Origin of the sequence: Collinsella sp. AM20-15AC (assembly GCF_003471405.1) — a bacterium.
GTDB lineage: Bacteria > Actinomycetota > Coriobacteriia > Coriobacteriales > Coriobacteriaceae > Collinsella.
Genome location: NZ_QRJA01000001.1, coordinates 60,720 through 118,390 on the forward strand (window position 1 = coordinate 60,720; position 57,671 = coordinate 118,390).

Sequence of the window (57,671 nt, forward strand, 5' to 3'; positions counted from 1 at the left end):
CCCCGCCCCTTTCCGATCGATCCAATCTATGGAGTAACCCATGTCCGAGACCATTCAGGACCTCTATACCAGCTTCTCCGAGCAGATGGAGCCCATCCAGGAGGACAGCCGCTACTTCCGCTATCTGTTTGAGATGGCGCAGGCCTCGGGCACCACGATCGAACAGCAGCGCGAGGAGCTCGTCAAGGTGGTGGACGAGGAATGGATCAGCATGATCGAGGACTCGCTCGACGCCATCAACACCATCATCGAAAAGCCGCGCCGCTTTATCACCACCGAGGAAGAGGTGGTGCCGGTCTCGCTCGCTAAAAAGATCAGCGCCGACAGCGTCCGTCATCTGAGCCAGAACACGCAGTTTTTGGCGCCGAGTGAGGACGGCGGCGTTCACCCTACGCGCATCCTCAACGTCAATACCGTCGAGACGTACGACCTGTACGAGAACCGCTTTATCTACCATCTGATTCAGCGCTTGCTGACGTTTGTGGATAAGCGTACCGACGTGATCTTTTGGTCGACGGGCAACGAGATCCGCAACCGCTTTAAGATGCACAGTAAGATCGACGACGCGTACGAAGAGATCGAGTACAGCGTGGAGATGACGGTCAAAAACCGTCAGAGCTTCGCCGAGAACGACGCTGACAACATGGACGTCTTTATGCGCATCGACCGCGTGCGCCGCCTGGTCATGGCGCTGCGCGGCGCGTCGTTCTGCCAGATCATGAACGGCTGCAGTGCGGTTCGCAGCCCCATTCAGCGCACCAACCTCATCATGAAAGACCCCAACTACCGCAAGTGCTACCAGCTGTGGCAGTTTATGGAGCGCTACGACAAGGTGGGTTACAACATCGACGTGCAGCAGCAGGCGCTGGCGTTCGACGACGAGTACATGGTGCAGATGTACACCAACCTCATCAACAACTACACCGTCTTTAAGAGCCTGACCGACGACGAGCGCAACCTGCAGGAGCTTGAGAGCGTGCAACACGCGCCGGTGGCGCCCAAGTTTATTAAAGAGATCAAGGAGGTGCAGGTCGATAGTCCCGACCTGCCCGATGTTGAGGTTCGTCGTGTGTTTGTAGAGGAGGTCACGCAGGCCCAGCTCGATGCCGAGCAGGCGCTGGCCGAGGCCCGCGAGCAGATTGAGGAGCTCCAGGGGCAGCTGAAGTCCTGGAAAGTGCAGGCGCACGCGCTGACCGATGAGCGCGACGATCTGGTAGATGAACTGGACGAGGCCAAGACACGCGAGCTGGCGTTGACGCAGCGCGCACAGATTGCCGAGGCCGATGTCGAGGAACTGCGCGCCTCGCTGGAGGATGTCGAGGCCGGTAAAAAGGCTGCCGAGGATGCCGCTGCAGAAGCACGTGAGACCGCGGCGGCTCAGCTTGAGCGGATGCGCGCCGAGGCCGATGCCGAGGTCTCAGTCGCCCGCGCCGACGCAGATGCTAGGGTCGCGGCTGCCGAGCAGACTGCTGCCGAGCAAGTCGCGCGGGTCAAGAGTGAGTCTGCCGCAGCCTTGGCTGCCAAGACGGCTGCCGACGCTGCCGAGCTGCAGGCCGCCAAGGACGCCGCCGCAGCCGAGCTTGCCGGCGTGCGCGAGGCGTCTGCCAAGGAGCTCGCCGAGGTGCATGCCAAGCTGGATGCCGCCAAGTTGCAGATTGAGGAAGTGCGGCTGGCGGCCGAGCGCGATGCCCGTGCCGCGCAGGAGACTGCCGACGTCGCCGCGGCCGAGGCGGAGCAGAAGCTCGCCGACACCGTTGCCGCGGCCGAGGAGAAGGTTGCTGCCGCCCAGCAGGCCGCCGATGCTGCGATCGACGCCGCCCGTGCTGCCGCCGATTCTGCCGTTGAGCAGGCTACGGTGGATGCCAGCGAGAAGGTCGCCGCTGCCGCTGCCGAGCGCGATGCCGCCGCGCGTGCCGCCGAGGAGGCTCGTGCCGACGCCGACGCGCGTATCGCTGCAGCTGAGCTCGAGGCAGGGGAGCGTATTGAGCAGGAACTCGCCGCCGCCAAGGCCGCGCACGAGCGCGAGCTCGAGGCCGCCCGCGCGGAGATGCAGCAGCGCTTGGCCTCGTTGGCGCACGAGCTGGAACAGGCCGAGCGCGATCGCGCCCGCGCCGAGCGCCGTGCCGAGGGCAACAGCCTGTCGCGCTATCTGCTGGCTCGCTTGCGCGGAGAGGCCGCCGAGGGCGATGTCGCCACGACCGTTGAGGGAGATGAGACCGACGTTTCGGCATCTGACGCCACTGACGTCGAGCCTTCCGCAAAGGACGCCGACAAGTGATGAAGCACGTGCTCCGCGTGATCAACGTGCTGGCGACCGTGGTGATCCTGGTCGCCTTTGTGGTGCTGCTGCGCACGGTGTTCACGCCCGCCGGCGAGATCCCCACCATCATGGGCTATGGCTTTATGCGCACGCTGACCGGCTCTATGGAGCCGGCGATTCCCGTGCACTCGTTTATCGTCGTCGATACCGACAACAGTCAGGCCTACCAGGTGGGTGACATCATCACCTTCCATTCGTCCGATGACGCGCTGGAGGGTTCACTCAACACGCACCGCATCGTTGCCGTGGAGGCCGCGGCCGACGGCACGCCGGTCTACCGCACCAAGGGCGATGCCAATCCGGTCGAGGACGCCGCGCCCGTGCCCGCCGCCGACGTGGTGGGCCGCGTGGTCTTTGTCTCGGCGGGGCTGGGCGTGGTGGTCTCGTTGCTCACCAATCCGCTGCTGTTCTTTCCGCTTATCGTGGTGCCGCTGATCGTGCTGCTGGTGCTCGAGATTCGCCATATGGTCAAGACAACGCAAGAGGTGGCACGCGCCGAGGACGAGGCCGCCCTGCGCGCAGCCGTGGAGCAGATTCGCGAAAAGCGCCGTCGCGAGCAGGAGGAGCAGGGCGACGCCGGTGACGAGGGCGATGCCGACGGTGGCCATACCGATGAAAGTGCGGAAGCCGATCCCGGCGCCCCAGGCGATTCCAACCGCTCGGCATAGCTCTTCGGTGCCTTTCGTCCCTGCAATTTGGATGCTCGTAGATGTTCCGAATCGCCCGCATTTCCGTATCAATATTCGTGCTACAGTTTGAGCGCTTTGTTGCCAATTGATTTCTGGGGAGTGGGATGGAACAGAAGCGCTCGGCGCAGTGTGCACGTGAAAGGGCTTCGGTACCGATGACGGCGGCGTCTGATTTTATCGTGCCCGAGGGGACTGACGAGCTGAGCCGCAGCACCCGCCGCGCATGGCGCGACCGCCTCAACGACGCCCAGGCGCGCAAGATGGCCCTGGGTACGCTCGCCGCGTTTGCCGGCGGTACGTTTTGGGGTTTTTCTGGCACCAGCGCCAGCTACCTCTTTGACGTGTGCCATATCGAGACGTTTTGGCTGATGAGCGTGCGCCAAGTTATCGCTGGCCTGCTCTTTATGTTCGTTGTGCTCAGAAAAGACCGCGACCGCTTGATCGAGCTGTGGACTACCCCCGCCGATCGCAAGCAGCTTATTCTGTTTACGATCTTTGGCCTGCTGTTCAACCAGCTTTGCTATCTGTCAGCCGTGCGCCTGACCAACGCGGGCACCGCGACTGTCTTCCAGTGCCTGCAGCTGGTGGTCGTCATGGGGTATGCCTGCGTCACCGCGCATCGACTGCCGCGCACGCGCGAGGCTCTTGGCATTTTGCTCGCATTGGGCGGAACGTTTTTGATCGCCACGGGCGGCGACCCCAGTACGCTCAACATCTCGCCGATGGGCCTGCTCTCGGGCCTTTTGTGCGCAGTGGGCGGTGCCTGCATAGCAATCATCCCTGCCGGAATCCTCAACAAATACGGTAGCCCGGTCGTCACGGGCTCGGCCATGCTTTCGGCGGGAATCGTGATGAGTATCTTTACCCAGCCGTGGGCGCATATACCGGCGCTCGGCCCCTCGGGTGTCGGCGCGCTCGCGATATTTATTGTGGTGGGGTCGTTCTTCGCCTATATGTTCTACATGCAGGGCGTTAAGGAGATTGGCTCGGTGCGCGCGAGCCTCCTTGGAACCATGGAGCCGGTTTCGGCCACCATCACCAGCGCCCTTATGCTGGGAACGGTGTTTTTGCCCACCGACCTGGCGGGCTTTGCCATGATTATCGCGATGGTGTTTTTGACGGTGTAGCTGGCGCCAAGACGGAAAAGGCGTTGTGCCACATTTTCGCCAATTGATGTCCGTGTCTGGAGTTTAGCTGTCGATGCTCAAAATGCCATAAACTAGTAACGTTATGGACTTTTTCATTGCGACTCAATTGCGAGGATTTCTTTATGGCTGGTAATCACTTTAAGGGCAGCGATAGCGGCCGTCCTGCAGTTCCGCCGCGTCCGAACGGGGCTGGTAAGGCCGGCACGCCGGGCGGCGCTGGGCAGGGCGGTTCCGGTAAGCGCGTGTCCCCGGGCGAGACGGCGATGTTTACCGCTCTGTACGAGCAGTCTCAAAAGGCAAAAAGGACCGGCCGTGCAAGAGGGAATGTCTTTGCGGGCGGTGCAACCTCCACGTCGCAGCCGAGCGGGGCCCCTTCGATACCTGCGAACAACGCAGGTGCTGCCAACGCCGCGAATACCGCCGGCAACGTTAATGCCGGCAAGGCCGCCAACAATACTCCCTCTGCCGGTGGCGCGGGGCTTACGGGTAACCTTGGCACGATTTACACCGGCGCCTCCGAGACTGGCACGTTCGCCCGCCTGGATGATAGCGGTGCCGAGTTTGCGGGCTCGGGTTCCAAGGAAGATTATTACGATTTTGGCTTGAACTACGGTAGCGACGCTTCGTCGAGTTCGACCTCTGACGGTCTGGTCCGTCATCGCCATCGCAAGGGCGAGTGCAAAAAGCGTCACACTGGCGCCATTATTGCCGCTGTAGTCGCGGTGCTTCTCGTTGCGCTTGGCGCAAGTGGCTTTATGCTGCTTAACTCGGCAAAGACCGTAAAGAGCGAAGCGAAGGAGGCTGTCGAGATCGTCGGTGGCCTTAAGGACAAGGTCACGTCGGGCGATTTTTCGACGCTGCCTGACGACGCGAAGAAGATTGATGAGCTTTGCGACAGCATGAAGGCGGAGACCTCGAGCCCGCTGTGGACGGCGGCTTCGTTTATCCCGGTGTATGGCAGCGACATCAATGCGGCCCGCACCATGATCGACGCCCTGTCCGATGTCTCGAGCAATGCGCTGGTTCCCATGGCCGATAACCTTTCGCAGGCCACGCCCGGCAAGCTGTTTCAGGACGGCATGATTAACGTGTCCGCGCTGCAGGCGGTCGCCGATTCGCTTTCCAGCAGCTCGAAGGTGTTCAAGAGCGCCAACGAGAAGATCCAGGGCATTGGCGATACTCATATTTCCCAGGTGACCGAGCTGGTCGATAAGGCCAAGGACGGCTTTGCCACCCTCAACGGCGCGGTTGACGCGGCGGAGAAAGTCGCCCCCGTCCTTCCCCAGATGCTCGGCGCCAACGGCCAGACGCGCAACTACCTTATGTACGCCATGAACAACGTCGAGATTCGTGCCTGCGGCGGCTTTGGCGGTTCGCAGGGCCTGATTTCGGTCACCGACGGCCAGATGTCGATTGGCGAGTTTGTTCCATGTATTGCGCTTGGCAAAGACGAGGCGGTTGAGAGCGTCGACGAAGAGGACGAGGCACTGTTTGGCGACCACAGTAACCTGTACAACTCTGGTAACGCGTATTCGCCCGATTGGCCCCGCAACTCGCAGCGTGTCGCCGCGCTGTGGAAGTCCCAGTATGGGCAGGACGTTGACGGCGTCGTGGGTATCGACCCGGTGTTCCTGCAGTATCTGCTGGGCCTCGTCGGTAATGTCTCGCTGCCCGACGGAACGGTTGTCGACGGCACCAACGCCGCAAAGGTCCTCATGCACGATGTGTACTGGAACTATCCGGTCGAGGAGTCTGACGGCATCTTTGCATCCGTCGCCAGCGCTGCCTTCGACAAGATCCTTGGCGGTATCGGCGATGTCGATGTTACGAAGCTTGTCAGCGCCGTTGAGCGCGGTGCCGAAGAGGGCCGCCTGATCGCGTGGATGAAAAACGATGACGAGCAGAACGCTATCAAGCAGATGAACATCGACGCCTCGCTGCCCGATCCGGATGACCCGAGTGAAGATCCCGTTGCTGGTGTCTACTTTAACAACCTGAGCTTCTCCAAGCTCGACTGGTACCTGAATGCCGATACGCAGATTGGCCAGGGCGTCAAGAACGGTGACGGCACGTGCTCGTATCGCATCACCGTTACCCTGACGAACATCATGACGCAGGAGGAGGCAGGCAAGCTGCCCGACTACGTCGCGGCGAGCGCACCCGATGCAGCGCGCGACGACGAGCGTCTGAATGTCTCGTTGTTTGCACCGACGGGCGGCAACATTACTGATCTGACCGTCGAGGGCACCCAGTTTGGTCTTGGCGCCGCTACGTGGCATGGAATCCCCTTCTATTCGGGCACCGTTGACCTGCATGCTGGCGAGACGACGACGATCACATATACGCTGACCACGTCGGCCGAGGCGGGGGACAAGCCGCTTACGCTGCGTCAGACTCCTACATGCCAGGCGGCTCGCGACAGCGCGTCGGCGTAGGATTTTTCTGGTAGCGCAGATAATCGAGTACCATTTTGGGGCGGACAGGCAATCTGTTCGCCCCTATTTTGTAAGGAGAGCGCATGAAGTACTTTGGCACCGACGGCTTTCGCGGTGAGGCCAACGTTGGGCTGACGGTAGAGCACGCTTATAAGATTGGCCGTTTTGTGGGCTGGTATTACGGCGCCAACCGCGAGCGCAAGGCGCGCGTCATCGTGGGCAAGGACACACGTCGCTCGAGTTATATGTTCGAGGCGGCGCTAGTGAGCGGCCTGGTCGCGAGCGGTGCGGACGCCTATATGCTGCACGTGATCCCCACGCCGGGCGTAGCACATCAGACCGTGGAAGGCTGCTTCGATTGCGGCATCATGATCAGCGCGAGCCACAACCCGTTTTGCGATAACGGCATTAAGCTCGTCAACAGCGACGGCTTTAAGATGGACGAGGACGTGCTGGAGCTCATCGAGGACTATATCGATGGCAAGAGCGAGGTGCCGCTGGCAACGGGCAATCACATCGGCGCCACGGTGGACTACATGCAGGGCCGCAACCGCTACATTGCTTCGCTCATCGCCAGCGCGAACTTTTCGCTGCAGGGCGTCAAGATCGGTATTGACTGCGCCAACGGCTCGGCTTCCTCGGTGGCCAAGCCGGTGTTCGACGCACTGGGTGCCGACGTGCGCGTGATCAACGCCGCGCCCGATGGCTTTAACATCAACGTCGACTGCGGCTCCACGCATATGGAGCGCCTGCAGCGCCACGTGGTGGAGCGGGGGCTGGACGTGGGTTTTGCCTACGATGGTGATGCCGATCGCTGCTTGGCCGTGGACGAGCGCGGTCGCGTGGTAGACGGCGACCAGATCCTGTACGTGTGCGGCGTGTATCTGAACAAGCACGGTCGCCTTTCGGGCGGTACCGTGGTGCCGACGATCGCCAGCAACTTTGGCCTGGTCAAGTCGCTGGAGCTTGCCGGTCTGAGCGCCGTGACCAGCGGCGTGGGCGACCGTCACGTGTATGCCAAGATGCGCGAGGGCGGCTACAGCCTGGGTGGCGAGCAGACGGGCCATACGATCTTTGGCGATATCGAGCGCACGGGCGACGGCATTATGACCTCGCTGCGCGTGATGGAAGTGATTCGTGCCGAGCGCGAGACGCTCTCGCAGCTCACGGCTCCGTGCAAGCTGCTGCCGCAAGCGCAGGTTGCCGTGCGCGTAGCGGATATGGACGCCGCGCTGGGCAACATGGGCGTGCAGAACGCCATCGCCGAGGCCGAGGCCGCGCTGGCAGGCGAGGGCCGCGTACTGGTGCGCAAGAGCGGAACCGAGTCGGTGATCCGCGTTTTGGCCGAAGCCCCCGACCAAGCCGCCGCCGACGCCGCCATGAAGCGCATCGCCAACGCGCTCGAGGCTCTGTAGTTACGCGGTTTTACCAAACCGCGTAACTGCTCGACGCTGCAAACGGCCCCAAGCGGCAATCTGACGTTCAATTTCAAGGGCGCGACCAGAAGGCCAGCGCCCTTTCATTTCACGTCACCTTGCTCGCTTAGGGTCGTTTTCGCTGACGTTGCCAAGACATTAGCGTCAACGAACTAGTCATTGGGCACCTAGTTATTGGATGAAAAAAGGGGACGCTGCGGATTGATCCCGCGGCGCCCCCTTTGCGTCGGTGTGTCGGTTATGCCTTACAACTCGTACAGCGTGGTGAACTTGTCCTGCAGGTAGCTGCAGTAGTAGCGGGCGTCAAAGGCCATGCCGCAGGCGCCCTTGATGAGTTCCGGCGCGTCTTTGGCGCGGCCCCACTGCCAAATGTGCTCGCCCAGCCAGGCGCGGACGGGCGCCAGATCGCCGCTCGCGCAGGCGCCATTGAGGTCGACACCGTCGCGGCACATGGCCGGCACAAACATGGCGTCGTAGGCGCTGCCCAACGCATACGTGGGGAAGTAGCCAAACGATCCGCCGCTCCAGTGCGTATCCTGCAGACAGCCGCGCGTGTCGTCGGGAACGGGAATGCCCAGGTACTCGTCCATTAAGCGGTTCCAAAGCGCAGGGATGTCCTTGGCCGTGGCCTCGCCGGCAAACAGCATGCGCTCGATCTGGTAGCGCACCATAATATGCAGCGGGTAGGTGAGCTCGTCCGCCTCGGTGCGGATCAGCGACGGCTGCGCGATGTTCACGGCGCGGTAGAGCGTATCCTCGTCCACGCTACCGTAGACCTCGGGCACGTGGCGGCGCAGCACTTCGAGCAGCGGTCCCATAAAGGCGCGGCTGCGGCCCACGGTGTTCTCAAAGAAGCGGCTCTGGCTCTCGTGGATGCCCATGGAGGTGCCGCCCTCCAGGCAGGTGCGCGCGTAGGCGGGGTTCACGCCCAGCTCGTACATGGTGTGACCGGCCTCGTGGATGATGCTGTAGACGTTGGAGATGCAGTCGTCCTCGTAGATGTGCGTCGCGATGCGCGCGTCACCCACGGAAAAGCCCTCGCTAAACGGGTGCTCGGTAAAGGCAAGCGTGGAGTCGTCCAGGTCCAGGCCGACAAGCTTCATAAGGTCGAAGCTCATGGCACGCTGGGCGGCCTCTGGCACGTGGGCGTGCAAAAAGTCGGCAGCCGGCTGCTGGCCGCGCTCGCCGATGGCGTGCACGAGCGGCACGACCGTCGCCTTGACCTCATCGCAAAACGCGTCGAAGCTCTTGGCGGAAAGGCCGCGCTCGTACTGGTCGAGCCAAACATCGTATGGGTCGCGCTTGGGGTCCATGAGCTCGGCCTGATGCTTAAGTTGGGCGACGATTCTATCCACATAGGGCTCAAAGCTCGCCCAGTCATTGGCCGTCTTGGCCTTGTGCCACACGGCGTCGGCCTCGCAGGTGAGCCTGGTCCAGGCCTCGGCTTCCTCGGTGGGGATGACGCTTGCCTCGCGCTGGTCGCGGCCGAGTACGCGAATCTCGTCGAGCAGCTGCGGGTCGTCGATCTTGCCGCCCGCGACGGTCTCTCGTGCCAGCGAGCGCACAAGTTCGACAGACTTTTTGCTGGTCAGCAGCTTGTGATGCTCGCCAGCAAGGGTGCCCATAGCATCGGCGCGGGCCGCGGCGCCGTTGGCGGGAGCAATGGTCGCGCCGTCAAACTCGGCAATCTTGAGCAGGTACTCGCGAGTCCACAGCTTGCCCTCGAGCTTACGGAATTTTTTGACAGCCTTATCGACCTTCATGCCTTTGGGCGTCTTATCCGCTGCGGGCTTGGCCATCTTATCCTTGTTCTTTCCCATACCTATATCCTTGATCTCGCAGACCGGACGCCACGGGTGGGCGTACGGCCAGTTTGCACAGCTACCTACCTTGTACCCAGTGCGAACAAAACGGAACGCGGCGATATGCTCGCAGAATGTGTTATCCTATAGCCCAATGCGTTGACGGAGAGGGTTTTGCCCGCCGCGTCGCCGGCAAGAGAGGGAAGGTCATGGGCTGCAAGCCTTCCTGCGGTGGCAAGGGCCAAGCGTTCACTCCCGAGCAGCGACCTCAACGGGCGCGCGGCTAGCGGCGGCGAAGCCCCAGTAGGGAAGCCGTGAGCCTCGCGATAAGGGGTGCAGAGTGGGCACGGCGGGCCAGACATCCGCTGGGTCAAACAAGGTGGTACCGCGGAATTCAACCGTCCTTGGGCAATGCACATGCCCGAGGACGGTTTTTTGTTACCGAACCGGGCCGCGCATCCGCAGCATCGGGCGGCGTCAGCCGTCCCGGAGCGCGGATGCGCGAGAGACGAAAGGGAAGACATGAGTCTGATTGATGATCTGGTCAAACTCGAGGAAGAGGCCAAGGAGCTCGTCGCAGGCGCCGACGACGCAGCCAAGCTCGAGGCTGCGCGCGTTGAGCTGCTCGGCCGCAAGGGCCGCATCACCGGCCTGATGCGCATGATGGGCAAGCTCGCCCCCGAGGATCGTCCCGTGATGGGCAAGCGAGCCAACGAGATGCGCCAGCTGATTGAGGGCATGCTCGACGAGCGCAACACCGAGATGAAGGCCGCCGCCCTCAAGCGCGCACTGGAGCACGACGCCGTCGACATCACGCTGCCGGGCATCCGTCCGCAGATCGGCCACCAGCACCTGATCAAGCAGATCATCGAGGAGGCCGAGGACATCTTCTGCGGCATCGGCTACACCGTCGAGTCCGGCCCCATGGTCGACACCTCCTACTACAACTTCACTGCGCTCAACGCCCCCATGGATCACCCGAGCCGCTCGGCCCGCGATACCTTCTACGTGGTCGACAACAACCCCGGCAGCGTCGCGCACCCCGAGGCTCACGCCCACGGCGAGTCCGACGTGCTGCTGCGCACCCAGACCTCGGGCGTGCAGATCCACACCATGGAGTCGCAAAAGCCGCCCATCTACATGATCTGCCCGGGCACCGTCTACCGTCCCGACACGGCCGACGCCTGCCACCTGCCGCAGTTCAACCAGATCGAGGGCCTGGTCGTCGACGAGGGCATTACCTTTGGCGATCTGAAGGGCACGCTCGACTACTTTGTTAAGTGCATGTTTGGCGAGGACCGCAAGACGCGCTACCGTCCGCACTTCTTCCCCTTCACTGAGCCCAGCTGCGAGGTGGACGTGAGCTGCCACGTGTGTGGCGGCAAGGGCTGCAACTTCTGCAAGCACAGCGGCTGGATCGAAATCCTGGGCTGTGGCATGGTCGACCCCAACGTGCTCATCAACTGCGGCATCGACCCCGAGAAGTACACCGGCTTCGCCTTTGGCATTGGCGCCGAGCGCGTCGCGGCCCTGCGCTACGACCTGCCGGACCTCAGAACGCTTATGACGGGCGATATGCGCTTCTTAAATCAGTTCTAGGCCCGGCGGCTTTCCCAAGCACCGCACCTTGCCTTTCAATCGTCGGTTGCGTACCTAAGTACGCGGCCCTCCTCTTTCAAGGCAATCTGCGGCACTTGGAAAACCCGTCTCCGTTGCAGTTTTTGGCTCAAAGCCGCATTTATGAAAGGAGACCAGTTAGATGCGCGTTTCTTACGACTGGCTCAAGACCATGATCGATATTCCGGAGGATCCTAAGACCCTCTCGGACGAATATATCCGTACCGGCACCGAGGTCGAGGCGATCGACACCGTGGGCGAGTCCTTCGACCACGTGGTGACTGCCAAGGTGCTCACCAAGACCCCGCACCCCGATAGCGACCACATGTATGTGTGCTCGGTCGATGTGGGCGACAAGAACCTCGATGCCGACGGCAATCCCGCTCCGCTGCAGATCGTCTGCGGCGCGCAGAACTTCGAGGCCGGCGACCACATCGTCACGGCCATGATCGGCGCTGTCCTGCCCGGCGACGTCAAGATCAAGAAGAGCAAGCTTCGCGGCGTCGTGTCCATGGGCATGAACTGCTCCGCACGCGAGCTCGGCCTGGGCGGCGACCACTCTGGCATTATGATCCTGCCCGAGGATACGCCCTGCGGCATGCCGTTTGCCGAGTATGTGGGCTCGAGTGATACTGTGCTCGACTGCGAGATCACGCCCAACCGCCCCGACTGCCTGTCCATGATCGGCATGGCCCGCGAGACCGGCGCCATTTTCGATCGCGATTTCCACGTTGATCTGCCCGCCATCAAGGCGGAGACTGGCCGCGCGACCGACGACGAGCTTTCCGTCGAGATTGCCGACGAGGGCCTGTGCGACCGCTATGTCGCCCGCATCGTGCGCAACGTGAAGGTCGGCCCGTCGCCCGACTGGATGGTCAAGCGCCTTAACGCCCTGGGCGTGCGTCCGCACAACAACATCGTCGACATCACCAACTACGTGATGATGCTCACCGGTCAGCCGCTGCACGCCTTTGACCTGGACACCTTTGCCGAGCGCGAGGGCAGGCGTCGCGTGGTGGTTCGCGCCGCCCAGCAGGATGAGAAATTCACGACGCTCGATGGCGAAGAGCGCGTGCTCGACGCCGGCATGGGCCTTATCACCGACGGCGAGCGCCCCGTGGCGTTGGCCGGCGTTATGGGCGGCATGGATTCCGAGATCGAGGACGACACCGTCGACGTGATGGTCGAGAGCGCTTGCTTCAACGCCGGTCGCACCTCGCACACCAGCCGCGATCTGTCGCTGATCTCCGACGCCTCCATTCGCTTTGAGCGCCAGGTTGACGAGACTGGCTGCGTGGATGTCGCCAACGTTACCTGCGCGCTCATCGAGGAGATCGCCGGCGGCGAGGTTGCTCCCGGCTATGTCGATGTTTTCCCCGCGCCCAAGACCATCGACAGCATTAAGCTGCGCCTGGCCCGCGTGCATGCCATCTGCGGTGCCGACATCGAGCCCGACTTTATCGAGCGTTCGCTTACCCGTCTGGGCTGCACCGTCGAGCGCGACGGCGAGGACTTTATGGTTACCCCGCCGAGCTTCCGTCCCGACCTGCCGCGCGAGATTGACCTGATCGAGGAGGTCCTGCGCCTATGGGGCATGGGCCGTGTGACGGCGACCATCCCGGCTGCCAAGAACCACATCGGCGGCCTGACCCGCGAGCAGAAGCTCACCCGCAAGGTCGGCGAGATCCTGCGCGCCTGCGGCCTCAACGAGACCACGACCTTTGGCTTTGCCGCCCCGGGCGACCTGGAGAAGATCGGCATGTCCACCGAAGGCCGCGGCTGCCCCGTGGTGCTCATGAACCCGCTGGTGGCCGAGCAGACCGAGATGCGTCGTTCGCTGCTGCCGGGCCTGCTGCAGTCCGTGGCCTACAACGAGGCGCACGGTACGCCCAACGTGCACCTGTACGAGGTCGGCAGCCTGTTCCACGGTCGTGAGAACGTCAGCCTGCCCAAGGAGACCAAGTCCGTGGCGGGTGTGCTCTCGGGCCAGTGGAGCGAGCAGTCCTGGAACATGAAGTACCGCAAGCTACGCTTCTTCTTTGGCAAGGGTATTGTCGAGGAGCTGCTCGCCCAGCTGCGTATTGAGAAGGTCCGCTTCCGTCCCGTCGAGGGCGAGGGCTACGCCTTTTTGCAGCCGGGCCGCGCCGCCGAGGTCCTCTCGGGCGGTACCGTGCTGGGTTGGGTCGGCGAGATCCACCCCGAGGCGCGCGAGGCCTGCGGCATAGATGAGGTCGTCGTTGCCTTTGAGCTCGACCTGGACAAGCTGATCAAGGGTGCCCGCAACCAGGAGAACTACCGCGAGTTCTCGCAGTACCCGGCTGTTGAGCATGACCTTGCTATCGTGGTCGACAACGCTGTGACCTGCGAGGATCTTGAGCGCCGTATTACCAGCGCCGGCGGCAAGCTGCTCGAGGGCGTACGCCTGTTCGACGTCTACCGCGATCCCATCCGCATCGGAGCGGGCAAGAAGTCCATGGCCTTTGCGCTTACGTATCGCTCCGACGACCACACGCTCACCAGCGAAGAGGTCGAGAAGGCGCACCAGAAGATTGTCACCAAGGTGTGCAAGGGCGTAAACGGCGAGGTCCGCGGCTAGGGCTTGCGATGGGAGCGTAGGGCCTGATGGCGGTTGCTGCGGAGCCCTGCGCGACCGCGGTGTTCGGAATAAGGCACCGTTGACCCTGCATATATGACACGCGCATTACATAACGGCGTGCTGCTTTTGTGGCGGCGCGCCGTTTTGCTATTATAGCCTGCGGCGTGTTACGAATATGACATTACGTAACACTGGCAAGGTGATTCAAGCGGCGTTGCAATTCCGTGCGCCGATACCGGGAGGCGTATATGCACATTCCAGACAACTACCTGTCCCCGCAGACCGATGCCGTTATGGCGGTGGCGATGGTGCCCGTATGGGTTCACTGCATCAAGAAAGTGCGCGCCACGCTCGATCGCGAGCATATGGCCTTTCTGGGTATTTGCGCTGCGTTCTCCTTTTTGCTCATGATGTTTAACGTTCCGCTGCCCGGCGGCACCACAGGCCACGCCGTCGGCGGCGCACTCATCGCGCTGCTGCTGGGCCCCGAGGCCGCGGCTATCGCTGTCTCGGTCGCGCTGGCGCTGCAGGCGCTGCTGTTTGGCGACGGCGGCGTTCTGTCGTTTGGCGCCAACTGCTTTAACATGGCCTTTGTGCTGCCGTTTGTCGCTGCTATCGTGTTCCGTGCACTCAACAGCCGTCTGCACGACAAGAGCTGGGGCACCTCGGTTTCTGCCATCGTGAGCGGTTGGGTCGGCCTGTGCTTGGCGGCCCTGTGCGCGGCAATCGAGTTTGGTATTCAGCCGATGCTCTTTACCAACGCTTCGGGCGCGCCGCTGTACTGCCCCTTCCCGCTGTCCGTGGCTATTCCGGCCATGTTGATCCCGCATATGCTGGTTGCCGGTGTGGTCGAGGGCGTGGCGACGGCCGCAATCTACGGCTTTATCAAGAAGACGGCCCCCAGCATCATCGTTGGACCCGAGGCGACTGACGGCCTGCTTTCTGCCAAGTCCGTGACTGCCAAGAAGACTTCGCTGATCCCGACGATTATCCTCGTCGTGGCCCTGGTGGTTGCCACGCCGCTCGGCCTGCTTGCAACCGGTGACGCCTGGGGCGAGTGGGATGCCGAGGGTGCAGCGACTGCGGTTCAGGAGGCTGGCGACACGAGCCTCAAGGCTTCGGTCGGTCTCGACGCGCCCACGTTTGCCGATACGCTGCCCACGGGCGATTACCTGCAGGCGTATTCCGAGGAGAACAACCTTGACTTTGCCGGCCAGGCTGCGATGTATATCCTCTCGGGCGTGATTGGCGTTGCCGTGCTCACCATCGTCTTCCGTTTGGTTTCGCTGACGGCAAAGGAAAGCCTGCCCCATGGCAACGGTCGAGCTGCCTAGCTGGCTGGCGACATCCGAGAACTATGAGCCCGCGGGGGCTCGGCATCGCGTGATGCAAAAGAACGTCCTACACCTGGCGAGCCTGCTTGAGCGGGTTCGCCTGGGTGGTGGCGCACACAAGGGCGGGTCGATGATTGACCGCGCCCTTTCTTGCGTTTCGGCACCGGTGCGCCTGGTGGGGATGTTCGTCTGCGTTCTGTGCGTGTGCCTGACGCAGAGCCCGCTGTACCTGATGCTGATGGCGGCGATTGCGTTGGTGCTGGTCGCCGTGCGCCCCGCACGTGGGCTGCGCGCGACTTTTGTGCCGGCGCTTGGCGCCGCGGGGTTTGCCGTGGTTTTGGCATTGCCTGCCCTGCTGCTGGGCGCATCGGCTGTGGGCGCCATGCTCAAGATCGCGCTCAAGACGTTCATCAACGTGTCGCTGGTGCTGGGTGTTTCGTGGACGCTCACCTGGAGCCGCATGTCGGCGGCGCTCAAAATGCTGCATCTACCCGACGAGGTCATCTTTACTTTCGATATGGCGCTCAAGCATATCGAGGTACTGGGACGCACGGCGCACGATCTGTGCGAATCGGTCATGCTGCGCAGCGTGGGTCGTGCGCCTGCGGGTTTTTCGCGCACCGACTCGCTGGCGGGTATCATGGGCATGACGTTTATCAAGGCGATGGAGTGCAGCCGCGCGATGGACGAGGCTATGCTTTGCCGCGGCTTTGCCGGCGTGTACCCGGCGACTGCGCGGAGTGGTTTTGGCTGGTGCGATGCGGTTTACGCGGCCGTCGTGGCTCTGCTTGCCGTGTTGTGCGCGGTGCTGTAACGCGGGCGGCCTAGCCGTCGATGTGAAGAGGGAAGGGCGACGTTTTGGCAAACGATACGAATGGTGTGATGGGCGCGAGCGACGCTGTCGGCACCGAGACCACGCCGCTCATCGAGTTTCGCGATGTGGTGTTTTCCTATGCGGGCCATACGGTGATCGACGGTGTTTCGCTGCAGGTGAACCGTGGAGAGCTCGTTGCCCTGCTTGGCCCCAATGGTTGCGGCAAGACGACGATCATGCGCCTTATCAACGGCCTTGAGCTTGCGGACGCAGGCGCGTACCTGTTTGACGGGCGCACGGTCGATGCGGCGTTTCTCAAGGATTCCGCGACGGCCCAGCGGTTCCATCAGCGCGTGGGCTTTGTGTTCCAGAATGCCGACGCGCAGCTCTTTTGCGCTACGGTGGGCGAGGAAGTTGCTTTTGGTCCCGCGCAGATGGGGTTGCCGGCAGACGAGCTCGAGCGCCGCGTGCGCGATGCCATGGGACTGTTCCAGGTTGCCGACCTTGCCGACGCCTCGCCTTATCAGCTTTCGGGCGGGCAAAAGAAGCGTGTGGCGCTGGCGGCCGTCGTGTCGATGAACCCGGATATCTTGGTCCTCGACGAGCCTACCAATGGGCTCGACGAGGATTCATGCGACATCGTGGTCAACTTTTTGCTGGCCTACGTTGCGGCGGGTAAGACGGTCTTGATGAGCACGCATCACCAGGATTTGGTGCGACGCCTGGGTGCCCGCGCCATCTATATCGATCGATATCACCATGTGGTCGAGGCGCCCTCGCCGTCGTATGGAACCGAAAGCGGTGCTACGGACTAGTTGCTGCGTAGAGCGTGCGTAGCCGCCCGCGCGGCTTTGCCGTGATGGTATAGTTATCCAGGTTTTTATGGGGGTGGCTATGCCAAGCTGGAACATTCATATTGCTCAGACGGAGCGTTTGCTGGAGCGCACCGGTGCGCTTGCCAGTAGCGTGCGCGACCGCAATGCCTTTTTGTTTGGCTGCGTGGTCCCGGATATCTTCGTGGGCTATATGGTCCCTGGCATCGCCGATCCCATCCCGTACCGCATTACGCACTTTGCCAAACCTGAGCCCATCCCTAAGCCTCGTGAGCATGAGTTCTGGGATACCTATGTGGCACCGTTGCTTAAAAGTTTGCCCACCGGTGCGCCGGCCGCGGCAACCTCGATTATCGAGGAACGCGAGCGACTGAACCGCGTACACTATCCCCAGCGCTACAAGGATGCCGAGCCGGTTGCCGGTCCCGGCGCCTGTGAGTTCTCGCTTGCGTCCGAAGATGTGGCGCAGTCGCTGCTCGATTTAACGCTGGGCGTCTGGTCGCATCTGGTAGCCGACACGGTATGGAACACGCGTGTGAACCAGTATCTGGAAGCACACGGCGGCAAGCCGTGCGAGGAGTTCCGCATTAAAAAGCAGGGCGATTTTGACTGGTTTGGCAAGACGCTGGGCATTGTTTCCATCCCGCGTGCGACCGATCGCCTGTATACTGCGGCGACGCGTTTTGGGCAGTATCCCATCCATAAGGAGTATGTGCTCAAGACCATCGGCGTCATGCACGAGATTGTACGCGAAAACCCCGGCGAGCCCGATCATCCGCCGTATCGCCTGCTAACCGAGGAGTTCTTCGACGCAACGTTTACCGAGGTCATCGAGCTGACCGAGGCGGGATTTGCGGCTCGCGTTGCTGCTTCTGACGTTCCCGCAGTCCCCCTGATCGCTAGCTGTTAGCCGGCCGGCTTAACGGCGAACAGCTCATCCCAATCGACCAATAACTCCCGCCGCAGGGTGTAAACACGGCAAACGAGCTGCACATTTCGTAGCATGCCATAAGTAGCTGGTTGCGTGTCATGCCGTGTAAGAGGTATTTGCGCACAGAAAAAGGGCCCGGAAGGCAAAGCCTTCAGGGCCCTTTGCAATGCAAATATGCTTGCAAGTACGACTTAGCGCACCTGAGCGACGTAAGCGACATTGGTCGAGGAGACCTTGTCCTCGAGCTGGACGCTCATGCGGGGATCGCCGGCGGTGGCGACGGTCAGATCGCCAGCCTCGACGTAGCCGAGCTCCTTAGCGGTCTCGATCGCCTTGACGATCGTGCCGTTGACGGTGCCCTGGGTAATCTCGGCCTGGTGCGGGATAACGCCCCAGTACATGATCATCTGCTGGACGGCCCACTCGTGGCGGGAGAACGCGCAGATCGGCATGTTGGGACGAAAGTGCGAGATCAGGCGAGCGGTACGACCGGTGGTCGTCGGCACGGTGATGCACTTGGCGCCAACGGTGGTAGCCATGTTCACAGCGGACATACCCACAACGTTGTTGACAACGCGGGTGCCGTGAGCATCGGCCGGAACCTCGAGCGGAGCGTGGGCCGGGAGGTACTTCTCGGTCTCGAGAGCAATGCTGGCCTGCATCTTAACGGCCTCGACCGGGTACTTACCGGCAGCGGACTCGCCAGAGAGCATAACGGCGTCGGTACCGTCGTAGATGGCGTTCGCAACGTCGGCAACCTCGGCGCGCGTCGGGCGCGGGTTCTGCTGCATGGAGTCGAGCATCTGCGTAGCGGTGATGACGGGCTTGTAGGCCGCGTTGCACTTGGCGATGATCTCCTTCTGGATGTGCGGAACGAGCTCGGGCTTGATCTCGATGCCCAGGTCGCCACGGGCGACCATGATGCCGTCGGAAGCCTCGAGGATCTCGTCGAAGTTCTCGACGCCCAGGGCGCACTCGATCTTCGGGAAGATCGTCACGTGCTCGCCGCCGTTCTCGCGGCAAAGCTCGCGGATGCCGCGGACGGACTCGCCGTCACGGATGAAGGAAGCGGCGATGTAGTCGATGTTCTCGGTCAGGCCAAAGAGGATGTCCTGACGATCGCGCTCGGTGATGGCAGGCAGCGAGATGTTGACGTTGGGCATGTTGACGCCCTTGCGCTCGCCAATCAGGCCGTCATTCTTAACGACGCAGGTCATGTCCTGGCCGCTGACGGACTCGACCTCGAGGGCAACCAGGCCGTCATCGATCAGGATGAGGGAGCCCTTCTCGACCTCGGAGGGCAGAGCCAGGTAGTCGAGGGAGATGTGCTCAGCGGTGCCGTGGAAATCCTCGGACGTGGGCTGAGCGGTGACGACAATCTTGTCGCCGGTCTTGACGGCAACCTTCTTGCCATCGACCAGAAGGCCGGTGCGGACCTCGGGGCCCTTGGTGTCGAGCAGGATGCCGACGGGCAGACCGAGCTCCTTGGAAATACGACGGACGCGCTCGATGCGACCGTGGTGCTCGTCGTAGGATCCGTGCGAGAAGTTAAAACGGGCGACGTTCATGCCCGCCTTGATCATCTCGCGGATGGTCTCGTCGCTATCGCAGGCGGGACCCATGGTGCATACAATCTTAGTGCGCTTGTACATTCAGACCTCCATCTGACATCGTCTTGCGCTGATAGATAAACCATAAGAAATAAAACCGAGATGATTATAACGAAATGCCGACCGAATACCCCAAAAAATCGACCGTATGCCGAAATGGAAGTTCATTTTTTGCGGGAAAAACGGTATATGAAAAATCTTTACCAACCACTCCAACCGCTGCTATCTGGGAGATATGTCAGTTTGGCGATGTGCCGAAGAAAAAACGTTTTACCAATGTTGAGCATCACACGGTCTGCACCGTTGCGTGCGGACCATATTTCCAAACCGATTGTTTTGGCTAGACGCGTCGCTTTGGGGTACCATAGCTCCACTATCAACTGCCGCTCAGCACGGCAGCCTTGATGAGCCCTTGCCCTTCTCCTGGGAATTATGATCGGGCATCAATCTGCTGAGTGGCCCGAATCCCAGGAGGGGACTCTATATGCAAAAGGAATACCTGTCCGCCGCGGCGGAGGTGCTCAGCGACCAAGGTGTCGATGAGAACCTCGGCCTGAGCAACGACGAGGCGTCTTCGCGCCTCGCCAAGACAGGCCCTAACAAGCTCGAGGAAGCCGAGAAGACGCCGCTGTGGAAGCGTTTCTTTGAGCAGATGGCCGACCCCATGGTCATCATGCTGATCGTTGCCGCCGTCATCAGTGCGCTCACGGGCATGGTCAAGGGCGAGCCCGACTTTGCCGATGTTGCCATCATCATGTTCGTCGTTATCGTCAACTCGGTGCTGGGCGTGGTCCAGGAAGCCAAGAGCGAGGAGGCCCTCGAGGCCCTGCAGGAGATGAGTGCGGCGCAGTCCAAGGTGCTGCGCGACGGCAAGCTCGTGCACCTGCCGAGCGCCGAGCTCGTGCCCGGCGACGTGATCATGCTCGAGGCGGGCGACTCCGTCCCGGCCGACTGCCGCGTGCTCGAGAGCGCCACGATGAAGATCGAAGAGGCCGCGCTCACCGGCGAGTCCGTGCCCGTAGAGAAGCACGCCAACGTGATCGAGCTCGCCGCGGGCACCGATGACGTGCCGCTCGGCGACCGCAAGAACATGTGCTACATGGGTTCCACCGTGGTATACGGTCGCGGCCGCGCCGTCGTGGTCGGAACCGGCATGAATACCGAGATGGGTAAGATCGCCGGCGCCCTGGCCGAGGCCAAGGAAGAGCTCACGCCGCTGCAGGTGAAGCTTGCCGAGCTCAGCCGCATCCTCACCATCATGGTTATCGTCATCTGCGTCGTCATCTTTGGCGTCGACATCATCCGCCACGGCGTGGGCAACGTTCTTACCGACCCGACTGCCTTGCTCGACACCTTTATGGTCGCCGTCTCGCTCGCCGTCGCTGCCATCCCCGAGGGCCTGGTCGCCGTCGTGACCATCGTGCTGTCGCTTGGCGTGACCAAGATGGCCAAGCGCCAGGCGATCATCCGCAAGCTTTCTGCCGTCGAGACGCTCGGCTGCACGCAGACCATCTGCTCCGACAAGACCGGTACCCTTACTCAAAACAAGATGACCGTCGTCAAGCACGAGCTTGCTGCGCCTAAGGAGAAGTTCCTGGCCGGTATGGCGCTGTGCTCCGATGCCCAGTGGGACGAGGAGCTGGGCGAGGCCGTGGGCGAGCCGACTGAGTGCGCGCTCGTCAACGATGCCGGCAAGGCGGGCCTCACCGGCCTGAATGCCGAGCACCCGCGCGTGGGCGAGGCCCCGTTTGACTCGGGCCGTAAGATGATGTCCGTGGTCGTCGAGACCCTGGACGGCGAGTACGAGCAGTACACCAAGGGCGCGCCCGACGTGGTGATCGGCCTGTGCACCCACATCTACGAGGGCGATAAGGTCGTCCCGCTGACCGAGGAGCGTCGTGCCGAGCTCGTGGCCGCCAACAAGGCCATGGCCGACGAGGCCCTGCGCGTGCTGGCGCTGGCAAGCCGCACCTACACCGAGGTCCCGAGCGACTGCAGCCCTGCTGCACTCGAGCACGACCTGGTCTTCTGCGGCCTGTCCGGCATGATCGATCCCGTTCGCCCCGAGGTCGCCGACGCCATCCGCGAAGCGCACGACGCCGGTATTCGCACCGTCATGATCACGGGCGACCACATCGACACCGCCGTGGCCATCGCCAAGCAGCTGGGAATCGTCACCGATCGCAGCCATGCCATCACCGGTGCCGACCTCGATCGCATGAGCGATGAGGAGCTCGACGCGCACATCGAGGACTACGGCGTGTACGCCCGCGTCCAGCCCGAGCACAAGACCCGCATCGTCGAGGCTTGGAAGTCGCGCGACCAGATCGTCGCCATGACGGGCGACGGCGTCAACGATGCCCCGTCCATCAAGCGCGCCGATATCGGCGTGGGTATGGGCATCACCGGCACCGACGTTACCAAGAACGTCGCCGACATGGTGCTTGCAGATGACAACTTCGCCACCATCATCGGTGCCTGCGAAGAGGGCCGTCGCATCTACGACAACATCCGCAAGGTCATCCAGTTCTTGCTTTCGGCTAACCTTGCCGAGGTGTTCTCGGTGTTTATCGCCACGCTTATTGGCTTTACCATCTTCCAGCCGGTGCAGCTGCTGTGGGTGAACCTGGTCACCGACTGCTTCCCCGCGCTCGCGCTGGGCATGGAGGACGCCGAGGGCGACATCATGAAGCGAAAGCCGCGCAACGCCAAGGACGGCGTCTTTGCCGGACATATGGGCCTGGACTGCGTGGTCCAGGGCCTGATCATTACCGTGCTGGTGCTCGCGAGCTTCTTTGTGGGCGTGTACTTTGACATGGGCTACATCCACATCGCCGATATGATCGCCGGCAACGCTGACGAGGAAGGCGTGATGATGGCCTTCATCACGCTCAACATGGTCGAGATCTTCCACTGCTTTAACATGCGCAGCCGTCGCACGTCGCTGTTTAAGATGAAGAAGCAGAACAAGTGGCTGTGGGCCTCTGCTGCGCTGGCGCTGGTGCTGACGGTGATCGTGACCGTGCAGCCGACGCTTGCCGAGATGTTCTTTGGCCCCGTGACGCTCGAGCTTAAGGGCGTTATCGCCGCGCTGGGCCTTGCCTTCCTGATCATTCCGCTGATGGAGATCTACAAGGCGATCATGCGCGCTGTGGAGAAAGAGTAACGTACCTGTCCGGGCCCGACCGCCTGCGGGGTTTCCACGGGCACGTCCTCGCCGCTTTGCGGCTGCGGGATGTGCCCTTAGGAAACCCCTCCCGGCGGGCGGGCCCTGCGGTATCCTTGCTGGCTTTTCTCCTGTGCGGATGAAAAGGGCTGAGGGAAAGTATGTGAGCTGGTCGGGCTTTGCCCGGCCAGCTCTTTTTTAGAGCATTTGCTCGACCGACTCTTTTTGTGAACTGGATTGTATGGGGTTGAATCGGCGACGCGTTAGGAGAAGCCGGGAACGTCGCTGAAGGGGATTTGAGGCATAAAGAGAACGATGACGGCCATAATTCCCCAGTAGATTTGCAGAGGTAGCGGAGCCGATATCAGGGCATTAAAGAAGGACAAACCCTTTTTGCTTCCATATAGCTGGACCGAGCTGAGAAGAGCAATTCCAAAAGAGATGGCGCTCGGCCAGCATGCTTTGACAATGAGGCTAAGGAAATAGCATATTAATGTTATCGCTATGCACCCAATGCCCCAGAGCCACTTCTTGTTGAGGAAATACTGGATGCCCCATACACCAATTACGGGGGCAATGATGACTGGCAACATAGCCGTATCCTAACTATTTATACAACGAATGTATTCTCCGGAGTTGGGGGGATAGACGCTGCAAGGTAGACGGTACGCGTTGCCTGCGGGTACGGGGTGTCCAAGGAGTTGCTTTGCTGCATACTCAGGCCAAGTACCTCCGGTTTTGCTTATGATCTTCTTAATCAGTCCGTCGATTACAAGCCCCGTTACATAGCCGATGAGTTCTTTTCCAATAAAAATGGCAATTTTGACGATCCATTCTTTAGCGCCGCGTGTGGCAGTTGCTAAATCATCCAAAGACAGGGTCTGGAATCGATCGATAATTTGGACATCTCCGTTTTCATCTAGTGCGTATGTCGTCCATCCTGTGCCGGACTCATTGACAGCTTCAATGTACTCTTCGGCAGAAGGGAACTCTACTTCAAGAGGTTGCGCCTTAGATTGCTTTGGTGAAATGGCAATTGAGCAAAGCGCAACTGCGCTTGCGATGAATGACTTACGGCTTACGGGAACGTTGCGTAGCATGTGTATCCTCCTGACATTTAGCTTGACATTGCTGTGTTGTTCAGATTCAGCCTCCAATCCGTGAAACGCATTTCAAACGAATCAAGCGTGGAAAGGTCGAACTCGGACGCTATCTTTCCTTCAGAGATGGCAAAAATTGAAGGATAAAACTCGAATGACGGCAGAAGCGCCTTAAGTGTCTCCCTATCAACTTCCTTTTGGCTCTTAGGGACAACGAGGATCTCGATGTCGTTCTTGAGACTCGGCGAAAGCGAGCGCTCTGCCGCACGGAGTTCTTCACAGGCCGGGCAGCCCTCCAGCTCAATTTGCACGATAAAAGATTCGCCTTTGCTTAATTTCGATCGAAATTCGGGCAATGAGATATTGATTGGATCGGAATTGGTTCGTACTGACGAGAAGAGGGCGAAAAGGGACAGCGATAAGATAAGGATAAGGACGGTTTGCTTTCTCATGGGTCCTCCAAACTCTATAAAGTCAAATTAATTTATATAAAACATTAAATAAAGATTCTTTAAAATGAACGGTATCGATTTGCCGGTAAATGGTTTTGAGCGAGAGCGGTTGGATTGAAAAGTACAATGAACGCAGGGAAATAAGGAAAAAAAGGAGGAGAAATGAAAGATCGCGATATACATCTGCGGTTGACGACGAGTTTTCTGACAGTCTTCTGTATCGCCCTGGCGGTTCAAGCGCTATGTTGCGTGGTGTTGTTCGTTCATCTTGCGAACCTGTTGCTCATCGAGGGTATCTCTGCGGTGAGCGGCGGATTTCTGCTCTTGTTTATGGCTAGCACGCTTTGCGACGCTGCAACGTTTCTTCTGTTTACGATTCTGACGGCGAAAGTCAGGCATGAGGGTCGTCCTTTTGGTAAGTGGCAGACCAGGATTTTGGTCGCGGCTGGCCTCCTGATGTCGGTAAAAGCCGTCATCAGCATCATATGGCCGACGATTCAATTGCCATACAGCAATGTTCTTGGAACGGCTGAGCCCGTGTTTCCCGAGTTTGATTTTCAATCGCTTTCTTACGGACTCGTTTTCTTTGCGTTGGCGGGGGTCTTTGAATACGGTAGGGTATTGCAGGAAGATGCAGACGAGATTCTCTAGGGGGTGGCACGGTGCCGATTGTTATGCGTCTTGACCGCGTGATGGCGGACCGTAAAATCTCGTCGCAGGAACTTGCCGAAATCATTGGAATATCGCCTGTTAATCTGTCTCGAATTAAAACGGGAAGACTCAAGGGGATCCGCTTTTCTACACTTCAAGCAATGTGCGAGGCGCTTCATTGCAAGCCCGGCGACATCATCGATTGGATGGATGATGACGAGTACGCCGCAGCATTTGGTAAGTCGGACGGAACAATGCGTTAAAATACCTGCTCAGTTGTGATTTTTGGTGCTGGGAGGCGTTTGTGGCTAAGGCTAAGGCTAAGGCGAAGAAAAAGACGACGGGGGCGCGGGCTAAGCGCGATCGTCGTCGGAAGCTCGCGACCGAAGCTCCCGCATCTGCTGAGGAGTTGCTGGCGAGTGTGCCGGGGCTTGACGCGTTGCAGGATGTTCCGGCGTTCGATGACCTGCCGGTCGATGCGGCTCAGCAGGCTGCATTTGACGACTTTTGCGCACAGGCCGAGGAGTCCGAGCAGATGCAGCTCGGTGCCGTGGTGCGCCTGGACCGCGGGTTTCCGCTGGTGGCGACTGCCGATGACACGTTTCGTGCCGAGCATGCCGTAGGGTTTGCCAAGTCGCGTGGCGAGGACGAGGTCTTGCTGCCCGCCGTGGGCGACCGCGTGGCGGTTCGCCGTGCTCCCGGGCACGACATGGGCGTGATCGAGTGCGTACTGCCGCGCCGTACGAGCTTTGAGCGTTGGCGTGGCCGTGCCCGCGGTGAGCGCCAGGTGCTCTGCTCCAACGTCGACAGCGTGCTGATCGTGCAGGCGCTCGGCGCCGGCGAGGTGCTGCTCGATCGCGTGGCGCGCTCACTGGTGTTGGCGCTCGATTGCGATGCCGAGCCGGTGGTGGTGCTCACCAAGGCCGACCGCTGCGAAGCCAAGGAGCTCGAGCGCGACCTGGATCGCGTGCATCGCTTGGTTGGCTCGGACGCGCGCGTGATCGTGACGTCTTCTGCCGAGGGCCGCGGCTTAGACGAAGTGCGCGCCTGCGTGCCCGCCGGGAGCTGTGCCATGATTTTGGGCGAGTCGGGTGCCGGCAAGTCGACGCTGCTCAATGCGCTGCTGGGCCACGATGCGCTGGCCACTGGCGGCGTGCGCGAGCGTGATGACCAAGGTCGCCACACCACGGTTGCGCGCGTGATGGTGGCGCTGCCGGGCGACGCCGGCGTGATCACCGATGCCCCGGGCCTGCGCAGCCTGCCGCTTGTGGGGCATGAGCGGGGCCTGGCGCGTGCCTTCCCCGAGATCGTCGAGGCGTCGCGTGCGTGCCGGTTTGGCGATTGCACGCACACTCACGAGCCGGGTTGCGCCGTTCGCGAGGCCGAAGATGCCGGACAGATCGACAGTCTGCGTCTGGAAACGTTCCAAAACCTGGCGTCATCCATGCGCGTGAGTGCCCAAATGCTCGACCCCGATGTCCATCTGTAATTGAATTTTCCTATGACAGCCGTCTTCCAACTGTTTGGGAGGCGGCTTTTTTGCTGCCAAATCGCCTCTAAATATACGTTTTGCCGACGTTCTGACCAAAACCTTGCCACGAGCTTGACGGGCTGGTCAGCTTTTGGTCAGCAATTGGTTTGACACGTAAAACCAAGATTGCGATTGCGCCGCTTTGCGCCCTGGTCGCCCAGACAATGGTGGTACGGGCATTTGCCCGGTGCTACCTTGAGAGGAGCGGCCGTGAACAAGAGCAAGCGCATCGCCATCAGTTTGGTCGCGGGCGTGCTTGCCGCGGCGCTCTGCATGGTCTACGGCTCGTCGATCCGCTCGCAAGCCGAGCAGGCCCAGGCCGAGACTTTGGCAAAATATGGCGGCGACCGCGTTGAGGTGTGCGTCGCGGCGCGCGATATCGATGCGGGCGAGACCCTCGACGAGACTAATGTCATAACTCAGGAATGGCTGGCGAGTCTGCTGCCGCGTGATGCGGCGACCGAGCTGCGTCAGGTGCGCGGCGACGTGACGACCTCGCGCATTCCCAAAAACGCCGTGATTTGCAATGTCTACACCAAGGCCGAGAGCCACAAGCTCGAGGTGCCTAAAGGCAAAGTGGCCGTTTCGGTGGCGGTCGATGCCGAGCACTCGGTCGGCGGCGCCACGGGCGTGGGCAGCTATGTGGACGTGTACGTGCAAAAAGATGGCGTGACCGATCGTTTGTGCGGCGCGTACGTGATCGATACCAGCGAAGATGCCGGCACCACGCGTGAAGGCAAGATCGAGTGGGTGACGCTGGCGGCAGACCCCGAAGATGTCAAGGAATTGCTGGGAGCCTCGGGAAAGGGAACGGTCAGCTTGACGATTCCCGCCACGGCACGCGGCAAAAAGAGCGGAGGCGACGAGTGATGAAGGCGATCTGGCTTGCGTGCTGCGCGTGCGGCGATTACGGGCTGCTACAGCAGGAAGTCGAGGGTCGCGATGTGGGCGCGCAGGTGCTTCGCGTGGGCGACCTGGACGGGCTGGTATCCATGGCGCGGGCGTTTCCGTCGCGTCGCGGTGCCGCCATCATCGCGGCGTCTCTGTTCGATACCGAAGACGTGCGGAAGACCGTTGCGCGCCTGACGGCCGAGGGCCGCGTGAGTCGTGTCGTCGTGTTGATCGAGACACTCGACCCGTCGGATATCGAAGGGCTGTTTCGCGCGGGGGCGACCGAGGTCATCGCTGCGCACAGTTTGTGCGGCAACGGGCGCGCGGGTGAGGGAACGGTTGATTCCGATCGGCGCATGACGATTGAGCCCGATGCTTTTGTTGATAGGGAACCCGGGGCGCCTCGCGCTACAAGAGGCCCGCGTGTTGATGAATATGGAAAAGCGGAAGCCGAGCATGGTCGGCGCCCCCGGGACCCCCTTGCATACGATGACGCTGGAGGGCCGGTGCCGTATGGCGATGACGTTCTGGCTGAAGATATGGGATACGTGCACGGCGTAAATCTGGCCGATGAGCTCGACGAGGTCGAGGGTTTTGCCGGGGCTGGCGAGCCGTGTGCCGCTGCGTCTTTAGCTTCGGAACCGCAGACCGGGCAGCCTGCCATGCCGGCTTGGGCTCAGCACGTGACCGCGGCGGGGGAGACGGGGATGTTATCGCCCGCGTCCGTGTCGCCGGTTCCTGCGCCGTCAGCCCCCGCGCTGTCGGCCGACGCTTCGATTCCGTCGCGTCGGGCACCGGTCGTCTGTGCTGTTTCGGGTTCGGGCGGTTGCGGCAAGTCGACGATCGTTGCCACCATGGCGCATGCGGCGTCGTTGCTGGGTTTGCGTGCCGCTGTGCTCGACTTGGACCTCATGTTTGGAAACCTATACGATCTGCTGGGTGTCGATGCCCCGCACGATATGGCGACGCTTATCGAGCCGTCGGCGGCTGGCGCACTTGCCGAGCCGGATATCGTGGCCGCATCGATGCGCGTCGCCCCGGGCGTCACACTCTGGGGACCTGTCGCGGCCCCCGAGAAGGCCGAGCTCATGGCACGTCCGGTGGAGCTATTGCTCGATGTTTTGCGTCGCGAATCCGACGTGGTCTTTGTCGACACCTCGGTCTTTTGGGGTGATGCCGTGGCCGCCGCGGTGGCGGCGAGCGACCGTTGCCTGGTCGTAGGCGATGCGGCAGTATCGTCGGCGACATCCGCTTCGCGTGTCATTGAGCTGGCGAGCCGTGTGGGCGTGCCGCGCACACGCATGAGCGCCGTGTTCAACCGGTTTGGTGCGCGCGGTGCCGACGAGGACGTCGCCATACGCTTCGAGATTGCCTGCGCACTGAGCTCCAAGATCCGCATTGCCGATGGCGGTCAGGATTTGGCCGCGCTCATGGCATTCGGTCGCGCCGACGAGGCGGTGGGTCAGACGAGCGCTTTTGCGACCAGCGTGCGCGAGGCTACGCGCGAGATGCTCGTGGAGCTGGGCTGCGCCGTCGGTCCCTGGAGCGATATGGTCGCCGACCGCGCGACCCGCACCGAGCGCCCCCGCATCCGTCTTCCCTGGTCGCGTGAGGGTGATTCGCGATGAGTCTGCAGACGAGGATTAAAGCTGCTGGCTCGGCCGCCGCGGCTGCCCCTGTTGATGCGGGACGCCGCCGTGCCGTTAAACGCCGCACCAAGCGTGCGGTGATGGACCGCGTGGGCTACGACGAGGTGGCGCGCATCAGTGCTTACGTCGATCCGGTCCTTGCCCGCTCTGAGTTACGTCCGGCGGTGGAGGCGGCGCTCAACGTGGAAGAGCCGACCGACTTGGCGACGCCTGAGCGTGAGACCATCATCGACGAGATCCTGGATGACGTGGTGGGCCTGGGACCGCTGCAGCCGCTCATCGAGGACGACACCGTTACCGAAATCATGATCAACGGCTGTCGCTCTGCCTTTTTTGAGCGCAGTGGCGTTTTGTATCCCATCGAGCACGCGTTTGAGGACGATGAGCAGATCCGTGTGCTCATCGACCGTATCATCTCGCCGCTCGGCCGTCGTATCGACGAGCGTAGTCCCATCGTCAACGCCCGCCTCAAGACGGGTTATCGCGTCAACGCGGTGATTCCGCCCGTGGCGATCGACGGGCCAATCCTCACCGTCCGTAAGTTCTCGGACCGTATCTGTTCGTTGGACGAGCTTGTGGGGTTGGGGTCACTGCCGCTTTGGTATGCGCAGTTGCTGTCGTGCGCGGTGTCGTTGCGGCAGGACTTGGCGGTTGCGGGAGGCACGGGATCTGGTAAGACCACCCTGCTCAACGCGTTGTCATGTGAGATTTCCACCGGCGAGCGCATCGTGACGATCGAGGACTCTGCCGAGCTCAAGTTTGCGCATCATCCGCACGTGGTGCGCCTAGAGGCGCGCGAGGCTTCAATTGAGGGCGAGGGCGCGGTGACGATCCGCGACCTGGTAACTAATGCCCTACGCATGCGCCCCGACCGCATCGTGGTGGGCGAGGTGCGCGGTGCCGAGTGCTGCGACATGTTGCAGGCCATGAACACGGGCCACGACGGGTCGCTCACCACACTTCATGCGGGTTCAGAACAGGAGACCGTGGTGCGTCTGACGTTGCTTGCACGTTATGGCATCGATCTGCCGAGCGAGCTCATCGAGGAGCAGATTGCCATGGCGCTCGACGGCATCGTGATGTCCGAGCGCCACGCCGATGGCAGGCGCTTCGTCTCCTCGTATTCGGGGGTGCGACGCGCCGCATCGGGCGGCGTAGAGCTCGAGCGCTATGTGACGTTCGATGCCGCCGAGCGCACCTGGACGCTTGACCGCGAGCCGCCGTTTATCGCAGAAGGCCTGCGGTCGGGGACGCTCACACAAGAGGAGGTGGACGAATGGAGATCACTGTGCCCCTCGTCGTAGGGGGCTTGGCAGGGCTTTCTGTCGCGACGGCGTGCGGGGCGGAACCTCGTGTGCCGCAGGTACCGCCGGCGGAGCTGGCACGTCAGGCGCTCGAGACGGTGGCAGAGAAGCTGCCGCGTGAGCTGGTGGAAAACGATCTGCTGAAAAAGATCGCCCGTTCGTGGGCATCGCTGGCTCCGGCGCATCGCCTTGGCCTCGTGATCGAAGATGCTTCGGGACGTTTGGCGTTTCTGCTGCTATCGAGCGGTGTCTGCTGCGTTTTACTAACGATGGTGTCGTTATCGCCCCTCGGATTTGCCTTGGGACTTGTTGCTCCGTTTGCCGTTGGTGCCGCTTGGGATGGCTTTGAGAGCCGGCGCGAGCAACACGATGCAGAAGAGACAATGCCCGAGGCGTTTACCGCACTTTCCATGTCGCTTGCCTCGGGACATTCGCTGGCCCAGGGCATGCGCTTTGTGGGCGCTCATGCGCAAGAGCCAGTGCATACCGAGTTTTTGCGGGTGGCGGCGGCAATCGACTGCGGCGTCTCGGCGACCGACGCGCTCGATGACTTGCTCGTGCGTATCGACGCCCCCGGTCTTTCACTTGTGACCTTGGCGCTTAAGGTGTCTCAGCGCACCGGCGCTCCGCTTGCCGACTTACTGTCCGAGGCGTCGAGCATGGTGGGGGAGCGCATTGAGCTCAAGCGCCGTCTGGATGTTAAGACGTCGCAGGCTCGCATGTCTGCGCATATGGTCGCGGCGATGCCGGCGGGCATGTGCGCGGTGTTGGCGCTGCTTTCGGCAGATTTTCGTCGCGGTCTTGCGACGCCTGCCGGCGCGGGCGCTGTGGTGCTGGGTCTTGCCCTCAACGCCGTTGCCCTGGTGGTTATCCGGCGCATTATGCGGGTGGAGCTATGAGCGCCCCGGTTGCAGTTGCGGCTTGCCTGTGCGCCCTGAGTGTATTTGTCGCGACGGGTTTGGATCGGGCGGATGCACGCAAGATCGCAGGGGCCTGCAAGCGCGAGGCGGTGCTGGTCGCTGCCGCGGGTCGCTCGGTGGTCGATGCTCTGACCGCGCGAGTGAAGGGCGCGGTTGGAGCGGGCGGCCCGGCGCGAGTGTCGCTCGGCGAAGTGTCCGAGATGATCGATGTTGTGCGCTTGGGTCTTTCGGCCGGTCTTTCGTTTGATGCGGCGCTTGAGATTTTCTGCGCCAACCGCCGGTCAGTGCTGGCTCTTCGCCTTGAGCGCGCCTGCATGGCGTGGCAGGTGGGCGTGGGCACGCGTGAGGACGAGTTGTTGGCCGCCGCGCGCGACCTGGACGTGCGAGCGCTCGAGACCTTTGCCATCACGGTGGGGCAGGCGCTCGCCCTGGGTGCCCCACTTGCCGAGACGCTGGCCGCTCAAAGTCGCGAGATCCGTGCGGCTCATCGCGCCGCGGTCGAGCGCGAGATCGAGCGTGCGCCCGTCAAGCTGCTGATTCCCACCGGCACGCTCATCTTGCCGGCGTTGCTTCTGTCCATATTGGGCCCGCTGCTGGGAGCAGGCGGGATGATGTAGGGAGGAATACATGAACACGATGACTGACGCTGCTGGCAAGGTCCAGGGCTGGGCGTTTTGCCGGGCGGCACATGTTCGTCAGCGCGCCAAGGAACTATTGCAGGAGGAAAGTGCACAGGGTACCACCGAGTATGCCATCTTGGTCGGCGTGCTCGTGGTGATCGCGATTATCGCCATCGTCGCATTTAAGGGCAAGGTCCAAGATCTATGGAACGCTATCAGCGAGGGCATCAACAGCCTGTAGAGGGCGAGCGCCCCATCGGGGTGCTGCTGGTGTTTGCTTGCCTGACCGTGGCGATAGCGGCGGTGCTTTGGGGGCTTAACGCCGCGCGGCAGCAGCGTCCTGGGACCGCCTCCGATTTGGGCTCAGATTCGGCGGTGGCGTCTCAAAAAGATGAGATGCGAGATGCGGACGATTCGGATGTCGCTGTCACGGCGCAAACCTTTCTGCGGACGCTCGACAAGCGGTCTGGCACTGCGACGGATTCGCCTGAGGGCAACGCGATTGCGGTCCGGCTTGCATGGTCCGAGGACCGACCGATGACCGAAGCGGCGGCGGATATGCTGCGTGCCTATCGCGAGGTACCCACGGCGCAACTTGCTCTGAGCGGCTATCTCGACATCAAGGGAAACGTGTGGGGCGCCATCGTGCGCGACGAACGCGGCTGGGTCGATATGGTGACAATTGCCGCGGATGCTGGCGATGCTTCGTGTCGTCTGCGCGCCGTGCGCCTGAGCCCGCAGGCAACGGACTCAAAGGAGGGATCGTGAAATGCATGATGTCCTGCGTGAGGAATCTGCCCAGGCGACGGTCGAATACGCCATCGTCACGGTGGCGCTGTTATCGATCGTGCTGGCGATCGCGGGACTTTGGCGTGCCGGCACCGATGGGCGCTTGGCGGCGCTGGTTGAGCGGGCGGCATCCCATGGCGTTGCCTCGACGTCGGTTATCGACGCCGCTGCGGCCGCTAAGGACATCGCGTTGTATTGATGCCGCGCGCGAGGACCGGGCGCAGTCTACGGTCGAGGCCGCTTTTTTGCTGCCGACGTTTCTGACACTCATCCTTCTCGCGCTGCAACCGGTGTGCCTGCTCTATACGCGCGCGGTCATGGAGTCTGCCGCCGCCGAGACCGCGCGGCTCATGACCACGACGACGGCGGAGGACGACGATCTTAAGGAGTTCGCCCGCCGCCGACTTGCCGCAGTGCCCAACGTTTCGATCTTTCATGCCGGCGGGCCGTTGTCGTGGGATATCGAGCTTGGCCGGGCCGGTGCGGGTGGCGTCTCGTCCGTGTCCGTTTCCGGCGAGGTCAAGCCGTTGCCTGTGATCGGTGCGTTTGCGCAGGCTATGGGTGGTACCGCCGAGGGCGGCTACGTTGAGCTCAAGGTCGATGTCTCGTATCAATCGCGTCCCGAATGGCTGGAGGGAGATTATGATTCGTGGATTGCTGCATGGGATTAGGCGCTGCCTGTTGCGGGTGACGCAAGGGTTTGCGGCCCGCCGTCGACCAGGCGCTCTCCGCAAACGAGGCGGCTTTATGGGTCGAGCCGGTGTCGATCTGTTTATCGAAGACGGCGCCTATACCACGCTTTCTTCTGCCGTGGTCATCCTAGTGGTGCTCACATTGTTGTTTTCGTCGACCGCGGCGATATGGAGCATGTCGCGTGCCGGGGATACTCAGGTGGCGGCTGATAGTGGCGCGCTGGCGGGTGCCAACGTAGTGTCGTCCTATCACACGGCTGCCACGGTGGTTGATGCGAGCATCTTGAGTCTGGGGCTGGCGGGGTTTGCCACGATCGGGACGGGCCTGGTCGCCATCCTCATCCCGGGTGCCGAGCCGGTTGCCGGCAATATGGTCGACACCGGGATTGAGATCATTAAAACGCGCAACAAGTTTGCCAAAAGCGCATCGGAAGGCTTACAGAAAATCGAGACGGCTCTGCCGTATCTGATCGCCGCGCGTGCCACGCAGGCGGTGTCGGCGCAGGATACCGATAGTGTGACCTATACCGGTACGGCGCTTGCCGTGCCCAGGACATCCGAGTCTGACTTCGCTGCGCTCGAGGGGTCCGAGATCTCGACCGATGCCATTAAAGACACATCAGATGATTTAGAGTGTGCGGCCGAGGAGCTGCGGAAGGCTTCTGAGGACACGGCGAAGGCTAAAGAGCGTGCTTGGCTGGCGGATTGTGGTGGGTCTGACAAGGGCTCGGTCGGCAGCTGTTCTTGCATGTGGGAGCGTGCGAAAAGCCTAACGGATCTCTCCGGTGTTCAAAATCCGCATTACTCATCGAGCGTTACGTGGGAGCCCCAAGTTGCCCTTGATCGCGCGAAGGACTACTACCATTGGCGTCTGACAAATGAGAAGCCCCACGGCTCGAGTGTCGAGATGAAGGCAGAGTCTGCGGCGCGTAAGGCGTTTTATACCTATGCGAACGCGGAGGTCGATCGGGCATATATAACCGAGAACGGAGACAGGGTTTCCTCCTATATTCCGCTGCTGCCGCGCAACTCTGATGAGGTTCGGGCGACGGAACTCTATACCGATGCGGTGTGGCCGACGAGCGTGAACGATGACAAGGCGTATCTGCATTACGGGACGACCTGCCCTAACTATAAGAAAGGGACGCCGAGCGGATTTGCTTCGGTTGCCGATTACGATGGACAGGATAAATGCAGCAAATGCCATTTTGGCGTTTTGTCGCTTGGTGCTGTTGCGGCGCCTTCAACCTCTATCGAAAACGGCTTCGAGTATCACTTTGACAAGTTTAAAGACGCCCTGGAGGACTACGTCGACTGTCGCAACAAGGAGCTCGAGCTCGAGCGTCAGACCGAGGACGAAGCCGACCGTGCGGGCAATGCGTTCGATACCGCCATCAAAGAACTTTCCGGTGAGCGCCCGCGTATCGCTCCGCCCGGTCGCAACGGCGTGGTTGCCTTTGCGGTTTCGGGTGCCATCTCGAGCTCCGATGAACTCAACTCTTCGTTTAACACGGCAGTCAGACTTGGCGATCGCGGTGCCATCTCTGCCGCGGTGCTGGCGCCCGATGGGGCGACGGCGCAAAACAACGTGCTTTCGCGATTTTTCTCGACATTGAAGGAACGCTCGGGCGGCGTTGCCGGCGTGCTCGACGGCGTCATGGATGTCTGGGGACGGCTGCTTGTGGGATACGGAGACATCCAAGGTTCGGCCGACGAACTTATGGACGAGATGATTAAAGGCCTAGGAGGGGGCAGCGGCGCGTTGGGCTCCATTGCATCGTGGCTCGGCGATACCGTTTCGGCGTCCGTGGCGGCGCTGGGTCTGGAACCGTGCGACTTGCGCCTGCGAAAGCCGGTGCTGACTGATTCCGCCAACGTCATTAAGAGCCCGGGGTCTGACATTGCTGGCCTCTCTCAAGCGCAAGACAAACTGCGAAGTATTCCGTTGGGCGTGACCGATCCCAAGGCGCTTTGCGAGGCGTTGGAATATCAAGTCGAACGCACCATCAGCGGTACGGTGTTCACGCTTGCGGAGATTCCTCTGTCCGGCGGCGGCTCCATCCCGCTCACCGTCGATGTCGCCACGCTGGTTGGCGCTCTGGGCGGTGGGTCGTAATGAGTATCCGCATGCGTCTGCGCGAGGAGCGCGCCCAAGCGACGGTGGAGATGGCAGTGGTTACGCCCGTTTTGCTGGTGCTGGCACTCATCGTGTACAACGTCATGATCTTTGCCAGCGCTGTCGCGCGCTTCGACCGCGTGGTGCCCGACATCGTGTTGGCGCACGCCGTGGCGTCGGAGGGGGAGGGCGACGAAAGCTCTGTCGATGCCTCGGCGACGGTCCAGACTCAAATTCTGAATGCCATGGAAGGCTATGACTTGCAGATCGAAGTGTCGAGCGAGCAAGGCGCGGAGGCATCGGATGGTGGTCTGCTCTCCCTATCCGGTACGTTTAGGACCTACACCTGCACCATGCACTATGAGCCGTGGCCGACTTCTCTCAGCATCGCTGGCGTTCCGCTGGGGGCGCCGACAACGTTGTCGCACGAGCGCGCGGTGACGGTCGATCCATGGCGTCCGGGGGTGGTCATGTGACCGCGGTCTCGTCCTACATCGCCTACGCGCGGGCACTCAACAGGCTGGGTTGGACGCCGGCCGAGTTTGCGGTGGCGGAGTCGTTTGTCGTGCGCCTGCGCGGCATGCTGGGACGGTGCCCGGTTGCCGCCAACGGCCTGCCGCTTGTCATGGCGTTTCCACGCTGCTCTTCGGTCCATACGTGTTTTATGGCCTATCCCATCGACATCGCCTTCATCGATCGCGACGGCAATATCCTCGCGCGCTACGAAAACGTATGTCCCTGGCGTATGTGCTCCTGCCCCGGCGCCTGGGCCGCACTAGAGCGCTCTTCAATCATTGTTTCGACCCCTGCTCTCCAACGCGTGCCGGCTTAAGAATTGGCGACAGCGGACTTTCGTCATACGAAATTGGGTAAGTTTGGCAGGAGATTGAACAGGCTCGGCAAAGGGGTCGATGATGGGCAAGACGTATACGGCCGCTAATGGTCAGGTTGTAACGGATGAAATGATTGACGCGTGGTGCGAGTCGTACGAGCGCGGAGAGTTTCCGGATGGCGAACACACCGTTGGTGGGATCGTGCATGGACGGCCCCCACTCTCAGGTGAGGGGACGGCAACGCTGTCGGTCAAGATTCCTCTGGGAATGAAGGAGGCCATTCGTCGACGGGCGGCTGCCGAGGGGATGACGCCAAGTGAGTTTGCCCGTGCGGCTCTGAGCGAAAAACTTCTTGCTGCCGGCTGATGTCTCTGACGTGCCGATTTATAGAACCGAGGCTGTGCTCAAAAACTTTTTTAAAATTCTCGGTTGACCGGAACGCGTCCTTGGTTATACTAATCAAGCCTTGAAACAAGGCACACCTCAAATGGCTGGGTAGCTCAGTTGGTAGAGCAGAGGACTGAAAATCCTCGTGTCAGGGGTTCGATTCCCTTCCCCGCCACCTTGAATTGACTAGGACCTCTGCAAAGGGGTCCTTTTCTTTTATGCAGCCCCCACATGGAATCGAACCCCGTGAGGGCGCGGAGCTGAGTAAACGCGTAAGCGTTTGCCAGCGCAGCTCGCAAGGCGCGTAAGCGCCGCAGCGGTCCGTCCGCGCAGCGCGCGGACGCGATTCCCTTCCCCGCCACCTTGAATTGACTAGGACCTCTGCAAAGGGGTCCTTTTCTTTTATGTAGGGTTCTGCGGAAAATGCGCCCCATTATTGAGCGATAGAACGGGACACACTTTCCGGTGCCTGCCTCCGGCGCGCGTACACACCTCGTCGCACCATTCCGAGCCCGCCCGCCCCAGACATTCCTCCCACTTTCGCTTCACTTTACAGACCGTTCGGTCGCCTGTCCGCACACGCGGGTATACTCAAAACGATACTTATCCTATGCAATACGATGCGGGTTCGACCTGCATGATCCGAAGGGGGCAGTGATGGAGAGGATACTCGGCGTTAATCTCTCTGGCTGGTTTATTCCCGAGCCTTGGGTGACCCCGTCGCTGTACGCGGCGACCGGTGCATCCAACGCGGCCGAGCTGCAGGAGGCCATGGGCACCGCCGCCTATAACGAGCGCATGCGTCGTCATTACGAGACGTTTATGAGCGAGGATGATTTTCGCCGTATGGCGCAGATCGGCCTCAACGCCGTGCGCCTGCCGGTGCCTTGGTATGCCTTTGGCTCACAGGAGTCCGATGCCTCCTACATCTCGGTTGTCGACTACATCGACCGTGCAATTGAGTGGGCTGGCAAGTACAACATCCGCGTGCTGCTCGATCTGGCAACTGTGCCCGGTGGCCAGGGCGATTCCAACGATTCGCCAACCACACCGGAGGTTGTTGCCGAATGGCATTCGTCCACCAACGGCCGTCATGTCGCGCTTGATGTGCTCGAGCGCCTGGCCGATCGCTACGGTGAGGCCGAGAGCCTGCTGGGCATTGAGCTGCTGGACACGCCGCAGATGAGCGTCCGCAAGAGCCTCTTTGCCATGACGGATGGCATTCCGGCTCACTACCTGCGCAACTTCTATCGCGATGCCTATGAGCTCGTCCGTTCGTATATGCCCGAGGATAAAATCGTCGTCTTCTCGTCTTCGGGGTATCCCAGCGAGTGGAAGCACTTTATGCGCGGCGCCAAGTACAAGAACGTCTACATGGACCTTCACCTGTACCATTACCGCGACGAGTATGCGCTCGACATCACGAGCCCCCGCGGGCTGACGACGGCGATTTCGCGTAACAAGCGTGAGCTCAAAGAGGCGATTTCGACGGGGTTTCCCGTGCTGGTGGGCGAATGGTCTGGTGCGGCCATCTTTGCCAACTCGTCGGTTACGCCCGAGGGCCGCAACGCCTACGAGCGTGTGTTTATCGCTAACCAGCTGGCTTCGTTTGCGCCGGCTGCCGGTTGGTTCTTCCAAACGTGGAAGACCGAGAAGCGCATTGCAGCATGGGACGCCCGCGCGGCGCTCGGTACGCTCGAGCGCGGCATGATTGAATAGGTTGATATGACGCAAAACAGCGCCCATACGGGCAAACTCTATGTGGTCGGCACGCCCATCGGCAACTTGGGCGACCTGTCCCCGCGCGTTGGCGAGGCGTTTGCCGCCGCCGATGCCATCTGCTGCGAAGACACGCGTGTGACGTCAAAGCTGCTGATGCACCTGGGCATTTCCAAGCCGCTTGTCCGTTGCGACGAGAATGTGATCGCCAGCCGCGCCGCCGGCCTGGTCGACCGCCTGCTGGCGGGGGAGACCCTCGCTTTTGCCTCGGACGCCGGCATGCCGAGTGTGTCCGATCCCGGCCAGGCGCTGGTCGAGGCGGCGCGTGAGGCCGATGTGCCCGTTGAGGTTATTCCTGGGCCTTCTGCTTGCGTCACGGCACTCGTATCGTCCGGTATCCCCTGCGAGCATTTCTTCTTCGAAGGCTTTTTGGGTCGCAAGCACGGCGACCGCGTGCGCCGACTGCAGCGCCTTGCCGTCGTCCCCGGCGCGCTCATCTTCTACGAGTCTCCACATCGCATCGTGGCGACGCTCGAGGCCGTGGCTGAGGTCTTTTCCCAGCGCGATGTCGCCGTCTGCCGCGAGCTCACCAAACTGCACGAGGAGGTCCTGCGCGGATCTGCCGCCCAGCTTGCCGAGGAGCTGCGTGCCCGTGGCGAGGTAAAGGGCGAGATCGCGCTGGTCATCGCGCCGCCGAGTGAGGACGAGGACGCCGGTATCGCGCCGGTTGGTGCCGCGGCAGCGGATCCCGACGAGGCCCTGCGCGAGGATATCCGCGCCGCGCTCGAGGAGGGGGAGCCCGCGTCTGCGGTGGCCAAGCGCCTGTCTCAGAAGTATTCGCGCCGCAAGCGCGATGTCTATGCCATGGTGCTCGATATGCAATAGATGGAGGATATCCAGCCCTTGCGCTAGAATCATCCCCTGTATGCAACGTTTTTCTGGAGGACAAACCCCATGGATCAAAGCAAGCCTTCGTTCTTTATCACGACGCCCATCTACTACGTCAACGCCGATCCGCATCTGGGCACGGCTTATTCCACCATCATCGCCGACGTTCAGGCTCGCTATCGCCGCTCTGCCGGCTATAACGTCAAGTTCCTGACTGGCATGGACGAGCACGGCGAGAAGGTCGCCGAGGCCGCTGCCAAGCACAACATGACGCCGCAGGAGTGGACCGACAGCCAGGCTCCGCACTTCAAGGAGCTTTGGAGCAAGCTCGAGATCTCCAACGACGACTTCATTCGCACCACCGAGCCGCGCCAGCATCACGCCGTGCAGTATCTGTGGGAGCGCATGAAGGAGTCCGGCTACCTGTACAAGGGCAGCTATGACGGCTGGTACTGCGTGCCCGACGAGACCTACTTTACCGATACGCAGGTCCAGAAGGGTGACGAAGAGTATGGCAGCGTCGGCCAGCACCTGTGCCCCGATTGCCACCGTCCGCTCGAGCGCGTGCAGGAGGAGTCCTACTTCTTTAAGCTCTCTGCGTTCCAGGACAAGCTGCTCAAGCTCTATGACGAGCACCCCGACTTTGTCGAGCCTGCGTTCCGCATGAACGAGGTTCGCAGCTTTGTCGAAGGCGGCCTCAACGACCTTTCCGTAAGCCGTACGAGCTTTGACTGGGGCATTCAGGTCCCGTTCGACGAGGGCCACGTGACCTACGTGTGGTTCGACGCGCTGCTCAACTATATGACCGCCGTCGGCTACGGTGTCGACACCGACGAGGCTCGTGCCGAGCTTGCCTATCGCTGGCCCGCGCAGTTCCACATCGTTGGCAAGGACATCATCCGCTTCCACTGCGTCATTTGGCCCGCCATGCTCATGGCCATCGGCGAGGCCCTGCCCGAGCACGTCTTTGCCCACGGCTTCCTGACCGTGCGCAATGCCGAGACCGGCAAGGCCGAGAAGATGTCCAAGAGCCGCGGCAACGCCATCGCTCCGCAGGATGTTATCGACATGCTGGGTGTCGAGGGCTATCGCTACTACTTCATGACCGATGTCGTTCCCGGCACCGACGGCGCCATCAGTTTCGATCGCATGGAGCAGGTCTACAACGCCGATCTGGCCAACAGCTGGGGCAACCTCATTTCGCGCTCGCTCAACATGAGCGCAAAGTACTTTGACGGCTGCGCCCCGGCTAAACCGGCGTCTGCCGACGCGTTCGATAACCCGCTGGCAAAGATTGCCGACGGTTTGGTCGACCGCTACATGGCCAAGATGGACGTGCTCGATTACGGCGGAGCCAAGGATGAGGTCATGGAGCTCATCCACGCCGCCAACCACTACATCGAGGACTCCGAGCCCTGGGCGCTTGCCAAGGACGAGGCCAAGGCTGACGAGCTGGCATTTGTGATCTACAACCTGCTCGAGGCCATCCGCATCGCCGCCCACCTGCTGATGCCGCTCATGCCCCAGACTTCTGCCGAGGCTCTGCGCCGCCTGTCCTGTGAGGGCGAGGCCGCGAGCGACGACCTCAAGGGCATTTGCGCTTGGGGCCTGCTTGCTGGTGGTCAGCCCGTCGAGAAGGGCGATCCGCTGTTCCCGCGTCTGGCGTAGAGACTTCGCGAGCGCCATATCGGCAATTTGCTGTTTAGATGTAAGGGCATGGCCGCAACGGTCCATGCCCTTTCGTTTCAAGACGCCGCCATCATGCTAAGGAGGCAACCATGACAACTTCGCCTTTGGCAAACCCCACGGCCACCAGGGAGCTGCTGGAGGAGTTTGGCCTTGCGACCAAGCATCGCCTGGGCCAGAACTTTCTAATCGACAATCATGTGATCGAACGTATCTGCGAGCTTGCCGAGCTTGCAGGTGACGAGCGCGTACTCGAGGTGGGTCCAGGTTGCGGTACGTTGACACTTGCGTTGCTGCAGGAAGCGGCGTGCGTTACGTCCATTGAGGCCGATTCCGAGCTTGAGCCGGTGCTCGATGCCCACGCCGCCGACTATGCCAACTTCCGCTTTATCATGGGCGACGCGCTCAGGGTGACGCCGGGGCAGATTGAGCAGGCTGCGGGCGGTGAGCCGACGGTATTTGTCGCGAACTTGCCCTATAACGTGGCGGCGACGATCATTTTGCAATTTTTCCAGACGATGCCGGCGCTCAAGCGCGCCGTCGTCATGGTGCAAAAGGAGGTTGCCGATCGCATTGCCGCAGTGCCGGGCAACAAGACCTATGGCGGCTATACGGCAAAGCTTGGCCTGTATGCGCAGGTAACGGGTCGCTTTGAGGTGCCGCCGCGTTGCTTTATGCCGGCGCCACACGTGGACTCGGCCGTCGTGCGTATCGACCGTGTTGACGGCGTGGTGCCCGAAGGGCTCGATCGCGACTTTGTGGCTCGCGTGATTGATGCTGCATTTGCTCAGCGTCGCAAGACCATCCGCAATTCCATGAGCGCCAACGGCTTTGCCAAGGACGTGCTCGATGCCGCCTTTGAGGCTTGCGGTATCGCACCCACCACGCGCGCCGAGACGCTCGGCGTCGCCGACTTTGTGTGCCTGGCTCGGGAGCTTTCCCATGACGCTTAATGCCGAACGCGTGACGTTTACAAAGAAAAAGAAGACGGTTGCTTGTCCCGTGCCCTTGGCACCGCTTGCCGACACACATGCGCATCTGCTTTCGTTCTGGGGCAAGGATGTGCCCGAGACACTCGTGCGTGCCAAGGCGGCAGGCATCGACCTGTTGGTGACGGTCTTCGACCCCATCGCCGACAAGCGCAGCGTGACGGACTATAGCGACTGGCTGACGCGCGAAATTCTGCCGATGCAGGATATCCCGCAGATCAAGTATCTTGCCGGCGTGCATCCGTATGGCGCGCCGGACTATACCGACGACATTCACGCGCAGGTTGTTGCTGCGCTTGATGACCCTTTGTGCGCCGGTATTGGCGAAATCGGTCTGGACTACCACATGGATTACGACGACGACGTCACGCCGGCGCCCCACAGCGTGCAGATTGATTGCATGGCACGTCAGCTCGAAGTCGCCGTGCGCTGCAATGTGCCGGTGGAGTTGCACCTGCGGCACGAGGACTCGGATGGGGAGCGCACCTCGCATATGGATGCGTACAACGTGCTTCGTGAGGTGGGCGTGCCCCAGGCCGGTTGTGTGCTGCACTGTTTTGGCGAGGACCGCGCCACGATGGAGCGCTTTGTGGAGCTGGGCTGCTATATCGCCTATGGTGGTGCGGCTACCTTTAAGCGCAACGACGACGTGCGCGAGGCATTTGCGGCAACCCCACTCGATCGAATTTTGTTCGAGACGGATTGCCCGTATATGGCTCCGGAGCCCATCCGCGGTCTTGAATGCGAGCCCGCAATGATCTCCATTACGGCAAACGCGCTGGTTAACGACCGTGTCGATCGCACTGGTGAGGACGCCGAAACAATCGCGCATGCCGCTTGGGAAAATGCCTGCAAACTTTTTCAAAAATAGTTCTTGCGTTCGCGGTGGCGCTCCGTTATTCTAATTCCTGCACGCGGGCGTGGCGGAATTGGCAGACGCGTACGGTTCAGGTCCGTATGGGGGCAACCCCATGAAGGTTCAAGTCCTTTCGCCCGCACCATTAAATGAAAGAGCTCCCAGCAATGGGAGCTTTTTTGTTATGTGCTCATCGCAGGGACTTGAACCTGTGAAGGAGCGAGCGTCAAGAAAACGCGGAGCGTTTTTAGCGAGCTGGCGAGTCCGCCGGCAGGCGGGCGAAGCCGGTGCGGATCCGCGAAGCGGATACGCGGACGTCCTTTCGCCCGCACCATTGATTGAAAGAGCTCCCAGCAATGGGAGCTCTTTTTGTTATGCACGATCTCCTTGGACGGGTATCCTAGTACCAACGTGTGCCTATTAGAGGAGAGACCATGCTGTTTTCCGGTATCATCGCCGCCCTTACCAGCCTTTTGATTCCCATCATCATCCTGTTGCTGCTGCTCCCCAACGCCTGTTATGTCGTTGAACAGCAGCACGCCGTAATCATCGAGCGCTTGGGTAAGTTCAACCGTATCGTCAACGCGGGCTTCCACGTGAAGGTGCCCGTGATCGACCGCAAGGCCGCCACGGTGAGCCTGCGCACCATGAAAAACGGTTTTGGCATCGACGTTAAGACCCAGGACAACGTGACCATCGGTCTTGAGGTCTCCGCTCAGTACCACGTGAGCTACGACATGGGCGCCGGCCCGGCAGATTCGGGCATCTACAAGAGCTACTACATGCTGCAGGAGCCCGTCGACCAGATGCGCGACTTCATCACCGACGCCCTGCGCTCCTCCATCCCCGTCTACACACTCGATGAGGTCTTTGCCAAGAAGGATGACATCGCCAAGGATGTCAACGCTACCGTTTCCGAGCAGATGGCCGCCTACGGCTTCACCCTCGTGTCGACGCTCATCACCAAAATCGCACTGCCGACCGAGGTTGAGAACTCCATGAACGACATCAACGCTGCCCAGCGCAAGCGCGCTGCCGCGCAGGAGCTCGCCGAGGCCGACCGCATCAAGCGCGTCACCGAGGCGACCGCCGAGGCCGAGGCTATGGAAAAGGCGGGTGAGGGCATCGCCAACCAGCGCAAGGCCATCGCGCTGGGTATCAAAGATTCGCTCGAGATCATCCAGGAGACGGGTGTCGGCAATGACGAGGCCAACCAACTGTTCATGTTTACGCAGTGGTCCGAGATGATGACGGAGTTCGCTCGCACGGGTAAAACCTCGACGGTCGTGCTGCCGAGCGACTTTTCGCAGTCGGCCTCGATGTTCGAGCAGATGCTGGCCGCCGGCAAAGTTCAAAACGATTCGAAGGAGTAGACGCGCGTGAAATACACCGTCGTTTGCGTCGGTAAGCTCAAGGAGCGCTTTTGGAAGGACGCGTGCGCTGAGTACACCAAGCGCCTAGGTGCCTATGCCAAGGTGGATATCCGCGAGGTGGCCGATATCGACCCGGCTAAGGCGGGCGGCGTGGATGCCGCGCGCGACAAGGAGGGGGCGGCGATTCTTGCCGCCTTGCCATCTCGAGCGCATGTGATCCTGCTGGCTATCGAGGGCAAGGAGCGCTCGAGCGAGGAGTTTTCGGCGAGGCTCGACGATCTTATGCTGCGAGGCAGCAGCGACATTGCCTTTGTAATCGGCGGTTCGGACGGCGTGAGTGATGACGTGCGCGCACGAGCCGACGAGATGCTCAGCTTTGGACGCATTACCTTGCCGCATAACCTGGCGCGTGTGGTGCTGCTGGAGCAGATTTACCGTGCCTGCAAGATCAGTCGTGGCGAGCCGTATCACAAATAGGTCGGCAATACGAAACAATGGCGTGGGACAATACCTTTCGTTTTGAGGAATGTGTCTGAAAGGACTATGCGATATGAAGATTGGATTTGTCGGTTTTGGCAATATGGCGAGCGCTATGGCCGATGGCTGGATCGCTGCCGGTGTAGCTGCGAGCGACATGTGCGCCTGCGCGGGTCGCTACGACGCACTGGTTGAGCGCTGCGAGGCGCGCGGCATGGTCGCCTGCCACGATGCCGCCGAGGTTGTCGCCGCATCCGATATCGTGGTCGCTGCGGTCAAACCGTACATGATCGAGAAGGTATTCGCCCCGCTCAAGGATGCTCTTGCCAAAAAGGTCGTTCTGTCGGTTGCCTGGACCTGGGACAGTGCCAAGTGGGAGCAGGTCCTGCCGGGCGTCGCGCATATCTCGACGGTGCCCAACACGCCGGTTTCGGTGGGCGAGGGCGTCATCGCCTGCGAGAAGGCTTCGACGCTTAACGACGAGCAGCGTGCTGTGGTGCTCGACCTGCTCGGTAAGCTTGGCGCTGTCGTCGAGCTCGACACAAGCCTGCTGTTTGTGGGCGGCACGGTGGGTGGTTGCGCTCCGGCGTTTGTCGCCATGGCAATCGAGGCCCTGGGCGATGCGGCGGTCAAGCACGGTATCCCGCGTGCGGATGCTTATCGCATTGTGAGCCAGATGGTGCTGGGTACGGCAAAGCTGCAGCTTGCAACTGGCCAGCATCCTGCGGCGATGAAGGATGCCGTATGCTCGCCCGGTGGTGCCACCATCAAGGGCGTCGTTGCGCTCGAGGACGCCGGCATGCGCAGCGCCCTGGTCAAGGCAATCGACGCAACCCTCCAGTAAAACCGACCAAAAAAGGGACAGGTTTATGTTGGCAGGTTTTTCCTGCGGTTTTGTCCTTTTAGCGAAAAGTGCCCCGCAACTGGCTCAATTCCAGTTGCGGGGCACTTGCGTTTGCCCAGATAAAACCGACCAAAATAAACCTGTCCCTTTTTGGCAGGTTAGTCCCAGAAGCTGTCTTCTTCGTCCTCGGACTTGGGGCCGCGGTCGACATACATCTTATGGGTGCGCTTCTCCATTACAAAGGCAATAATCGCAAACAGCAGGATGCCGCCGGCGAAAAGGATGGCAAAACCGGTGCGGGTGCCAAACAAAAAGGAAAAAACTGCGTCCATTGGGTGCCTTCTTGCGTAGTTGAGTTGGGTCGTAAACGCTCATAAGTATATACTTGCCCATACATGTACAAGGTTGCAACCTAAATGGAATGTATATCGCCGGAGGATCTAATGCTTGATATCAAGTTTGTTCGTGAGAACCCCGATGCCATCGATGTCGCCATGGCTAACCGCCAGACGTCTTGGGATCGCGAGAAGTTCTTTGAGCTCGACGACGAGCGTCGTGCCGTCATCACCGAGGTCGAGGAACTTCAAGCCACGCGCAATGCCGAGTCCAAGAAGATCGGCGCCCTGATGAAGGAGGGCAAGAAGGACGAGGCCGAGGCCGCCAAAGAGGCCGTGCGCGCCGTCAACGAGAAGATTGACGGTCTGGCCGAGCGCCGCACCGCCCTCGAGCAGGAGCAGTACGACTTCATGGCTCACCTGCCCAACATTCCTTGCGAGGCCACGCCGTACGGCAAGGACGAGGACGAGAACATCGAGCGCCGTCGTTGGGGCACCCCGCGCGAGTTCGACTTCGACTTTAAGCCGCACTGGGATCTGGGCACCGACCTCGACATCCTTGACTTCGAGCGCGGCAACAAGCTCTCCGGCAGCCGCTTCACCGTTCTCGGTGGCGCCGGCGCCCGTCTTGAGCGCGCCCTCATCAACTTCTTCCTCGATACGCACACCAGCCGTGGTTTTAAGGAGTGGTGGCCGCCCATCGTCGTCAAGCGTCAGACCATGTTCGGCACGGGCCAGCTGCCCAAGTTCGAGGACGACGCCTATCACGTCTCGGGCGACAACTTCCTGATCCCCACCGCCGAGGTCGTGCTCACCAACCTGCACGCCGGTGAGGTCCTCGACGCCGATACCCTGCCGCGCCGCTACACCGCCTTCACCCCCTGCTTCCGCGAGGAGGCCGGCTCCGCTGGTCGCGATACCCGCGGCATCATTCGCCAGCACGAGTTCGACAAGGTCGAGATGGTCAAGTTTGCCAAGCCGGAGGAGTCCGACGAGGAGCTCGAGAGCATGACCGCCGAGGCCGAGTTCCTGCTGCAGCAGCTGGGTCTTCCGTATCGCGTGATTAGCCTGTGCACCGGCGACCTGGGCTTCTCTGCCCGTCAGACCTACGACGTCGAGGTCTGGCTGCCGAGCTACAACGCCTACAAGGAGATCAGCTCCTGTTCCAACTGCGGTGACTTCCAGGCCCGTCGCGCCAACATCAAGTATCGCGACCCCGAGAACTTCAAGGGTTCGCGCTATCTGCACACCCTCAACGGTTCCGGTCTGCCGGCTGGCCGTACCATGGCAGCCATTCTGGAGAACTACCAGAACGCTGACGGCACCATCACGATCCCCGAGGTTCTGCGTCCCTACATGGGCGGCCTCGAGAAGATCGAGCCGGTCGCGTAGATTGGCTGCATAAGCGATTTGCTAGGGCACTCCTTTTTGGGGTGCCCTTTTTGTGTGCGGCCATACCATGCTGTGCGGACAGCTCAATAGAAAACACACGAACAACTGTTCTGTATACAGCCATCTACCTGCTATGCTTTTACTAGATAAGAGCGAGAGAAAGGGGACGCGATGGAGCTGTTTGATGATCGGGTGGTTTTGTTTGAGAGCGACGAGGGCGGGGAGTACCTGCTTGTAACGTGTGAGCCGTCTGGCATGGGTGGCCTGGTGGTTCGACAGACGAGCGGGGGGGCCGTTGACGCAATGGTGCTACGAGGAGTCGCCTCATGTGGTTGAGACGTTTGTGGCGCACGAGGGGCTTGTGGCCCTAGAGCATTTCTATGGGGTCCAGACATCTAATCAGGTTGCTCGCATGTTGAGCATCTCGTTTGCCGATTATGATTGTGCCCAGCGGGTGAGATCGCTCCTGAGGGAACTTGATGCTAAGTTTGACGTGATCGAAAAGCCAATCGATCGTACGGGGAACGACGGTATATGCGGAGCAGCATGACAAGACTGCGTTCCACAAAAAAGTTTGAAATTGTGCTTGACTCCAATAAGCTAAAGTGGTTTTATATGTCATGCGCTGCGGCGTTACCTCAGCTGGATAGAGGGTCTGACTACGAATCAGAACGTCATAGGTTCGAATCCTATACGCCGCACCAATTGAAATTTAAAGCCTCCGGCAACGGGGGCTTTTCTTTTATGGCAACACCGCATGGATTCGAACCTCGGTCGAGGCGCGAGCGTGAAGCGGACGCGGAGCGTCCGTAGCGAGCGGGCGAGCACGCCGGCAGGCGGGCGAAGCCGGCGCGGATCCGCGGAGCGGATGCGCGGAATCCTATACGCCGCACCAATTGAAATTGAAAGCCTCCGGCAACGGGGGCTTTTCTTTTATGGCAACACCGCATGGATTCGAACCTCGGTCGAGGCACGAACAACTTAATTATCACTCCGTAAAATTTTTTTCTAATTGTCGCTTGACCCATCGGGGGCTCGCGTGCATAATAATTCGTGCGTTGCGGCGTTACCTCAGCTGGATAGAGGGTCTGACTACGAATCAGAACGTCATAGGTTCGAATCCTATACGCCGCACCAACTGAACTTTAAAGCCTCCGGTAACGGAGGCTTTTCTTATATGTCGACATACTTGAGGAGTTGCTTTCGCCGTGTTTGAAAGTATCGAGTCGATCGACTGCATCAAATGATTAAAAATCAAATTCGATAACTTTTTTTGAAAAAATGCTTGACCATTATTCAGTCCCTGTGCATAATAATCAACAAGTCGCGGCGTTACCTCAGCTGGATAGAGGGTCTGACTACGAATCAGAACGTCATAGGTTCGAATCCTATACGCCGCACCATTTGAGATTAAAGCTCCCGGCAACGGGGGCTTTTCTTTTACGTAAACACCGCATTGATTCGAACCTCGGTCGAGGCGCGGGCGTAAAGAAAACGCGAAGCGTTTTTAGCCCGCGGGCGAGCACGCCGGCAGGCGGGCGAAGCCGGTGCGGATCCGCGCAGCGGATGCGCGGAATCCTATACGCCGCACCATTTGAGATTAAAGCTCCCGGCAACGGGGGCTTTTCTTTTGCGCCAGCTTGAGTGCTTTCGTCCAAAGGGACGATTTCCTGTCGACTCGTGTAAGATTCCGAGTAGATGTCGCGACTTATTCGCGACCACTCCTTCTTCAAGCGACCGATCAGGGTGATATTTCGTGGCAGAGCGTCCGACATACAAGCTCAGGTTTCTCGATCCCAAAAAGCGCTTTCCGACGATGCCCGAGCAGCCTGCGGGACGCTCATATGGCGTGGTCTGGAAACTCTTTGGCGAGGATCGGCATGAATCTTGTTATGTCGTCGAATTTGTTGGCAAAAGTTATGTGTCGCTTTTGGGCTACGTAAGCGTTTCGGGTGAGGTGTACAAGGTGGACCGCCCCGTCAGCGAGGCTCCGCTGCCCAACGATCCCGACATGGAACTGGTCCTTGACGAGTCGGACTCCGGTATTGGTGAGATTGTGGTTCGGGGAGCCAACGGCACAATGCGCGCGTGCGCGCGAACCGTCGGCTCTCCCGAAGGCCCCATGCGCGAGCAGTCCGACCACGAGACATGGAATTCGACCCGCTCCCTTCCTTACGGCGAGTTCATGGCATCGATGTTCCTGCGCTACGTGATATTCGCTGACTCCGAAAATGCCATTGCGAGCACGGCGGACGCCGGCGGACTCGACGAGGGTATGCAAAATGTTATCGACAAGATCAAGCTCGTAAAGTTGCCCGAGCCGGTCGAGGTGTTTTTGGGCTTTAACACGGCACCGCTCCCTGATGCTATCGAGACGCTGCTTTACCGCGTTGACCATGCCGAGAATCCGAGCGGTATCGAGCGCTATGCCGCTGCCCTTATGAGTGAAATTGACTTGCCCCGCCTGCGCACCATCGCTGCCAAGTCCGAGATGAGCCTGGCTCGCATTGATCGTTCAAAGCTTTTCTATCTCAATTTTGATCGTAGCCTGCTGGACCAGGACGAGATTGACATGCTGCTTGCCATCGAGTGCCGTCTCAACCGCCTCTCCGGCATCCTTGAGCGCATCGGGGCTGGATTGGTCCCCGCGGCCTCGTCGCCGAGCCTTGAGGGCTGCGCGCTCTTTGATGCGTGGCATATCGCTAAGACGACCAACGATGTTCCTCGACTGCTCGATACGGCCTCGAGCGATAACCCGTGGGGCGAACCGGGTACGGTGGCTTGCCAGCCGGGCGGTGAGTGGGATGTGCGTACCCGCTTCGCGCGTATTGTCGAGGCGCTTAACGTGGTCACGCGGCTCGACTATACCTATCGGGCAAACGTTGCCGAGGGGATTATGCTCGTTCGGTTTGGGCAGTCTGTCGTTGATGCCATGCCGCAACGTGAATACGACGCTCAAGATGACGCCTGGCACGAGCTGGACGAGGACACGCGCACGATCTGGGCCGCGGAGCACGATGCGCGCGTGGCGCTCACGCTTGCGGCAGCGTGTTTTGCCGCGGGCACCTGCATCACGCGCTGCTATGTGCAGATTGCTGCTCCCGACAGTGAGCAGGGCGAGTGCGTTGTTGCAACGTATTTCTTTGGGCGTGCGGCCTATCTGGCCGATTGCGTGCCTGTCGCCAAGGATCTTGAGAGCATGGACATGGACGATATGCCGTGCAAGCGTGTGCTTGAGGCGTATGAGTCAACCGCTCCGGAGACGATTGAGCCGGCGGAGGTTCATGCTCGTCCGCGTGATGACCATCGCATGCTGCCGCCGGCGCTGCGCGATCTGCTGCTTGCCGATACGGCTGACGAGCTGGAGGTCATGGAAGAGGACGACGACCCATACGTGGCCCGTGTTGTTGAATTGCGCGAGCAGGCAAAAGTCGACCGTACAGGTGCTTTTGAAGGCTTTTCCCGTCTTGTCGAGGAGTTGGAGGCCAAGTGCGCCGTCGCCGAGCTTTTGGCGACAGGTCCGGTTCAAACGCAGTTTTGCGATAACCAGCTGGTGCGCATGGTGCTACCGGTGTTGGAAGAAGACCGCTCTGTGCGAATCCTTCGTGCGCCCGATGCGCTGTACTTTGCCCAGCACGAGATCTGCAGCTTTTACGCCGAGCAAGAGGACTTTGAACGAGCACTGCCCGAGGTGCGCCATCTTTACGATCTGGCGCGCTCGTCCATGCAGTCGCACTTTGCGCTCATCAACGTGCTTGCGCGTCTGGAGCGCTTTGACGAGATTATCGAGGTGGCGCGCCACGGCCTACGTATTGCCAGCGATCGTTCTGCAATCGGCTACCTGTTCTATCGCTTGGCGTTTGCCTATTGGAATTGCGATCAGCTCGACCTGGCGCTGGCTTGTTACCGTCTGGTGCCGCGCGGCGAGGAGTCGGGCAGCAGCGCGCTGGAAGAAATGCAGGGCCTTATGAACGAGATGGGCGTCAGCGAGCCTCCGACGTTCGAGGAAGCGGTCGAGACCATCCACAAGGCTGGACTAGAGCTGCCGCCAGTGTCCGCCGTGACGAATCAGCTGGCAGATGCCGCTGTGCAACTGGTCGACAACGGTTTCTTTTTCCTGGCGCGCGGTTGTATCTTCCAAATGTGGCGCACCATGGGCAACGACGAGCTCGGCTCCCTCAACCGCTCGCTGGGGTAGGGGCGAAAACTGCAAGGAGGAAAGGCCGCCGGGCAATTAGAAAATTCCCTCTTGCCCAACTTCGACTGTTTGGTTACTATAGAACGGCTGTTACGGAGAGCTGACCGAGAGGCCGAAGGTGCTCGCCTGCTAAGCGAGTATGCCCCAAAAGGGCATCTGGGGTTCGAATCCCCAGCTCTCCGCCAGTACGAATTTGAAGAAGGGTCCCATTTGGGGCCCTTTTTATTATCAAGAATGGCGGCTGGGGATTCGAACCCGAGAGGGCACGGGCGTTAAGCAAACGCGAAAGCGTTTGTAGCCCGTGGGCGAAAAGCCGCCAGGCTTTGAAGCCGGAGGGCATGCGCAGCATGCCCGGACATCCCCAGCTCTCCGCCAGTACGAATTTGAAGAAGGGTCCCATTTGGGGCCCTTTTTATTATCAAGAATGGCGGCTGGGGATTCGAACCTCAAAAAAGGAGGCATCCTTTCGGACGCCTCCTTTCAGTGGACTTATTATTCTTGCGCACTACACCTCGGGCGCCTTGGCGACGGTCTCGCTTTCTGCCGTGAGCGGGCGGTTGTCGATGCGGCGGCCCAAGCGATCGAGCTTCACGAGTAGCCACTCAATGGGATTCGGCCCTGCGCCTTCCTCGTCGGCAACCAGGTCCATGACGGCGATCTTGGTGCCATCCTGCTTGAGCGTAACGCTGCCCACCTTGTCGCCCACATGCACCGTGCCCGAAAGATCGTCGTAGCTAACCTTTTCGGTCACCTCGCCGGCAAGGGAAAACACGGTCGCTTGCGCCGTAGGATCGGCGAGCGTGGCGTCGATCGTCTTATCCGTCCAGTCGGTTTGGCCAATGCGCACCATAAGTGGGTTGCCGTTGGCGGTCTTTTCCTGCGTGTTGGCGATTGCGACCGTCACCTTGTGACCGTAGTACCAATTGGCAAGGGTTGCGGTATCGGTAAAGCGCTGGTCGGTGGTGGTGGAGTTCAAAACGACGGTGTAGATCTCGTCGCCATCGCGGTTGTAGGCACCCGTAAAGCAATAGCCTGCATCATCGGTGGTGCCGGTCTTGCCACCGATGTTGCCATCTTGGCCTAGCAAATAGTTATGCGTGTCCATGGAATGCGAATGGTCGGTGCCGTCGGCGCCCGTGACCTCGATCCAGGAATCTTCGCTCGCTACGACCTCGCGGATCGTGTCGTTTTTCATGGCCTCCTGCATCATCAGCGCTACGTCGTGTGCGGTTGAGTGCATATCGCCAGCCCACTCATCAAAGTCCAGACCATGCGGGTTTTCAAAAAGCGTGCCGGTGCAACCGAGCTTCTTAGCGCGCTCGTTCATGGCTTTCACAAATGTTGCCTCGGCGTCTTTGGTCTTAGGGTCGATCTTCTTGCCCACATATTCGGCGAGCACGATGGCGGCGTCGTTGCCCGAGGGAATCATCAGGCCGCGCAGTGCCTGCTTCACGGTGAGCTCGTCGCCTTCGAGTAGGCCGGCTGTTGAATTGCCCACGGTGGCTGCGGCGTTGCTCACCGTGGCCTTCTCGTCCATCTTGCAATTCTCGACGGTTAGGATTGCGGTCATGACCTTGGTGATCGAGGCAATCTTGATCTGCTCATCGGCGCCGCGGGCATAGTAGACGGTGCCGTCTTTGCCCATGACGAGGGCATTGGTCGCATCGATATCGGGCAGGTTTTCGGCCGTGATGCCGCGCGCATCGGCGGTTTTGCCGCAAACATTGTCGGTCGTGAGTACTTGGGCGCCGGCGACGGTGGGCACGCCAGCGGCAAGGGCGATAGCGCAGACAAAGCCGGCGGCAAGCTGGGCTGAGCGCTTTGCAAAAGAGGTGAGGGACTTCACGGATTTCGCTTTCGACGGGATGGTCTCTTCTGGAACTAGAGTATATCGTTTGCCGGCGTCGGCGATCATCGCGTGCGTGCGTGGCCCACATCCGCGCCCGAACGGGCACAAGGGTGCTTAAGGCCGACTTAATCACCCACGCTTGTTGTGTGTGGCGTGCGTCGCCTCGGGCATAATGGAGCGCGAGAGGAGCACGCATGAACGAGCGCATTTTGGTAGTTGATGACGAGAAGGCCATCGCCGACTTGGTTGGTATCTACCTTACAAAAGAGGGCTTTGATGTCCAGATTGCCTATAGCGGGGCCGATGCTGCCAAGGCAATCCTGGAGCAGGAGTTCGATCTGGCACTGTTGGATGTCATGCTGCCCGATATCGATGGCTTTGAGCTACTGCGTACGATCCGTTTCAGCCATACCTATCCTGTGATCATGCTGACGGCGCGCGATGCCCAGCAAGACAAGATCGAGGGCCTTTCGCTTGGCGCGGACGATTACGTGGTTAAGCCGTTCCGTCCGCTGGAGCTCATCGCGCGCGTGCACGCTCAGCTTCGCCGCTACACCAGCTACGGTAGCCGCTCGCAGGCGGCCGAGTCGCCGACCATCCAGCTCGACGGCCTGGAGATCAACCGCGATGCTCGTTCCGTAACGGTGGACGGTGCACCGGTACGCCTCACGCCCATCGAGTATTCCATCTTGCTGTATCTGGTTGAGCATCGCGGCAGCGTGGTAGCCGTGGAGGATCTGTTCCGCGCGGTGTGGAACGAGGATTTTATGCCCGGCTCCAACAATACGGTGATGGTGCACATTCGCCACCTGCGCGAAAAGATTGGCGACGACGCTCAAAAGCCGCGCTTTATCAAAAACGTCTGGGGCGTCGGCTACATAATCGAATAGCGCCTTTGATGGTGGGGAAGTGGATATGACAAAAGACGATAGGCAGGCATTCGAGGTGCCCGATCGACTCTTTGAATACGTACGGGCAGTCGTCGACAACCGCGCGCTTGCGACGGTGCTGCTCTTTTTGCTGAGCCTGCTGCTGATTGGCATCGACAACATCGCCGGAGTCTTAGCGGTGCTGCTTGTCGGCTTTTTGCTGATCGATCGATTCGAAATCGTGCGCCGTTGCGTGGTGATTGGCGGTGCCGCGTGGGCCATGACGTTGGCGATTGGCGCCATGGCGCTCGGCGGCATCGAAGGGCCGGTGTTGTTCGATGCCGGCTTTGTATTCAACATGCTTGGCTTTGTGCTGGCGCTTGCCGTGTGCGTGCTGTTCTTTTGCGGCCGCGCCCTGTACTACCATGGCTACGAGCAGGGCGAGCAGCATGCCGATTGTGTGCTGGCCGCTCGTATTCAAGATCGCCTGATCGATCACCCCGACACCTGGGATAACATCGACGGCGACTTCTTGGAGGTCGAGGGCGCCCTTAACCGCGTGCGTGACCGTGAGCGCAAGGTGCAGCAAGCTCTGCGTGACGAGTCGCATCGCAAGGACGATTTGGTCACGTACTTGGCACATGACCTACGCACCCCGCTTGCCAGTGTGGTGGGCTATCTTTCGCTGCTGCAAGAGGCTCCTGAGCTGCCGGTTGAGCAACGTGCGCGCTTTACGGGCGTGGCACTCGACAAGGCCCACCGGCTCGATGCGCTCATCGAGGAGTTCTTCGACATCACGCGCTTTGATTTCCACGATATCGTGCTCACCCGCAGCTACGTCGATTTGGGGCTCTTACTGGCACAGGTGGCCGACGAGTTCTATCCCATTCTCAACGAGCAGCATAAGGAAGCCCAAGTTGATATTCGCGAGGACCTGACGGTGCTCGTGGATGGCGACAAGATGGCCCGCGTGTTCAACAACATCATGAAAAACGCCGTCGCCTATAGCTACGAGGGCTCGACTATCACGATTGAGGCCAGGCGCCAAGACGATGGTGGCGTGCGCGTGCGCTTTATCAATCAGGGCGATCCTATCCCTGCGGCTAAGCTCAAGGTAATCTTTGAGAAGTTCTATCGCCTGGATGCGGCGCGTGCGACCAATCGCGGTGGTGCCGGTTTGGGCCTTGCTATTGCCAAGGAGATCATCGCGGCACACGGCGGTACCGTTGCATGTGAATCGACGCCCGAACACACGATATTCACCATCGAGCTGCCCGCCGCATAGCTAGCGTGCCCTTACAAACACTTGACAATGTGCTCACGTGCGTATGAGCCGCGATTCCTACTATCGATACTGCTGAATTGATATCGATATGGAGGTGTGCGGTATGACGGCTGCTGCGGCTGTGGAGCCCACGGAGCTTGAAGAACTCATGGAAGCGCAGGCCGAGGCCGCGCATGAGCGCGAGGTTGGGGATGCGACTCGCCCCACGGCAGAGGATCTTGCCGCCTCGCCGACGCGCATCGACGTCGAGGGCCTCGACCTGTTCTACGGCGACCACCATGCGCTCAAGGACGTGAATATCAAGATCCGCGACAAGCAGATCACCTCGTTCATCGGGCCTTCGGGCTGCGGAAAGTCCACGTTGCTGCGCTGCTTTAACCGCATGAACGACGGCATCAAGGATTGCCGCATCGAGGGCAAGATTGCGCTCGATGGTCAAGATATCCTGGGCGATTGCGACATCTGCCGTTTGCGCCAGCGCGTGGGCATGGTGTTCCAACGCCCCAACCCATTTCCCATGAGCATCTACGACAACGTCGCCTACGGTCCTCGCGGTATGGGTGTGCGCGACCGCGCCGTGCTCGATGAGCTGGTCGAGGACTCCCTGCGTCGCGCTGCCCTGTGGGACGAGGTCAAGGACAAGCTCAAAGAGTCGGGCCTGGGTCTTTCGGGTGGACAGCAGCAGCGCCTGTGCATCGCCCGCGCACTTGCCGTGCAGCCCGACATTCTGCTGATGGACGAGCCGACCTCGGCACTCGACCCTGTGTCGACGTTGGTGGTGGAGCAGCTGGCCTGCGAGCTCAAGGAGACCTGCACGCTGGTGGTCGTGACGCACAACATGCAGCAGGCCGCGCGTATTTCCGATTCGGTTGCGTTCTTTTTGCTGGGTGAACTGGTGGAGCACGCGCCCACCGCGCAACTCTTCAAGAATCCGTCCGATCCGCGCACCGCGGATTATTTGACGGGGCGTTTTGGCTGACGCTGTCTTTTACAGGTGCCTTTAGGGTTAAGATGCGGTCATATCGGCCGCAAAGGGGTTCAACATGATCTATTACGTCGAGGACGATGACAACATCAGGGATTTGACAGTCTACGCGCTGCGCAAGCAGGGAATCGAGGCCGAGGGCTTTTCGTGTGATGGCGAGTTTAAAGCTGCCGTGGCGCGACGGGTGCCCGATGCTGTGCTGCTCGATATCATGCTACCCGACACCGATGGCTTGGCGATTATGCGTCGCCTGCGTGCCGATCGCCTGACGGCGACGGTGCCCATCATGATGCTTACCGCCAAGGACACCGAACTCGACAAGGTGATGGCGCTCGATGGCGGTGCCGACGATTACCTGACTAAGCCGTTTTCGCTCATGGAGCTTGCGAGCCGCTGCCGCGCACTGCTGCGTCGCGGCGGCATGGTCAAGCAGGCGAGCGATGTGCTCAGCGTGGGCGACATCGTGCTTTCGCCCAGCCATCGCGAGGTGACCGTTGCCGGCGAGCCGCTTAAGCTCACCCTGCGCGAGTTCGACCTGCTCGAGTACCTCATGCGCAAGCCCGGCGTGGTCTTTACCCGCGAGTCGTTGCTGCAGAGCGTGTGGGGCTGGGACTTCGACGGCGGTTCGCGCACCGTTGACGTGCACGTGCAGACGCTTCGCCAAAAACTGGGCGAGCATGCCAGCGCCATCGAGACCGTGCGCGGCGTGGGTTATCGCCTGGCCGAGCCTTCTGCCGGTGATGGTGCCGAAGGCGACGACACCGCGGCCACCGCATCGGAGGAGTAACCCGTGGTCTTCGCCCCCCAGGGAAAACACACGCTGTCGCACCGCGTTTTTGTGACGATCTTTGTCTGCGCCATGGCGGTTATCGTGGCGTTTACGGTGCTGGGTGCGTTCTTTGTGCAAAACACTTTGGCGGATGCCACGAGTGCCAATCTGGCGCAGGAAACTGAGCTCATTGCTGCCGCCCTCGACGAGCAACAGGAGCCCATTCCGTTCTTGCGAAGCCTCGATCGCGAGGATCTTCGTATCACGCTGATCAATAAGGACGGATCTGTTGCCTACGACAACGAGGCGTCGCCTTCCACACTGCCCAACCATGGCGATCGCCCCGAGGTCATCGAGGCCTTTGAGAGTGGTTCGGGTTCCGCGGAGCGCGCAAGCTCTACACTCGACGAGATTATGCTGTATCGCGCCGTCACCCTTGATAACGGCCAGGTCGTTCGCTTGGCGCAGGCCCAGCCTGGCGTTGCGGCGAT

50 protein-coding genes and 6 tRNA genes (1 of these 56 only partly in view) are annotated in these 57,671 nt (G+C 60.7%); 49 read left to right on the forward strand and 7 right to left on the reverse strand.

Features of this window, described 5'->3' with window-relative positions:
* The first annotated feature begins 40 nt into the window (after positions 1-40).
* The 5 genes from DW233_RS00280 to glmM all read left to right on the forward strand — a co-directional run bounded on the left by DW233_RS00280 (position 41) and on the right by glmM (position 8,007).
* Complete coding sequence (locus DW233_RS00280) at positions 41-2,278, forward strand: DUF2357 domain-containing protein (protein WP_118266145.1); 2,238 nt, start codon at positions 41-43, stop codon at positions 2,276-2,278.
* Complete coding sequence (locus DW233_RS00285) at positions 2,278-2,988, forward strand: signal peptidase I (protein ID WP_117629006.1); 711 nt, start codon at positions 2,278-2,280, stop codon at positions 2,986-2,988. The genes DW233_RS00280 and DW233_RS00285 overlap by 1 nt, the downstream gene beginning before the upstream one ends.
* Positions 2,989-3,113: 125 nt before the next feature.
* A complete protein-coding gene (locus tag DW233_RS00290) occupies positions 3,114-4,136 on the forward strand; it encodes a DMT family transporter (protein WP_199574549.1) in 1,023 nt (340 codons plus the stop codon).
* Positions 4,137-4,279: 143 nt separating this feature from the next.
* A complete protein-coding gene (locus DW233_RS00295; RefSeq protein ID WP_118266147.1) occupies positions 4,280-6,592 on the forward strand; it encodes a DUF4012 domain-containing protein in 2,313 nt (770 codons plus the stop codon).
* 83 nt (positions 6,593-6,675) lie between these two features.
* Positions 6,676-8,007, forward strand: coding sequence for a phosphoglucosamine mutase (glmM, locus tag DW233_RS00300; RefSeq protein WP_118266148.1), 1,332 nt, complete (start codon positions 6,676-6,678; stop codon positions 8,005-8,007).
* Between the two features lie 266 nt (positions 8,008-8,273).
* Here glmM and DW233_RS00305 read toward each other — a convergent pair whose 3' ends face one another.
* Entirely contained in the window at positions 8,274-9,848 is a 1,575-nt protein-coding gene (locus DW233_RS00305; RefSeq protein WP_118266149.1) for a carboxypeptidase M32, read from the reverse strand.
* A gap of 504 nt (positions 9,849-10,352) precedes the next feature.
* Between DW233_RS00305 and pheS the strand changes: the two genes are divergently transcribed.
* The 6 genes from pheS (at position 10,353) to DW233_RS00335 (ending at position 17,934) form a co-directional block, all read left to right on the forward strand.
* On the forward strand, positions 10,353-11,429 hold the full coding sequence (pheS, locus tag DW233_RS00310; protein WP_055250566.1) for a phenylalanine--tRNA ligase subunit alpha: 1,077 nt from the start codon (positions 10,353-10,355) through the stop codon (positions 11,427-11,429).
* Positions 11,430-11,589: 160 nt separating this feature from the next.
* Positions 11,590-14,043 (forward strand): phenylalanine--tRNA ligase subunit beta, encoded by a 2,454-nt coding sequence (gene pheT, locus DW233_RS00315; RefSeq protein ID WP_118266150.1) that lies wholly within the window; start codon positions 11,590-11,592, stop codon positions 14,041-14,043.
* Between the two features lie 248 nt (positions 14,044-14,291).
* A complete protein-coding gene (cbiM, locus tag DW233_RS00320) occupies positions 14,292-15,377 on the forward strand; it encodes a cobalt transporter CbiM (RefSeq protein WP_118266151.1) in 1,086 nt (361 codons plus the stop codon).
* A complete protein-coding gene (locus DW233_RS00325; RefSeq protein ID WP_118266152.1) occupies positions 15,355-16,191 on the forward strand; it encodes an energy-coupling factor transporter transmembrane protein EcfT in 837 nt (278 codons plus the stop codon). The genes cbiM and DW233_RS00325 overlap by 23 nt, the downstream gene beginning before the upstream one ends.
* Positions 16,192-16,235: 44 nt before the next feature.
* Positions 16,236-17,006 (forward strand): energy-coupling factor ABC transporter ATP-binding protein, encoded by a 771-nt coding sequence (locus DW233_RS00330; protein ID WP_147357105.1) that lies wholly within the window; start codon positions 16,236-16,238, stop codon positions 17,004-17,006.
* 79 nt (positions 17,007-17,085) lie between these two features.
* Positions 17,086-17,934 (forward strand): hypothetical protein, encoded by an 849-nt coding sequence (locus DW233_RS00335; RefSeq protein ID WP_118266154.1) that lies wholly within the window; start codon positions 17,086-17,088, stop codon positions 17,932-17,934.
* 212 nt (positions 17,935-18,146) lie between these two features.
* Here the strand turns inward: DW233_RS00335 and pyk are convergent, their stop codons facing one another.
* Positions 18,147-19,607 carry a pyruvate kinase gene (pyk, locus tag DW233_RS00340; protein ID WP_117634311.1) on the reverse strand — a complete coding sequence of 487 codons (1,461 nt, stop codon included), beginning with the start codon at positions 19,605-19,607 and terminating at the stop codon, positions 18,147-18,149.
* Positions 19,608-20,049: 442 nt separating this feature from the next.
* Between pyk and DW233_RS00345 the strand changes: the two genes are divergently transcribed.
* A complete protein-coding gene (locus DW233_RS00345; RefSeq protein ID WP_118266155.1) occupies positions 20,050-22,731 on the forward strand; it encodes a cation-translocating P-type ATPase in 2,682 nt (893 codons plus the stop codon).
* A 263-nt stretch (positions 22,732-22,994) separates the two neighbouring features.
* On the opposite strand, the gene DW233_RS00350 is transcribed toward DW233_RS00345, so the two are convergent.
* Genes DW233_RS00350 through DW233_RS00360 form a run of 3 tightly spaced genes read right to left on the reverse strand, consistent with a single transcriptional unit; the run spans position 22,995 to position 24,283 of the window.
* Complete coding sequence (locus DW233_RS00350) at positions 22,995-23,324, reverse strand: hypothetical protein (RefSeq protein ID WP_118266156.1); 330 nt, start codon at positions 23,322-23,324, stop codon at positions 22,995-22,997.
* 9 nt (positions 23,325-23,333) lie between these two features.
* Positions 23,334-23,831 (reverse strand): hypothetical protein, encoded by a 498-nt coding sequence (locus tag DW233_RS00355; RefSeq protein ID WP_118266157.1) that lies wholly within the window; start codon positions 23,829-23,831, stop codon positions 23,334-23,336.
* Between the two features lie 17 nt (positions 23,832-23,848).
* Positions 23,849-24,283 carry a hypothetical protein gene (locus tag DW233_RS00360; RefSeq protein ID WP_118266158.1) on the reverse strand — a complete coding sequence of 145 codons (435 nt, stop codon included), beginning with the start codon at positions 24,281-24,283 and terminating at the stop codon, positions 23,849-23,851.
* Positions 24,284-24,445: 162 nt separating this feature from the next.
* Here DW233_RS00360 and DW233_RS00365 point away from each other — a divergent pair, with 162 nt between their 5' ends.
* The 26 genes from DW233_RS00365 to proC all read left to right on the forward strand — a co-directional run bounded on the left by DW233_RS00365 (position 24,446) and on the right by proC (position 45,498).
* Positions 24,446-24,934, forward strand: a complete 489-nt coding sequence (locus tag DW233_RS00365; protein WP_118266159.1) for a hypothetical protein — start codon at positions 24,446-24,448, stop codon at positions 24,932-24,934.
* An 11-nt stretch (positions 24,935-24,945) separates the two neighbouring features.
* Positions 24,946-25,197, forward strand: a complete 252-nt coding sequence (locus tag DW233_RS00370; protein WP_118266160.1) for a helix-turn-helix transcriptional regulator — start codon at positions 24,946-24,948, stop codon at positions 25,195-25,197.
* Between the two features lie 272 nt (positions 25,198-25,469).
* Positions 25,470-26,423: a ribosome small subunit-dependent GTPase A gene (rsgA, locus tag DW233_RS00375; protein ID WP_199574552.1), complete on the forward strand. Its 954-nt coding sequence runs from the start codon at positions 25,470-25,472 to the stop codon at positions 26,421-26,423.
* Between the two features lie 252 nt (positions 26,424-26,675).
* On the forward strand, positions 26,676-27,335 hold the full coding sequence (cpaB, locus tag DW233_RS00380) for a Flp pilus assembly protein CpaB (protein WP_233547885.1): 660 nt from the start codon (positions 26,676-26,678) through the stop codon (positions 27,333-27,335).
* Positions 27,335-28,984, forward strand: a complete 1,650-nt coding sequence (locus DW233_RS00385; RefSeq protein ID WP_118266161.1) for a P-loop NTPase — start codon at positions 27,335-27,337, stop codon at positions 28,982-28,984. Before cpaB ends, DW233_RS00385 begins: the two co-directional genes overlap by 1 nt.
* On the forward strand, positions 28,981-30,309 hold the full coding sequence (locus tag DW233_RS00390; protein ID WP_118266162.1) for a CpaF family protein: 1,329 nt from the start codon (positions 28,981-28,983) through the stop codon (positions 30,307-30,309). Before DW233_RS00385 ends, DW233_RS00390 begins: the two co-directional genes overlap by 4 nt.
* Complete coding sequence (locus tag DW233_RS00395; protein ID WP_118266163.1) at positions 30,282-31,208, forward strand: type II secretion system F family protein; 927 nt, start codon at positions 30,282-30,284, stop codon at positions 31,206-31,208. The genes DW233_RS00390 and DW233_RS00395 overlap by 28 nt, the downstream gene beginning before the upstream one ends.
* Positions 31,205-31,846 (forward strand): type II secretion system F family protein, encoded by a 642-nt coding sequence (locus tag DW233_RS00400; RefSeq protein ID WP_055250542.1) that lies wholly within the window; start codon positions 31,205-31,207, stop codon positions 31,844-31,846. The genes DW233_RS00395 and DW233_RS00400 overlap by 4 nt, the downstream gene beginning before the upstream one ends.
* Before the next feature lie 10 nt (positions 31,847-31,856).
* Positions 31,857-32,090 (forward strand): hypothetical protein, encoded by a 234-nt coding sequence (locus DW233_RS00405; RefSeq protein WP_089572694.1) that lies wholly within the window; start codon positions 31,857-31,859, stop codon positions 32,088-32,090.
* Positions 32,054-32,617 carry a hypothetical protein gene (locus DW233_RS00410; RefSeq protein WP_128620524.1) on the forward strand — a complete coding sequence of 188 codons (564 nt, stop codon included), beginning with the start codon at positions 32,054-32,056 and terminating at the stop codon, positions 32,615-32,617. Before DW233_RS00405 ends, DW233_RS00410 begins: the two co-directional genes overlap by 37 nt.
* A 1-nt stretch (position 32,618) precedes the next feature.
* On the forward strand, positions 32,619-32,837 hold the full coding sequence (locus tag DW233_RS00415) for a hypothetical protein (RefSeq protein ID WP_117563704.1): 219 nt from the start codon (positions 32,619-32,621) through the stop codon (positions 32,835-32,837).
* The gene (locus DW233_RS00420; protein ID WP_117839813.1) at positions 32,773-33,309 is read left to right on the forward strand and encodes a TadE/TadG family type IV pilus assembly protein; all 537 of its coding nucleotides are present in this window, start codon (positions 32,773-32,775) and stop codon (positions 33,307-33,309) included. Before DW233_RS00415 ends, DW233_RS00420 begins: the two co-directional genes overlap by 65 nt.
* Positions 33,310-33,385: 76 nt before the next feature.
* Positions 33,386-35,446 carry a hypothetical protein gene (locus DW233_RS00425; protein ID WP_118266164.1) on the forward strand — a complete coding sequence of 687 codons (2,061 nt, stop codon included), beginning with the start codon at positions 33,386-33,388 and terminating at the stop codon, positions 35,444-35,446.
* Entirely contained in the window at positions 35,446-35,922 is a 477-nt protein-coding gene (locus DW233_RS00430) for a TadE/TadG family type IV pilus assembly protein (protein ID WP_117655490.1), read from the forward strand. Before DW233_RS00425 ends, DW233_RS00430 begins: the two co-directional genes overlap by 1 nt.
* A complete protein-coding gene (locus DW233_RS00435; RefSeq protein WP_233502638.1) occupies positions 35,919-36,278 on the forward strand; it encodes a DUF192 domain-containing protein in 360 nt (119 codons plus the stop codon). Before DW233_RS00430 ends, DW233_RS00435 begins: the two co-directional genes overlap by 4 nt.
* Positions 36,279-36,360: 82 nt before the next feature.
* Positions 36,361-36,645: a ribbon-helix-helix domain-containing protein gene (locus DW233_RS00440; RefSeq protein ID WP_035137167.1), complete on the forward strand. Its 285-nt coding sequence runs from the start codon at positions 36,361-36,363 to the stop codon at positions 36,643-36,645.
* Positions 36,646-36,768: 123 nt separating this feature from the next.
* Positions 36,769-36,841: transfer RNA gene (locus DW233_RS00445), tRNA-Phe, on the forward strand.
* A gap of 482 nt (positions 36,842-37,323) precedes the next feature.
* A complete protein-coding gene (locus DW233_RS00450; RefSeq protein WP_118266165.1) occupies positions 37,324-38,385 on the forward strand; it encodes a glycoside hydrolase family 5 protein in 1,062 nt (353 codons plus the stop codon).
* A 6-nt stretch (positions 38,386-38,391) separates the two neighbouring features.
* Positions 38,392-39,270 (forward strand): 16S rRNA (cytidine(1402)-2'-O)-methyltransferase, encoded by an 879-nt coding sequence (rsmI, locus tag DW233_RS00455; RefSeq protein ID WP_118266166.1) that lies wholly within the window; start codon positions 38,392-38,394, stop codon positions 39,268-39,270.
* 69 nt (positions 39,271-39,339) lie between these two features.
* Positions 39,340-40,941, forward strand: coding sequence for a methionine--tRNA ligase (gene metG / locus DW233_RS00460; RefSeq protein WP_118266167.1), 1,602 nt, complete (start codon positions 39,340-39,342; stop codon positions 40,939-40,941).
* Between the two features lie 110 nt (positions 40,942-41,051).
* Positions 41,052-41,912: a 16S rRNA (adenine(1518)-N(6)/adenine(1519)-N(6))-dimethyltransferase RsmA gene (gene rsmA / locus DW233_RS00465; protein WP_118266168.1), complete on the forward strand. Its 861-nt coding sequence runs from the start codon at positions 41,052-41,054 to the stop codon at positions 41,910-41,912.
* The gene (locus DW233_RS00470; protein WP_118266169.1) at positions 41,902-42,819 is read left to right on the forward strand and encodes a TatD family hydrolase; all 918 of its coding nucleotides are present in this window, start codon (positions 41,902-41,904) and stop codon (positions 42,817-42,819) included. The genes rsmA and DW233_RS00470 overlap by 11 nt, the downstream gene beginning before the upstream one ends.
* Before the next feature lie 43 nt (positions 42,820-42,862).
* A tRNA-Leu gene (locus DW233_RS00475) sits at positions 42,863-42,949 on the forward strand.
* Between the two features lie 289 nt (positions 42,950-43,238).
* Positions 43,239-44,177 carry an SPFH domain-containing protein gene (locus DW233_RS00480; protein ID WP_055250521.1) on the forward strand — a complete coding sequence of 313 codons (939 nt, stop codon included), beginning with the start codon at positions 43,239-43,241 and terminating at the stop codon, positions 44,175-44,177.
* A gap of 6 nt (positions 44,178-44,183) precedes the next feature.
* Positions 44,184-44,654, forward strand: a complete 471-nt coding sequence (gene rlmH / locus DW233_RS00485) for a 23S rRNA (pseudouridine(1915)-N(3))-methyltransferase RlmH (protein WP_117563694.1) — start codon at positions 44,184-44,186, stop codon at positions 44,652-44,654.
* A 73-nt stretch (positions 44,655-44,727) separates the two neighbouring features.
* The gene (proC, locus tag DW233_RS00490; protein WP_089572672.1) at positions 44,728-45,498 is read left to right on the forward strand and encodes a pyrroline-5-carboxylate reductase; all 771 of its coding nucleotides are present in this window, start codon (positions 44,728-44,730) and stop codon (positions 45,496-45,498) included.
* Positions 45,499-45,656: 158 nt separating this feature from the next.
* Here proC and DW233_RS10305 read toward each other — a convergent pair whose 3' ends face one another.
* A complete protein-coding gene (locus tag DW233_RS10305) occupies positions 45,657-45,830 on the reverse strand; it encodes a DUF6724 family protein (protein ID WP_168170424.1) in 174 nt (57 codons plus the stop codon).
* A 111-nt stretch (positions 45,831-45,941) separates the two neighbouring features.
* Here DW233_RS10305 and serS point away from each other — a divergent pair, with 111 nt between their 5' ends.
* From serS to DW233_RS00525, 6 genes are all read left to right on the forward strand, one after another.
* Entirely contained in the window at positions 45,942-47,225 is a 1,284-nt protein-coding gene (gene serS / locus DW233_RS00495) for a serine--tRNA ligase (protein ID WP_117637377.1), read from the forward strand.
* 627 nt (positions 47,226-47,852) lie between these two features.
* Positions 47,853-47,929 (forward strand) — tRNA-Arg (locus DW233_RS00505).
* 356 nt (positions 47,930-48,285) lie between these two features.
* A tRNA-Arg gene (locus tag DW233_RS00510) sits at positions 48,286-48,362 on the forward strand.
* Between the two features lie 189 nt (positions 48,363-48,551).
* Positions 48,552-48,628 (forward strand) — tRNA-Arg (locus DW233_RS00515).
* A gap of 353 nt (positions 48,629-48,981) precedes the next feature.
* Entirely contained in the window at positions 48,982-51,423 is a 2,442-nt protein-coding gene (locus DW233_RS00520; protein WP_118266171.1) for a lipopolysaccharide assembly protein LapB, read from the forward strand.
* Positions 51,424-51,517: 94 nt separating this feature from the next.
* Positions 51,518-51,608: transfer RNA gene (locus DW233_RS00525), tRNA-Ser, on the forward strand.
* 320 nt (positions 51,609-51,928) lie between these two features.
* Here DW233_RS00525 and DW233_RS00530 read toward each other — a convergent pair.
* Positions 51,929-53,269 (reverse strand): D-alanyl-D-alanine carboxypeptidase family protein, encoded by a 1,341-nt coding sequence (locus tag DW233_RS00530; RefSeq protein ID WP_158567770.1) that lies wholly within the window; start codon positions 53,267-53,269, stop codon positions 51,929-51,931.
* 197 nt (positions 53,270-53,466) lie between these two features.
* Between DW233_RS00530 and DW233_RS00535 the strand changes: the two genes are divergently transcribed.
* The 5 genes from DW233_RS00535 to DW233_RS00555 form a co-directional block, all read left to right on the forward strand.
* Positions 53,467-54,162, forward strand: coding sequence for a response regulator transcription factor (locus tag DW233_RS00535; RefSeq protein ID WP_117799972.1), 696 nt, complete (start codon positions 53,467-53,469; stop codon positions 54,160-54,162).
* Between the two features lie 25 nt (positions 54,163-54,187).
* Complete coding sequence (locus DW233_RS00540) at positions 54,188-55,426, forward strand: sensor histidine kinase KdpD (RefSeq protein WP_118266173.1); 1,239 nt, start codon at positions 54,188-54,190, stop codon at positions 55,424-55,426.
* Between the two features lie 103 nt (positions 55,427-55,529).
* Positions 55,530-56,405: a phosphate ABC transporter ATP-binding protein PstB gene (gene pstB, locus DW233_RS00545; RefSeq protein WP_192934545.1), complete on the forward strand. Its 876-nt coding sequence runs from the start codon at positions 55,530-55,532 to the stop codon at positions 56,403-56,405.
* Positions 56,406-56,469: 64 nt separating this feature from the next.
* Positions 56,470-57,198, forward strand: a complete 729-nt coding sequence (locus DW233_RS00550; RefSeq protein WP_089572665.1) for a response regulator transcription factor — start codon at positions 56,470-56,472, stop codon at positions 57,196-57,198.
* Between the two features lie 3 nt (positions 57,199-57,201).
* On the forward strand, positions 57,202-57,671 hold the 5' end (the start) of the coding sequence (locus DW233_RS00555; RefSeq protein ID WP_118266174.1) for a cell wall metabolism sensor histidine kinase WalK. 955 nt of this gene lie beyond the right edge of the window; 470 of the gene's 1,425 nt are visible here — the first part of the coding sequence; the start codon lies at positions 57,202-57,204; its stop codon lies beyond the right edge, outside the window.

Coding starts and splice junctions, on each gene's coding strand:
- DW233_RS00450 (WP_118266165.1), top strand. CDS start 37,324: ATGGAGAGGATACTCGGCGTTAATCTCTCTGGCTGGTTTATTCCCGAG.
- DW233_RS00305 (WP_118266149.1), bottom strand. CDS start 9,848: ATGGGAAAGAACAAGGATAAGATGGCCAAGCCCGCAGCGGATAAGACG.
- pheS (WP_055250566.1), top strand. CDS start 10,353: ATGAGTCTGATTGATGATCTGGTCAAACTCGAGGAAGAGGCCAAGGAG.
- DW233_RS00325 (WP_118266152.1), top strand. CDS start 15,355: ATGGCAACGGTCGAGCTGCCTAGCTGGCTGGCGACATCCGAGAACTAT.
- DW233_RS00365 (WP_118266159.1), top strand. CDS start 24,446: ATGAAAGATCGCGATATACATCTGCGGTTGACGACGAGTTTTCTGACA.
- pyk (WP_117634311.1), bottom strand. CDS start 19,607: ATGTACAAGCGCACTAAGATTGTATGCACCATGGGTCCCGCCTGCGAT.
- DW233_RS00280 (WP_118266145.1), top strand. CDS start 41: ATGTCCGAGACCATTCAGGACCTCTATACCAGCTTCTCCGAGCAGATG.
- DW233_RS00470 (WP_118266169.1), top strand. CDS start 41,902: ATGACGCTTAATGCCGAACGCGTGACGTTTACAAAGAAAAAGAAGACG.
- DW233_RS10305 (WP_168170424.1), bottom strand. CDS start 45,830: ATGGACGCAGTTTTTTCCTTTTTGTTTGGCACCCGCACCGGTTTTGCC.
- DW233_RS00550 (WP_089572665.1), top strand. CDS start 56,470: ATGATCTATTACGTCGAGGACGATGACAACATCAGGGATTTGACAGTC.
- DW233_RS00415 (WP_117563704.1), top strand. CDS start 32,619: ATGCATGATGTCCTGCGTGAGGAATCTGCCCAGGCGACGGTCGAATAC.
- DW233_RS00360 (WP_118266158.1), bottom strand. CDS start 24,283: ATGAGAAAGCAAACCGTCCTTATCCTTATCTTATCGCTGTCCCTTTTC.
- DW233_RS00410 (WP_128620524.1), top strand. CDS start 32,054: ATGGAACGCTATCAGCGAGGGCATCAACAGCCTGTAGAGGGCGAGCGC.
- DW233_RS00295 (WP_118266147.1), top strand. CDS start 4,280: ATGGCTGGTAATCACTTTAAGGGCAGCGATAGCGGCCGTCCTGCAGTT.
- rsmI (WP_118266166.1), top strand. CDS start 38,392: ATGACGCAAAACAGCGCCCATACGGGCAAACTCTATGTGGTCGGCACG.
- DW233_RS00355 (WP_118266157.1), bottom strand. CDS start 23,831: ATGCTACGCAACGTTCCCGTAAGCCGTAAGTCATTCATCGCAAGCGCA.
- DW233_RS00285 (WP_117629006.1), top strand. CDS start 2,278: ATGAAGCACGTGCTCCGCGTGATCAACGTGCTGGCGACCGTGGTGATC.
- glmM (WP_118266148.1), top strand. CDS start 6,676: ATGAAGTACTTTGGCACCGACGGCTTTCGCGGTGAGGCCAACGTTGGG.
- pheT (WP_118266150.1), top strand. CDS start 11,590: ATGCGCGTTTCTTACGACTGGCTCAAGACCATGATCGATATTCCGGAG.
- metG (WP_118266167.1), top strand. CDS start 39,340: ATGGATCAAAGCAAGCCTTCGTTCTTTATCACGACGCCCATCTACTAC.
- DW233_RS00400 (WP_055250542.1), top strand. CDS start 31,205: ATGAGCGCCCCGGTTGCAGTTGCGGCTTGCCTGTGCGCCCTGAGTGTA.
- DW233_RS00405 (WP_089572694.1), top strand. CDS start 31,857: ATGAACACGATGACTGACGCTGCTGGCAAGGTCCAGGGCTGGGCGTTT.
- DW233_RS00385 (WP_118266161.1), top strand. CDS start 27,335: ATGAAGGCGATCTGGCTTGCGTGCTGCGCGTGCGGCGATTACGGGCTG.
- DW233_RS00430 (WP_117655490.1), top strand. CDS start 35,446: ATGAGTATCCGCATGCGTCTGCGCGAGGAGCGCGCCCAAGCGACGGTG.
- serS (WP_117637377.1), top strand. CDS start 45,942: ATGCTTGATATCAAGTTTGTTCGTGAGAACCCCGATGCCATCGATGTC.
- DW233_RS00535 (WP_117799972.1), top strand. CDS start 53,467: ATGAACGAGCGCATTTTGGTAGTTGATGACGAGAAGGCCATCGCCGAC.
- DW233_RS00335 (WP_118266154.1), top strand. CDS start 17,086: ATGCCAAGCTGGAACATTCATATTGCTCAGACGGAGCGTTTGCTGGAG.
- DW233_RS00480 (WP_055250521.1), top strand. CDS start 43,239: ATGCTGTTTTCCGGTATCATCGCCGCCCTTACCAGCCTTTTGATTCCC.
- DW233_RS00345 (WP_118266155.1), top strand. CDS start 20,050: ATGCAAAAGGAATACCTGTCCGCCGCGGCGGAGGTGCTCAGCGACCAA.
- rsgA (WP_199574552.1), top strand. CDS start 25,470: ATGCAGCTCGGTGCCGTGGTGCGCCTGGACCGCGGGTTTCCGCTGGTG.
- DW233_RS00290 (WP_199574549.1), top strand. CDS start 3,114: ATGGAACAGAAGCGCTCGGCGCAGTGTGCACGTGAAAGGGCTTCGGTA.
- DW233_RS00425 (WP_118266164.1), top strand. CDS start 33,386: ATGGGTCGAGCCGGTGTCGATCTGTTTATCGAAGACGGCGCCTATACC.
- DW233_RS00440 (WP_035137167.1), top strand. CDS start 36,361: ATGGGCAAGACGTATACGGCCGCTAATGGTCAGGTTGTAACGGATGAA.
- DW233_RS00540 (WP_118266173.1), top strand. CDS start 54,188: ATGACAAAAGACGATAGGCAGGCATTCGAGGTGCCCGATCGACTCTTT.
- proC (WP_089572672.1), top strand. CDS start 44,728: ATGAAGATTGGATTTGTCGGTTTTGGCAATATGGCGAGCGCTATGGCC.
- rsmA (WP_118266168.1), top strand. CDS start 41,052: ATGACAACTTCGCCTTTGGCAAACCCCACGGCCACCAGGGAGCTGCTG.
- DW233_RS00420 (WP_117839813.1), top strand. CDS start 32,773: ATGGCGTTGCCTCGACGTCGGTTATCGACGCCGCTGCGGCCGCTAAGG.
- DW233_RS00395 (WP_118266163.1), top strand. CDS start 30,282: ATGGAGATCACTGTGCCCCTCGTCGTAGGGGGCTTGGCAGGGCTTTCT.
- DW233_RS00390 (WP_118266162.1), top strand. CDS start 28,981: ATGAGTCTGCAGACGAGGATTAAAGCTGCTGGCTCGGCCGCCGCGGCT.
- cbiM (WP_118266151.1), top strand. CDS start 14,292: ATGCACATTCCAGACAACTACCTGTCCCCGCAGACCGATGCCGTTATG.
- pstB (WP_192934545.1), top strand. CDS start 55,530: ATGACGGCTGCTGCGGCTGTGGAGCCCACGGAGCTTGAAGAACTCATG.
- DW233_RS00350 (WP_118266156.1), bottom strand. CDS start 23,324: ATGTTGCCAGTCATCATTGCCCCCGTAATTGGTGTATGGGGCATCCAG.